Origin of the sequence: Cuniculiplasma thermophilum (genome assembly GCF_052315355.1) — an archaeon.
In the GTDB taxonomy this organism is placed as follows: Archaea; Thermoplasmatota; Thermoplasmata; order Thermoplasmatales; family Thermoplasmataceae; genus Cuniculiplasma.
Genome location: NZ_JBLSDF010000006.1, coordinates 1 through 50544, shown reverse-complemented (window position 1 = coordinate 50544; position 50544 = coordinate 1). Strand labels below are relative to the sequence as shown.

50 protein-coding genes and 2 tRNA genes are annotated in these 50544 nt (G+C 37.1%); 30 read left to right on the top strand and 22 right to left on the bottom strand.

The features are described 5' to 3' along the window. Both ACNF42_RS01830 and ACNF42_RS01825 read left to right on the top strand, forming a co-directional pair. Nucleotides 1-513 (top strand): IS1634 family transposase (locus ACNF42_RS01830; RefSeq protein WP_443338276.1); only part of this gene is annotated, 513 nt, incomplete at its 5' end. A gap of 75 nt (nucleotides 514-588) precedes the next feature. Further along, entirely contained in the window at nucleotides 589-1362 is a 774-nt protein-coding gene (locus tag ACNF42_RS01825) for a hypothetical protein (RefSeq protein WP_443338273.1), read from the top strand. Nucleotides 1363-1772: 410 nt separating this feature from the next. Here ACNF42_RS01825 and ACNF42_RS01820 read toward each other — a convergent pair. Next, nucleotides 1773-1857, bottom strand: a tRNA-Leu gene (locus tag ACNF42_RS01820). Nucleotides 1858-1949: 92 nt separating this feature from the next. Here ACNF42_RS01820 and ACNF42_RS01815 point away from each other — a divergent pair. The 8 genes from ACNF42_RS01815 (at nucleotide 1950) to ACNF42_RS01780 (ending at nucleotide 7578) form a co-directional block, all read left to right on the top strand. Beyond that, nucleotides 1950-2231, top strand: coding sequence for a hypothetical protein (locus tag ACNF42_RS01815; RefSeq protein ID WP_443338271.1), 282 nt, complete (start codon nucleotides 1950-1952; stop codon nucleotides 2229-2231). Next, nucleotides 2212-2634, top strand: coding sequence for an Lrp/AsnC family transcriptional regulator (locus ACNF42_RS01810; protein ID WP_443338269.1), 423 nt, complete (start codon nucleotides 2212-2214; stop codon nucleotides 2632-2634). Before ACNF42_RS01815 ends, ACNF42_RS01810 begins: the two co-directional genes overlap by 20 nt. A gap of 79 nt (nucleotides 2635-2713) precedes the next feature. After that, nucleotides 2714-2983: a DNA-binding protein Alba gene (gene albA / locus ACNF42_RS01805; protein WP_443338267.1), complete on the top strand. Its 270-nt coding sequence runs from the start codon at nucleotides 2714-2716 to the stop codon at nucleotides 2981-2983. Between the two features lie 58 nt (nucleotides 2984-3041). Beyond that, nucleotides 3042-3221: a cysteine-rich CWC family protein gene (locus ACNF42_RS01800; RefSeq protein WP_443338265.1), complete on the top strand. Its 180-nt coding sequence runs from the start codon at nucleotides 3042-3044 to the stop codon at nucleotides 3219-3221. Between the two features lie 88 nt (nucleotides 3222-3309). Next, complete coding sequence (locus tag ACNF42_RS01795) at nucleotides 3310-4278, top strand: polyprenyl synthetase family protein (RefSeq protein ID WP_443338263.1); 969 nt, start codon at nucleotides 3310-3312, stop codon at nucleotides 4276-4278. Continuing rightward, nucleotides 4279-5442, top strand: a complete 1164-nt coding sequence (locus ACNF42_RS01790; RefSeq protein ID WP_443338261.1) for an ArsA family ATPase — start codon at nucleotides 4279-4281, stop codon at nucleotides 5440-5442. Continuing rightward, on the top strand, nucleotides 5443-5643 hold the full coding sequence (locus ACNF42_RS01785) for a hypothetical protein (protein ID WP_443338258.1): 201 nt from the start codon (nucleotides 5443-5445) through the stop codon (nucleotides 5641-5643). It begins immediately after the preceding gene. 393 nt (nucleotides 5644-6036) lie between these two features. After that, entirely contained in the window at nucleotides 6037-7578 is a 1542-nt protein-coding gene (locus ACNF42_RS01780; RefSeq protein ID WP_443338255.1) for an aldehyde dehydrogenase family protein, read from the top strand. Nucleotides 7579-7743: 165 nt separating this feature from the next. On the opposite strand, the gene ACNF42_RS01775 is transcribed toward ACNF42_RS01780, so the two are convergent. Further along, entirely contained in the window at nucleotides 7744-10896 is a 3153-nt protein-coding gene (locus ACNF42_RS01775) for a S53 family peptidase (protein ID WP_443338252.1), read from the bottom strand. 47 nt (nucleotides 10897-10943) lie between these two features. Here ACNF42_RS01775 and priS point away from each other — a divergent pair, with 47 nt between their 5' ends. The 4 genes from priS to ACNF42_RS01755 all read left to right on the top strand — a co-directional run bounded on the left by priS (nucleotide 10944) and on the right by ACNF42_RS01755 (nucleotide 14073). Next, nucleotides 10944-12074: a DNA primase catalytic subunit PriS gene (priS, locus tag ACNF42_RS01770; RefSeq protein WP_443338249.1), complete on the top strand. Its 1131-nt coding sequence runs from the start codon at nucleotides 10944-10946 to the stop codon at nucleotides 12072-12074. Between the two features lie 66 nt (nucleotides 12075-12140). Further along, nucleotides 12141-12563 carry a rubrerythrin family protein gene (locus ACNF42_RS01765; protein ID WP_443338247.1) on the top strand — a complete coding sequence of 141 codons (423 nt, stop codon included), beginning with the start codon at nucleotides 12141-12143 and terminating at the stop codon, nucleotides 12561-12563. Nucleotides 12564-12567: 4 nt separating this feature from the next. Further along, a complete protein-coding gene (locus tag ACNF42_RS01760) occupies nucleotides 12568-13137 on the top strand; it encodes a DUF3501 family protein (RefSeq protein ID WP_443338245.1) in 570 nt (189 codons plus the stop codon). 24 nt (nucleotides 13138-13161) lie between these two features. Then, nucleotides 13162-14073, top strand: coding sequence for an ABC transporter ATP-binding protein (locus ACNF42_RS01755; protein ID WP_443338242.1), 912 nt, complete (start codon nucleotides 13162-13164; stop codon nucleotides 14071-14073). A gap of 167 nt (nucleotides 14074-14240) precedes the next feature. Here ACNF42_RS01755 and ACNF42_RS01750 read toward each other — a convergent pair. Beyond that, a tRNA-Arg gene (locus ACNF42_RS01750) sits at nucleotides 14241-14312 on the bottom strand. Next, complete coding sequence (locus ACNF42_RS01745) at nucleotides 14311-14796, bottom strand: adenosine-specific kinase (protein WP_443338239.1); 486 nt, start codon at nucleotides 14794-14796, stop codon at nucleotides 14311-14313. The genes ACNF42_RS01750 and ACNF42_RS01745 overlap by 2 nt, the downstream gene beginning before the upstream one ends. 143 nt (nucleotides 14797-14939) lie before the next feature. On the opposite strand from ACNF42_RS01745, the gene ACNF42_RS01740 reads away from it, so the two are divergent. The 4 genes from ACNF42_RS01740 to ACNF42_RS01725 all read left to right on the top strand — a co-directional run bounded on the left by ACNF42_RS01740 (nucleotide 14940) and on the right by ACNF42_RS01725 (nucleotide 21155). Next, entirely contained in the window at nucleotides 14940-16484 is a 1545-nt protein-coding gene (locus tag ACNF42_RS01740) for a tRNA uridine(34) 5-carboxymethylaminomethyl modification radical SAM/GNAT enzyme Elp3 (RefSeq protein WP_443338236.1), read from the top strand. 254 nt (nucleotides 16485-16738) lie between these two features. After that, nucleotides 16739-18517 (top strand): potassium-transporting ATPase subunit KdpA, encoded by a 1779-nt coding sequence (locus ACNF42_RS01735; RefSeq protein WP_443338234.1) that lies wholly within the window; start codon nucleotides 16739-16741, stop codon nucleotides 18515-18517. Beyond that, nucleotides 18514-20505, top strand: a complete 1992-nt coding sequence (gene kdpB, locus ACNF42_RS01730; RefSeq protein WP_443338232.1) for a potassium-transporting ATPase subunit KdpB — start codon at nucleotides 18514-18516, stop codon at nucleotides 20503-20505. The genes ACNF42_RS01735 and kdpB overlap by 4 nt, the downstream gene beginning before the upstream one ends. Then, nucleotides 20499-21155: a potassium-transporting ATPase subunit C gene (locus ACNF42_RS01725; RefSeq protein ID WP_443338229.1), complete on the top strand. Its 657-nt coding sequence runs from the start codon at nucleotides 20499-20501 to the stop codon at nucleotides 21153-21155. The genes kdpB and ACNF42_RS01725 overlap by 7 nt, the downstream gene beginning before the upstream one ends. Here the strand turns inward: ACNF42_RS01725 and ACNF42_RS01720 are convergent. After that, nucleotides 21141-21950 (bottom strand): universal stress protein, encoded by an 810-nt coding sequence (locus ACNF42_RS01720; protein WP_443338227.1) that lies wholly within the window; start codon nucleotides 21948-21950, stop codon nucleotides 21141-21143. The two genes, ACNF42_RS01725 and ACNF42_RS01720, sit on opposite strands and share 15 nt — an antisense overlap. A gap of 221 nt (nucleotides 21951-22171) precedes the next feature. On the opposite strand from ACNF42_RS01720, the gene ACNF42_RS01715 reads away from it, so the two are divergent. The 5 genes from ACNF42_RS01715 (at nucleotide 22172) to ACNF42_RS01695 (ending at nucleotide 26869) form a co-directional block, all read left to right on the top strand. Then, nucleotides 22172-22603 carry a hypothetical protein gene (locus ACNF42_RS01715; protein ID WP_443338226.1) on the top strand — a complete coding sequence of 144 codons (432 nt, stop codon included), beginning with the start codon at nucleotides 22172-22174 and terminating at the stop codon, nucleotides 22601-22603. Between the two features lie 722 nt (nucleotides 22604-23325). Next, on the top strand, nucleotides 23326-24228 hold the full coding sequence (locus tag ACNF42_RS01710; protein WP_443338224.1) for a dihydroorotate dehydrogenase: 903 nt from the start codon (nucleotides 23326-23328) through the stop codon (nucleotides 24226-24228). Beyond that, nucleotides 24225-24974 (top strand): dihydroorotate dehydrogenase electron transfer subunit, encoded by a 750-nt coding sequence (locus ACNF42_RS01705; protein WP_443338221.1) that lies wholly within the window; start codon nucleotides 24225-24227, stop codon nucleotides 24972-24974. The genes ACNF42_RS01710 and ACNF42_RS01705 overlap by 4 nt, the downstream gene beginning before the upstream one ends. Before the next feature lie 5 nt (nucleotides 24975-24979). Further along, complete coding sequence (locus ACNF42_RS01700) at nucleotides 24980-25609, top strand: 7-carboxy-7-deazaguanine synthase QueE (RefSeq protein WP_443338219.1); 630 nt, start codon at nucleotides 24980-24982, stop codon at nucleotides 25607-25609. Then, the gene (locus tag ACNF42_RS01695; protein WP_443338216.1) at nucleotides 25610-26869 is read left to right on the top strand and encodes a dihydroorotase; all 1260 of its coding nucleotides are present in this window, start codon (nucleotides 25610-25612) and stop codon (nucleotides 26867-26869) included. Here ACNF42_RS01695 and ACNF42_RS01690 read toward each other — a convergent pair. Further along, nucleotides 26846-27505, bottom strand: a complete 660-nt coding sequence (locus tag ACNF42_RS01690; protein WP_443338214.1) for a phosphoglycolate phosphatase — start codon at nucleotides 27503-27505, stop codon at nucleotides 26846-26848. The genes ACNF42_RS01695 and ACNF42_RS01690 overlap by 24 nt on opposite strands. A gap of 52 nt (nucleotides 27506-27557) precedes the next feature. Between ACNF42_RS01690 and ACNF42_RS01685 the strand changes: the two genes are divergently transcribed. Next, nucleotides 27558-27842, top strand: a complete 285-nt coding sequence (locus ACNF42_RS01685) for a ribonuclease P Rpr2/Rpp21/SNM1 subunit family protein (RefSeq protein ID WP_443338211.1) — start codon at nucleotides 27558-27560, stop codon at nucleotides 27840-27842. Here ACNF42_RS01685 and ACNF42_RS01680 read toward each other — a convergent pair. The 3 genes from ACNF42_RS01680 to ACNF42_RS01670 all read right to left on the bottom strand — a co-directional run bounded on the left by ACNF42_RS01680 (nucleotide 27826) and on the right by ACNF42_RS01670 (nucleotide 29943). Further along, nucleotides 27826-28062: a hypothetical protein gene (locus ACNF42_RS01680; RefSeq protein WP_443338209.1), complete on the bottom strand. Its 237-nt coding sequence runs from the start codon at nucleotides 28060-28062 to the stop codon at nucleotides 27826-27828. The two genes, ACNF42_RS01685 and ACNF42_RS01680, sit on opposite strands and share 17 nt — an antisense overlap. A 203-nt stretch (nucleotides 28063-28265) precedes the next feature. Then, on the bottom strand, nucleotides 28266-28718 hold the full coding sequence (locus ACNF42_RS01675) for a hypothetical protein (RefSeq protein WP_443338207.1): 453 nt from the start codon (nucleotides 28716-28718) through the stop codon (nucleotides 28266-28268). 61 nt (nucleotides 28719-28779) lie between these two features. Further along, entirely contained in the window at nucleotides 28780-29943 is a 1164-nt protein-coding gene (locus ACNF42_RS01670; RefSeq protein ID WP_443338206.1) for a class I SAM-dependent methyltransferase, read from the bottom strand. A gap of 195 nt (nucleotides 29944-30138) precedes the next feature. Here ACNF42_RS01670 and hemA point away from each other — a divergent pair, with 195 nt between their 5' ends. Then, nucleotides 30139-31419 carry a glutamyl-tRNA reductase gene (hemA, locus tag ACNF42_RS01665; protein WP_443338204.1) on the top strand — a complete coding sequence of 427 codons (1281 nt, stop codon included), beginning with the start codon at nucleotides 30139-30141 and terminating at the stop codon, nucleotides 31417-31419. Here hemA and ACNF42_RS01660 read toward each other — a convergent pair. Then, entirely contained in the window at nucleotides 31319-32074 is a 756-nt protein-coding gene (locus ACNF42_RS01660) for a metallophosphoesterase (RefSeq protein ID WP_443338202.1), read from the bottom strand. The two genes, hemA and ACNF42_RS01660, sit on opposite strands and share 101 nt — an antisense overlap. 85 nt (nucleotides 32075-32159) lie before the next feature. Between ACNF42_RS01660 and pheS the strand changes: the two genes are divergently transcribed. Beyond that, entirely contained in the window at nucleotides 32160-33635 is a 1476-nt protein-coding gene (gene pheS / locus ACNF42_RS01655) for a phenylalanine--tRNA ligase subunit alpha (RefSeq protein WP_443338200.1), read from the top strand. Here pheS and ACNF42_RS01650 read toward each other — a convergent pair whose 3' ends face one another. Genes ACNF42_RS01650 through arcS form a run of 8 tightly spaced genes read right to left on the bottom strand, consistent with a single transcriptional unit; the run spans nucleotide 33636 to nucleotide 43798 of the window. Next, nucleotides 33636-34904 (bottom strand): amidohydrolase family protein, encoded by a 1269-nt coding sequence (locus ACNF42_RS01650; RefSeq protein WP_443338198.1) that lies wholly within the window; start codon nucleotides 34902-34904, stop codon nucleotides 33636-33638. Between the two features lies 1 nt (nucleotide 34905). After that, entirely contained in the window at nucleotides 34906-35757 is an 852-nt protein-coding gene (locus tag ACNF42_RS01645; protein WP_443338196.1) for a hypothetical protein, read from the bottom strand. Next, nucleotides 35754-37076, bottom strand: a complete 1323-nt coding sequence (locus ACNF42_RS01640) for a DUF58 domain-containing protein (protein ID WP_443338194.1) — start codon at nucleotides 37074-37076, stop codon at nucleotides 35754-35756. The genes ACNF42_RS01645 and ACNF42_RS01640 overlap by 4 nt, the downstream gene beginning before the upstream one ends. Beyond that, a complete protein-coding gene (locus ACNF42_RS01635) occupies nucleotides 37073-38068 on the bottom strand; it encodes an AAA family ATPase (protein WP_443338278.1) in 996 nt (331 codons plus the stop codon). Before ACNF42_RS01635 ends, ACNF42_RS01640 begins: the two co-directional genes overlap by 4 nt. Then, entirely contained in the window at nucleotides 38058-38528 is a 471-nt protein-coding gene (locus ACNF42_RS01630) for a hypothetical protein (RefSeq protein WP_443338192.1), read from the bottom strand. Before ACNF42_RS01630 ends, ACNF42_RS01635 begins: the two co-directional genes overlap by 11 nt. A gap of 1 nt (nucleotide 38529) precedes the next feature. After that, entirely contained in the window at nucleotides 38530-39132 is a 603-nt protein-coding gene (locus ACNF42_RS01625) for a hypothetical protein (protein WP_443338190.1), read from the bottom strand. Next, on the bottom strand, nucleotides 39133-42177 hold the full coding sequence (locus ACNF42_RS01620) for a hypothetical protein (RefSeq protein WP_443338188.1): 3045 nt from the start codon (nucleotides 42175-42177) through the stop codon (nucleotides 39133-39135). Between the two features lie 58 nt (nucleotides 42178-42235). Beyond that, nucleotides 42236-43798 carry an archaeosine synthase subunit alpha gene (gene arcS / locus ACNF42_RS01615; protein ID WP_443338185.1) on the bottom strand — a complete coding sequence of 521 codons (1563 nt, stop codon included), beginning with the start codon at nucleotides 43796-43798 and terminating at the stop codon, nucleotides 42236-42238. 224 nt (nucleotides 43799-44022) lie between these two features. Here arcS and ACNF42_RS01610 point away from each other — a divergent pair, with 224 nt between their 5' ends. Genes ACNF42_RS01610 through ACNF42_RS01600 form a run of 3 tightly spaced genes read left to right on the top strand, consistent with a single transcriptional unit; the run spans nucleotide 44023 to nucleotide 44966 of the window. Then, a complete protein-coding gene (locus ACNF42_RS01610) occupies nucleotides 44023-44574 on the top strand; it encodes an exosome complex RNA-binding protein Csl4 (RefSeq protein WP_443338183.1) in 552 nt (183 codons plus the stop codon). 13 nt (nucleotides 44575-44587) lie between these two features. Then, complete coding sequence (locus tag ACNF42_RS01605; RefSeq protein ID WP_443338181.1) at nucleotides 44588-44740, top strand: hypothetical protein; 153 nt, start codon at nucleotides 44588-44590, stop codon at nucleotides 44738-44740. Nucleotides 44741-44750: 10 nt separating this feature from the next. After that, a complete protein-coding gene (locus ACNF42_RS01600) occupies nucleotides 44751-44966 on the top strand; it encodes an LSM domain-containing protein (protein ID WP_443338178.1) in 216 nt (71 codons plus the stop codon). 482 nt (nucleotides 44967-45448) lie between these two features. On the opposite strand, the gene ACNF42_RS01595 is transcribed toward ACNF42_RS01600, so the two are convergent. After that, nucleotides 45449-45637: a hypothetical protein gene (locus tag ACNF42_RS01595; protein ID WP_443338176.1), complete on the bottom strand. Its 189-nt coding sequence runs from the start codon at nucleotides 45635-45637 to the stop codon at nucleotides 45449-45451. 45 nt (nucleotides 45638-45682) lie between these two features. Further along, entirely contained in the window at nucleotides 45683-47473 is a 1791-nt protein-coding gene (locus ACNF42_RS01590; protein ID WP_443338175.1) for a hypothetical protein, read from the bottom strand. Between the two features lie 237 nt (nucleotides 47474-47710). On the opposite strand from ACNF42_RS01590, the gene ACNF42_RS01585 reads away from it, so the two are divergent. Then, a complete protein-coding gene (locus tag ACNF42_RS01585; RefSeq protein ID WP_443338173.1) occupies nucleotides 47711-48088 on the top strand; it encodes an IS110 family transposase in 378 nt (125 codons plus the stop codon). Between the two features lie 146 nt (nucleotides 48089-48234). Here the strand turns inward: ACNF42_RS01585 and ACNF42_RS01580 are convergent, their stop codons facing one another. Then, entirely contained in the window at nucleotides 48235-48408 is a 174-nt protein-coding gene (locus tag ACNF42_RS01580) for a helix-turn-helix domain-containing protein (RefSeq protein ID WP_443338171.1), read from the bottom strand. A gap of 687 nt (nucleotides 48409-49095) precedes the next feature. Continuing rightward, nucleotides 49096-50544 (bottom strand): hypothetical protein (locus ACNF42_RS01575; RefSeq protein WP_443338168.1); only part of this gene is annotated, 1449 nt, incomplete at its 5' end.

Sequence of the window (50544 nt, the reverse complement as noted above, 5' to 3'; positions counted from 1 at the left end):
CAGCCAAGACAAGGTGTTGCGGAAACAATCGATGTGATTGCATCTCATTACAGGAGATATTTCACATGGAGGATCGATAATGGCAGAATAACAACAAGGGCAAGGAACAATGCCATCTCTGCTGCAGAGAACAGGATGGGGAAGTTTTTACTTGTATACAGCGGGGATTATTCCCCGCTGGAATGTCTGTCCGTATACAGGGATCGTGATTCCATAGAGAAGGCATTTCGCACATTGAAAACGGATCTGGACATATTTCCCATGAGGAAGAGGAAGGAATCCACAATTCGTGGAACCATATTTGTGTTCTTTCTCTCACTGGTCATAAGAAATGCACTCATGAGGGGAATGATCTCATCAGGTCTCATGAAGAAGTATTCTTTAGAGAGGATGCTCCTAGAACTTGAGAAACTGCATGTGATAGAAGACCAGAGTGGAAATCTTGTGGAACTTGAGAGGACTAGGAAGCAGAAGGATATCCTTGAGGCTCTTGATAAGATATCGTGGTGGTAAAACCACGGGAGTTCAGGATACAATGTACTAAAATTTTTTACAAAATGTTTATTACAATCTATCATATTTCATCCTATGAAGAATGAATATAACTTTCAATTGACATTGCCTCTCCCTCCACCAGTGGTGACTGAATATGTTTGTAACCCCTGGTTATTTTTCAACCCAATGGCTCATATTGCAGTACTAAAAAATATTACAGACAAAAAATGGGACATAATATTTTCACCAGATGTTGAGCAATCAAAGGGCGGTACATATTATGGGACTCTTGATGGCCCCCTTGTTAAAAATAATAACATAGAGTATGAATGCAAAAGTATGGATAATGAGGTAAAGATGAAGATAGGCATTAAATTAAAACCAATGGGTATTGAGACGTCCATTGAATTGAACTGGACACTTGAAACAAGCCTCGGATTCTTTGATAAAATAATGGGTGAAAATTTCAGTTTAACCCCTGAACATATATTTAAGAAACATCTTTCCCAGAGATTACCTGAAATGATGAGACTGATCAATTATAAGGAAGAGGGGAGGGAGTTTTTACTGGAAAAGACCTATCTCAGTGGGGCTACAGCAATACCTTACATAAAGAATAAAGCAAGAGAACTTAGGAATTGCATAGTGCTTGGAACTTCGAAAAGCATAAAATTCAATATTGAAATCAGCGATGAACAATTACTGACAATTCATTCAGAATCTGGAAATATGGAGAATTTTGGTGGGGAGGCCATACTGGATATTCTTAACAATCCCGATGAAATCTGCATTTGCTTTTACAGCATTCAGGCTAAGGAACAATATGAGGAATTAATGAGAAAGCAGGTAAAAATGATAAAATCATAAGCCATTGTCAATTGGTTTTATCTTAATTCTGGGATTATAGATTTTTTTACAATAATAAGAATGGAAGAATTATCACCCTAAAATTTTGACAATAATATAGAAATGTGCCAGCCAAAGGGCAAAAATGAGAAAAATTGAAAATGTGGTTTTATTCCAAGAAAAGTATAAGCAATTAATTTAAGGATTTTTAATTGCCCATGAGAATAAGAAAGAGAGAACTTTGGAAGATGGACATTGTAAGTCCGATTAGCAACATAAAGATGAGCACCCCTAATCCACTTTTTCCATTCTATTAGTTTGAATGAATCTATTGAATATTGGCTTTAAAGATATTGAATTACTTATAATTTATAATGTAGTCGGAACATTTCAGCCATTCTTTAGGGCAATGATTCCTTTTAAAACGAAAATGCGAGGGGAGGGATTTGAACCCACGAACTCCTGCGAGACAGGATCTTAAGTCCTGCACCTTTGACCAAGCTCAGTAACCCTCGCCTTCAGGGGGATTAGTGTTTAATAAATAAAATATCTTTCTTTATGAGTATTTTGTTCGTATCTTTTTATATAGATATAACGCATATTGAAATATGGTATTTCCAAATGGGATCCCGGATAATGCAGAAATAGTCAATTTTGAAGTTGAAGATGAACCAAAGTGGGTTAAGGTAAAGCTTGAAGATGGCTCGGTTCTTCAAATCAAGATGGAAATAGTTGGAATATTTAAGAACGGAAATGATCCAAATACTGGCCTACCCGTTTATGTGGTACAGACAACCAATATAATAAGACTTAACCAGGTACCAAAGGAACTGATTAAGAAGGACCACTCAAAAGGCGGGAAGGGATCAGATGGAACGATTTACCGCTAAGGGAATCCGAATAGACGATAAAGATAATGCCATATTAACGCTACTAAAAGAGAACTCCCGCATAAGCAATGTGGAGATCGCGAGGAAACTTAACACCACAGAGGGGACAGTTAGGAGGAGAATACAGAGACTTGTTGAAGAACATGTTATAAAACGATTCACCATAGAGATTAACGATGGAAAAAAGGAAGCAATCATCCTTGCAAGATGTGAACCTGCCTATATGAATTCCATATTGCAACAGATACGCAAGAAATTCGAAAAAATTTACGAGGTATCAGGCAAAAATGATATTGCAATAGTCTTCGAATACATAGATCTTGAAACATTGAACGACAACTTGGATATAATAAGATCTGTAACGGGAATAAGGAACACAGAAACGCTCATAAGACTGAAGTAGAGAGCCTTGAGAAAATCATTTGTCAACATAAGAGATATGGTTAAATAGAATCTTTTAATTTGCTGGTTAAGTGATTACAATGGCAGAAGAGAATATCATATACGTCGGCAAAAAACCAACAATGAATTATGTGCTTGCGATAGTGACCCAGTTCAACAATAACGTTGACAGGATCGTCATAAAAGCAAGAGGCAAGTCTATAAGCAAGGCGGTGGATATTGCGGAAATTACGAAAAACAAATTCGTACAGGATATCAAATATTCAAAAATAAACATTGAGACAGAAAAAGTCGAAGGTGAAAGGGGAGAAACAAACGTTTCATCGATTGAAATAACACTCGAAAAGTAAAAAAATAACAATATACTGGGCAAAAATTTTTCATTGCCTTTTTATATTATTTGATTTGGTGGTTTTCATAGAGAAGATTTGTTTTCTTTGCGGAAGCGAATTTCAATGCCACGACGGCATATTTTCTTGCTGGTGTTCAAAAGTCAAAATAACTAAGGAATATCTTGGATATCTAAAAACTGTTTCCTCTGATTGTGTGTGTCCTCAATGCCTTTTGAAGGGCGTAAGTGAATTGTAACGATATTTAAGTTTATCAAAAATTCTGGTAAAAAGTTTAAATTGCTTCCTACCGATTACTGTATCGCTGATATTTAATGGGAGAAGTTTTGAATATTAAAATGGACGTAAGCGGGAAGTTAGACATCATAAATAAACGTATAGAGGAGGTGTTACAAACAGATAATCCTCAACTGACTGAGATGTCTCTTTACACATTAAAATCAGGTGGAAAAAGGCTCAGGCCATTAATAGTACTGCTTGTCTATGAACTAATTACTGATTATGACATTGAAAAGGTATTGGATCTCGCTGTTGCTTACGAAATAATGCATTCTGCAAGTCTCATTCATGATGATATAATTGATGAGGCCGATGAAAGAAGGGGGTCCCCAGCATTACATATTAAATACAATATTCCAGATGCTATTGTAACAGGGGATTTTCTGTTCTCAGTGGCCTACAGGCTTGGGGCTACTTATGGAAAAGAAGTCTCTGAGATTGTGGCAAAAGCCGCAAGAAAACTGGCAGAGGGGCAAATAATGGAATCGAGGAATCTTGGGAATCTGCAAATTACAGAAAATGAATATTTTCAAATAATTAGCAATAAAACTGCCTATTTCTTTGGAGCGGGGGCAAAGTCAGCAGCATATGTGGCGACTAATGACAAGGAAATGCAGGAAAATATGTTTAAATTTGCATATAATGTTGGGATGGCTTTCCAGATAACTGACGATGTGCTAGACATAATAGGAAAGGAGGAGAACATAGGAAAGAAACCTTTCACTGATTTCAAGCACAGTGCCTTAACTTTGCCTATGATTTACGCAATCAAAAGGGGTAAAAATGAGGATGTTGTCAATTTGAAACATGTGATAAAAGGAGAAAGGACTGACGCAGATAGTATAGAAAAGGCAAAACAGTTTTTGGTTAATTGCGGTGCCGTTGATTATTCCATAGGCCTTGCCAAAAATTATATTGAAGAAGCTATAAAAGCGATGAAATCTGCAAAAAGGACACCAGATTTAGAAACGCTTCTTCAAATTGCTTACAGCGTAGTTAGCAGGATTAGGATATAGATGACGAGAATAATATTGTTTACCGGAAAAGGTGGAGTGGGAAAGACAAGTGTTTCTGCAGCCACAGGATTACTTTGCGCTAAGGAGGGAAAGAAGACTCTCATTATTTCTACTGATCCCGCCCACAGTCTTAGGGATGCTTTTAACAAGGAAATTGGGTCAGAGCCGAAAAAACTTGCTGAAAACCTTTATCTTCAGGAAATAAGTGTAACAGAAGCCATTAAAAAATACTGGGAAAAACTAAAGCTTTATCTTACCTCCCTTATGAGATCTCAAGGGGTGGAAGGAATTGCTGCTGAAGAGATAGCCACTCTTCCAGGCTTTGACGAAGCTTCTGAACTGCTTTACATAAGACAATATGCCCTGGAAGGTACTTATGACGTAATAATAATGGATACGGCCCCAACAGGTGAATCCTTGAAATTGCTTTCTTTTCCAGAGGCTTTTTCGTGGTATATGGAAAGACTATTCCCCATAAGCAGAAAGACAGCAAAGATAATGAGACCTTTGATGAAACCTTTGCTGGGACTTCCTATCCCTGATGACACAGTTTTCGCCAGCATTGAGGATCTCTACTCCCAAATGAGGGATGTAAAGGATATACTATCAGATAGCTCCAAGACAACAATCAGGCTTGTTTGCAACCCAGATGTTATGTCCTTTAATGAGACTAAAAGAGCTTACACATATCTATTGATGTACGGATATTCTGTCGATGCGCTCGTAATTAACAAAATTTACTCAGATGATACCGGTGAATTTCTTCTCAAATGGAGGAAATCTCAAAATCAAATTATAGAGGAAGTGGAAGATGCTTTTGGTGATATAAAAATATACAAAGTACCTATGAGTGAGGAGGAACCAACTGGGACTAAAAAACTGGAAATAATGGGAAAAACAATTTACGGTAGGGATAAACCTTGGGAAATCTTATCAAATATAGAACCACCCATAGAATTTGAAATTAATGGGAATAAAAAATATGTCAAAATGAAAGTTCCCTTCGCCAATAAGGAAAATCTGGAGCTTCACAATCGTGGCGGTGAACTGGTTGTGCAGATAGATAATTGGAGGAGAGTATTTTTCCTTCCCCAGACTATGGCAGATTTAAATCCGTCGAGCGCAGAATTTAATAAAGGAAAACTCATTATAGAGATGATATAGATGGTAGAAAAAACAATAGGAGGAAAAAATGGAAAGATTCACTTTGAGATCGATATAGAACTTCCGGAAGTCAAGGAAGGCATGATGGATATAGTGTCCCTTATAAAGGGAGCAACCGATGAGATCCTTGACCTTGGAAAGAAGATCCTCAATAAGGCCCAGGATGAACCAAAGGAAATCAAAAAAATAAACATTAAATAAAGTTTAATTTACTTGATTCCATCAAATCACTTAAAAAAATAAATGTTTGGTAATAATTCGCTTGTTGTATAATTCTATAAATGGTTCTATTAAGATATTTGATAATGCAAGACTGACTTTATTACGTGTACCGAAAAATAGTCTATTTTGTTTCTTTAATTTATTAGAAAAGGATCCCTTAACCTTGCCGGATCCTAACTCAAAAGACATTAAATTTGAAAAATGAAAGTAATGTATTCTTATTCAATAAACATATGAAGGGATTTGATTTTTAGAAAATATCCAATAATATTACTTTTAAATATTGAACTATGTGCTAAATTATAATCATATGCATAATGAGACCTATAAAATGTACCGTTAGGAATAATAAGGGTCAGAAAATATGAGGGTATGAGATCTATTAAGGAAATTAGGGATGAGACCTTTGATAAACTTGGTCTCTCGGAAGAAAATTCAGGGGTCTACTATGGGAAATGGGAGAAATACAATAAGGAGGGTTCCATTGAAGTTAAAAGTCCGATCGATGGTACTTATCTTGGAAGAGTATCAGTCGCTTCAGAAAGTCAGTACAGAAATGCAATAAAAACCATGGAAAAGGAATTTATTGAGTGGTCAGAAACACCAGGTCCGAAAAGAGCCCTCGCTATAAAGGCACTGGCAGACGGAATTAAGGACAAAAAGGAACTTCTGGGAAGAATTGTTTCACTTGAAGTCGGTAAGGTTACCACAGAAGGTCAGGGTGAAATCCAGGAGATGATTGATATCGGGTATTTTGCCACAGGTCTTGGAAGGCAGATTTACGGATTGACAATGGCAAGTGAGAGGCCACACCATAGGCTTTACGAACAATATGTTCCTCTCGGAGTAATTGGTGTGATAAGTGCGTTCAACTTTCCATCTTCTGTTTGGTCGTGGAATGCATTTATAGCAGCTACAGTTGGTGACACAGTGGTTTGGAAACCTTCAAGCAAAGCCTCATTAAGTTCAGTAGCAGTGATGAAAGTGCTTGATGATATTATGACCAAAGAGAACATTCCACCTATCTTTGCACTTATTAATGGTAGGGGTAGAGAGATTGGGGAATTGATGGCAGAAGACAAATCCGTAAAATTAATCTCATTCACAGGCTCAGTCAAAACCGGAAAACATATCGCTGAGAAGGTATCCTCAAGACTGGGTAAAACCATCCTTGAACTTGGAGGAAATAACTGCGCAATTGTTAGTGAGAAATCTGATATGAAGGTGGCCCTGAAAGGCGTGGCCTTTGGAGCCCTTGCTACAGCCGGACAGAGATGCACAAGTACAAGAAGAGTGGTTGTAAACGAAAAAATTTATGACGATTTCAAGGAGAAACTTAAGAACATTTACGAAAGAGCAAAAACTGGAAACCCCCTTGAGGAGGGAGTTATTGTTGGCCCTATGATCGATGAGGAGGCCGTGAATAATTACGAAAATGCCATAAAGAAAGCCATAGAACAGGGAGGGAAGGTAATTACAGGAAACAAGGTAATAGAGAAAAAGAAGGGTTACTATGTAATGCCAACAATAATTGAGGCAAAATATGGCATGGAGATAACAAAGGAAGAAACTTTTGCTCCGATCCTATATATGTTCAAATATTCAACTATGGAAGAGGCAATGAAAATTCACAATGATGTACCACAGGGCTTATCTTCTGCAATTTTTACAACCGATCTTAGAGAAGAAGAATATTTCCTGTCTGTCAGGGGATCCGATTGCGGACTTGCGAACGTAAACACATCAACGGCCGGTGCAGAAATTGGAGGAGCTTTTGGAGGAGAAAAAGACACTGGCGGAGGAAGAGAAAGCGGCAGTGATGCGTGGAAATCGTACATGAGAAGACAGACTGTCACAAAGAACTATGGTCAGGACATACCTCTGGCTCAGGGAGTGCAGTTTAATTTGGAGTGAGTGTGTAAACATAATACCTTTCATAATTTTGAATAATTTAAGTGACCCTTACCACTATCCCATTTTAGAGAATCTCATAATAAATAAAGACAATTTTTAACTTTCAATAGAAGGAAATAAAATTTTAACGTAACAGTAAATAATTTGTGATCTTGAAAAATTATACTATTCTTCGAAAAAAGATTTTTCCATCTCTTTTCTCTTCTTTCTTCTCTTGAAATAGTTGATTATTACATATATGTAGAGGAACAATCCGAGATAGATCAAAGAATTCAACAATGGATACGCTGGATCAGAATAAGATAAATCTGCAACAGTTGAATTTATGGTTACGTTATCCTTCAATTCTGCGGTTATCATAACCTTGTAACTTAGCCAGGGATAAATACCATTGATGAATGAATATGTACTTGTGTTTGAATTTATCATTATTTTGGTCCAGTTATTCTGATTAGACGATTTATAATTGATCACAAAATACTCAATATCTTTTCCAATATTGGTAGCCCAGGAAATGTATGATGAGAAGAATAAAATTGGGAATAATCTTGTGATTGTTACAGTGGGAGGGTATTTGCTTAATGTCTTATCCTCCGGGTATAGGGTTATATTTAATTGACTGTTTTTTGTGACATTAAATGAATAGGAATACTTATCAAAGTACCTATTTGAGAAAGAGAGGTTTACTTGCCCATATGGGACCCATATACTGAACTGACCATTGACATCACTGTATGCATAATCTGTATTATTGTATTTAATTAACACATTTCTTATTGGTATTACGAGATTATCCAGTGCATCATAAAATTCATTGGTAATGGTCCCATTCACAAAATAGCCTTTCCCATCCCCTTGCAACGCAAATGGGGCGTATACCACGTTATTTCCAGGAGTAAGGTTAATTGATGCATTTGCACTTATAAATCCACTGGACGATATCTGGAGATCGTAATTTTGTGGTGTTAACGACTCCCTGAATGGATATTGAAGGATTTTCTTCTGACCGCTCAAGTATATCTTAGAATCAGCTGGAGAGATATTTAATGATATATTGACATTCTTTTCGATCATTTGTATTGAACTTTCCTTTCCCGTTACCTTTCCTGAAAACTCATAAAATCCATAAGAAGACAGGGAGATGTTACTCACAAGACCAACTCTTGAAAAATCTAAATTTCCAGAAAATTCCAATGGATAGAGATAATCGAGGAAACCTGAAAAATTTGATTTGAAGTAAGCAGAAGAATTATAATTTACGCCAAGATACTGTCTTTCATAGTATGGTGTAGTTATATTAAATTCCTCAAGGTTACCTTTCCAATAATATTTCAAATTATACTTAGCCCCGGAATTAAGGGATGAATTATTGGAATAGATGGATATTCCGTTAAGGATAAAATGAGTTTTATTAGTGAAGTTAAGTTCTAAGGGGTAGGTCTGAGATATGGTGAATGCATTTGGCAAATTTGGAACAGCCAGTGGTGATGGCGTATTGGACGGGTAAAAAACTGTTCTTTTGTGATACGACTTTGCTGAAACCATGGACAAATTTGCTTGATAAAATGGGGCTATTGAAAAATTGCCAACTGATCCACTCTGATTTAATCTTGTGCCTCCGGTGACAACCTGATAATTGAAAATTGTGGAATTGATACCTTCAGGGAGAGTAGAATTCCCAGTATAGAGATGAAGGAAAGAATCGTATATGGATCCGTAAATATCGTATGGAAATATGGAATATGTCATTGAAATCTTTCCATCAACGATTCTGAGATTAGTTATGTTGAGGAATATGTAAACGGTATTATTCAAGTATCCATTCTGGTGATTAACAGGGACGAAACTGTAATTATTGCCCACCCTACTGTAGAAATAGACACCAGTCTTGTTTTCCCTAAATCCAGCAGAAATTATCTGAGAATGTGTTACATTGCTGTAAATACCTATCCCTGTTTGTTCCGTTTCATTTTGCGCCAGGCTATTCATTGAAATATTGAGTGAAGATGAAATGCTGAAATTTCCATTTTTTAACATGCCATAATAGGCATCTGCCCCATATTTGCCTATGAGTTTCTTTATATCTATGGATAGGCGGGCTACGTTCAGAGAACCCAGACCTGTTACTGGATTCCACTGAGAGTTTGCCTTATAGAAACCGTTGCTTCCACCAGAAACTGGCACAATAGCCTTACCATACTGGTCTGTATTTGCTATTCTGTAAAGATATGGGGCAAAAAATCCCAAATTCTTATGCAGATACTGTGATATCAGGATTGCTGATGCCGCTGACATTGGGGTTGCAAGACTGGTACCTCCTATTACATAACATCCGGCTCCTGCAAAAACCCTTACACCACCTTCATTGGGATTTGCATCCATTGACATATCCGGTACTCCTAATTTTGGGGCGGAAAACCCAGGAGCAACCTGGTAATTTGGGCTGTTAAAATAGACACTGTAACCTCCACCACTTCCTGACCATGCATACTGGCCATATTTCCCGTCAATAAGGTAAAGTGATGTCCCGCCAACAGATGTGACAAAGGGATCAGCAGCAGGGAAATTTACTGTTGGTGTGGATTTTCCATCAAAGGCCCCACCGTCGCCAGAGGCGGCAAAAACACCTATTCCCTTCTCTGCTGCTATCCTGAAAACCCCGTTATAAACGTCCACTAGTGATTGCCCTAACTCAGTTTCTGGAATTCCCCAGCTCAGGCTAATTTCATTAACAGAGAGGTTCTGTATGGTATAATTTATACCAGCCTGAAGATATCCAACGGAAGCGTTTGGCACAATCACCAGATATATTTTAGCGTATGGAGCAATTGCATGAAACCACTCTACGTCGGTCGCAGTTTCAATGGCCCAACTTAAATTGTAGGTGGATGGCAGACTATAAGGATAAACAAAGGAGATATTTAGTGAGGGTAGACCTTCATATGCATTAAAGGAAGATATATCGTAATTTAGATATGGATCGCCAAATGCATCAACAATTGCCACTGACATCCCCTGTCCCATATAGCCCTTATTTTCAAGTGGTGTTATATTATACGCCTGCCTTATCTGATATGCAAAAAAGGGTGGTTCTTCTGCTGGATAAGAACCACTTGGAAAATATTCTATGCAAGGCTTGGCATTAATATTCCAGGGGTTAATTGATGAATCGGACGAATTATAATTCTGATAATTTTTTGAAATTGAGTAATTTTTATAGTTCACATTTATTTGTGACTTAACAGGTTGTGATAACACTAACATGGATGATGATAGCAAAATTAGCAAAATTCCTATGGTGATTATCTTTTTACTCATTGAAACCTTATTGGAAATTTTATTAATATATGTATCATTTTCCTTTATTGGATCAGACAGATTTCTTAATCTCTCAATTTCGGAGATACTACACATCTGAAAAAAGGGTTCATGCTAATGAATTGTCTAAGAGAGAAATTGGATACATACCATTTCAGGGTACAATGATTAGGCACATTATGATAGAAGATGATCCATCCGGAAGTGCCTTGAGGACCTTTCTTAAGGAACGTGTGCCAAGGCACCTTTATCATTCTGTTGCAACATACGAACATCCTGGAAATAGAAGTATGAAGGACAAGGGATGGCTAGGTGCAGAACTCATATTTGATCTGGATGCTGACCATTTAAAAGATGCAGAGAAGATGAGCTATGCCCAAATCTTGTCTGAGGTTAAAAAACACACAGAGAGGCTTATCGAAAAATTTCTAATTGGATATCTGAACATAGACATAACAAATTTATCCCTCTACTTTTCTGGTGGAAGAGGATATCACGTCCATGTAAATAATGACGCCATGTATTCAATGAATTCAGATCAGAGAAGGGAAATATCAAATCTTGTCAGAGGTGAGGGTCTCACCGCAAAGGGATTAATTGAAGTCGTCTCCAAAGAGCATTTCTTCGGTAAGGGATGGATTCCAGAGATTGATAATGCATTTGTGGAAAATTTTAAAGAAATCCTTTCTGGTGGAAATCCGATTAAGGATGAAAAACTGTGCAATAGAATCAGACAGTACTTTCAAAATGATCCTAACGAAAGAAAGGATGAGAGAAAGAGAATCTTATTAACCCCAGGGCATGAAAAATATAAGAAACTTATAAATGATGAAATATCCCTTCTGGATAAGATTATTATTCAGATGAAGGAAAAATTTGCCTGTGAGATTGATGAACCGGTTTCCACAGATATACACAGGCTCATAAGGTTCCCATACAGCCTTCACGGTAAAACAGGATTCCAGGTTGTAAATGTAGAAATAGATAGATTTAAGGATTTTGAACCACTAAATGACGCTATTCCAGAAGAATTCAAAAAGGATGAGATTAAAATAAATGTTACACGACCCTTTGAAATAAGGCTTAACAATATTAATTTTAAACTCGACGGAAGTGAGGTTGTTCCAGCCTATACAGCCATATATGCCATTCTATCAGGTAGAGCTAATTTAGAATAATTATTAAATGATAATGCATAAAGGAAAATTAAATATATGCCAAAGCTATAAAGATTTGGTGAAAAAATGGAACTGAAAAATAGTAAAACCTTGGAGAATCTAAAGGCCGGTTTTGCAGGGGAAAGTCAAGCAAACAGAAGATATCTGTATTTTGCACAGAAGGCAGATGAGGAGGGACAGCAGGAAATATCAGCTGTTTTCAGATCAACAGCAGACGGAGAAACGGCCCATGCTTTCGGTCATCTGAAGTACCTGCAGGCAGTTGGAGACCCAGTTACTGGGGAACCCATAGGAACAACTGAACAGAACCTTAAATCTGCAATAGCAGGCGAAACCTACGAATACAGCCAAATGTACCCTGGATTTGCAAAGGTTGCAAGGGAAGAGGGATTTGATGAAATAGCACATTGGTTCGAGGTTCTTTCAAAGGCCGAAAAATCACACGCCACTAAATATCAGAAAACACTTGATGAGTTAAAGAAGCAGTGATATAATGGATATAATAAGAAGGGGTGATCTTTACACCCCTGAACAGTATTCCAAAATTTTGGGACAGGAAAGATCAAAAATAATCGAGATCAAGAAAGAGAGAAGAGTGCATTCAAGAACATTCAGCTTCTTATTTGAAAACAGAGAGACAATACTTAATCAGATTAATGAGATGATATATGTTGAGAATGTACACGATGAGAAAGAAACTGAGCACCTTTTGGAAACATACAACAAGCTGATTCCAGAAAAGAATGAGTTTAGCATAACGATGTTCATAGAAATTAGTGATGAAAAGACATTAATGAAAGAAATGCCAAGGCTCGTAGGCATCGAGGATAGTGTATTCTTTATCTTTGATGATCAAGAACTAAAATGTATACCAGAGGAGGGCCGTTCCACGGAAACTCTGGAATCCACATTGCAATATTTGAGAGTTAAGTTTTCGATGGCAGATGCCGAAAAATTCAGAAGTGCAAAAAACGCATTTATATCTACAAAACATAAAAATTATAGCGAGAGTGCTCAAATACCATCTAAGCTCCTGGAAAATCTCAAAAAAGAAATATATTAATTGTTTTCTTTTATATCATTAATAATGATAGAGCTCAATGGTGTCTCTAAGGTCTATGGCAGAAGTTCTGAAGGAGTAAGGAAGATAAGTTATACCTTTGAGAGCGGAAAGGTGTATGGTCTGGTAGGGCCAAATGGTGCTGGAAAAACTACCTTAATAAGAATGCTATCTGGTTCGCATACCCAGTCTGAAGGTTCTATTGTGGTTGATAACTATGATATAATCAAGGACAGGGAGAGTGCACTGATAAGAGTGGGATGGATGCCCGATGCCTCCATATTAAATGGTTATTGGAGGATCATAGATCAGTTTGAATATTTTGGAGTATTGCGAGGTCTTGGTTCTGTTGAAGCGAAAACAAAGGCCATAGAACTTCTTAAAGGGTTCGGCATTGATCAGAATTTGTGGAATAAAACTATGAGAAAACTCTCACTTGGTCAAAGAAGAAGAGTCTCCTTGGCCTTTGCCGTCCTCAATGATCCTGCGAATATATTGATGGATGAGCCTTACAATGGATTTGATCCAGACGGCATAAGAATGATAAGTGAATTCATATTAAATGAGAGGAATAAAGGGAAGACAGTAATTGTTTCCTCCCATATATTGAAAGAACTTGAAAGCGTTGCCGATGAAGTTATAATGATTGAGAAAGGCAGAATTGTTGATAGCATTTCAAAGAATTCACTGGAGAAGTCAGAGTTGATTAAAATTACACTGGAAGTTAAAAATCCTGATGATACCATACTTGAACTTCTGGAGAGTCTGGGTGATGTAAGAAGAATAGGAAACCGGTTTGAAATTACCTGCAGCTCAGAAGAAAAGGTAGAAGACTTAAATACTTCATTGGTCAAGAGTGGTTACAAGGTTACGCTGTTTAAGACAGAGAAACCTACAGTTGAAGATTTTTATTTCTCAAAGGGCAAAAATGAAAAATGAACTGATGTAATTAAATATGAAGAATAAAATAACCCATAATAATATAATTAAGACTTGCCGTCAGTTTTTGGATGTGTCTATTAGATATTCATACATCCAATTAATTGCTTTATGAATCTAAAAACCCTAAGAAGTAATACAATCCTTTCCAATTTCAAAATTAAGAACAGGCCTGCCGGGATTCGAACCCGGATCTTGGGCTCCGGAGGCCCAAATGATATCCATTACACTACAGGCCTAGTTTTTATAACCAATCCGTCTCAACAATTCTTTTCTTTTATCCTTGTCCTGGTCATTCTCTATTCCCAATGGACTGAAACCATCGATTACCCCTAGGATACCAGCCCTGTCCTCCTTTCTTATTACTATAACTTCCAGAGGGTTGGCAGTAGCAGCAAATATTCTTCCAACTTCCTGACACTGTTTTATCTGATTCAGAATTGCAATAGGAAAGACGTTTTTCAATATTATAAGGAAGGTGTGACCAGCACCTATACTTTTTATGTTTGATATGGCATAATTTATTAGATCCTTATCATTACCTTCGTACCTGATTAGTCTGTCTCCGGAAGCCTCTGAAAAAGCAACAGCGTAAATTGCATCAGGTCTCGATGTCCTGACAATTTCCACTAAATCTTCCACGGTTTTGATAAAGTGAGAGTAACCCAGGATTACATTGCACCCATCCGGAAAATCGATTTTGACCGATTCAATGTGTTCCATCTCTCTTGCATTGAAGATACCTATAATTTAATTTCTACTTTTCATTTCACACAACTCTCTTAACCTATCTTTCAGGGAAGACTGATCTTTTTCAATAAAAATTCAATTTATTTAAATTCTTATATGCCATAATGGGTTGGTAAATGAACATTTATGAAGAGATTTCCCAAAGGATAAGTTCTGGAGAGATTTCAAATGGTGATCAGCTGCAAAAGTTGAAGGTTCAGCTGTCCAGAAAGTACGGAATGGATAGGGTACCGTCTAACTCTGAAATATTAAATTCAGGATACCTCGATGAAAACGCAAAGGATATACTTAGACTGAAACCAACAAGAACAATATCAGGCGTTGCTGTGGTTGCTGCTATGACCTCCCCTGAGATGTGCCCACACGGCAGATGTATCTTTTGCCCCGGTGGACTGGAAAATAATTCACCTCAGGCATATACAGGTTATGAACCATCAGCCCTGAGAGGAAGAATGAACAACTATGACCCTTTCAGTATAACGTTCAACAGGCTGAAACAGCTTGAAACCATAGGTCACGATACTTCAAAGGTAGACCTGATTATTATGGGCGGTACGTTTACCGCCAGGAGTAAGGAATATCAGGAAAGCTTTGTAAAGGGATGCCTTGACGGCATGAATGGAAGCGTGTCGCCATCCCTTGAAGAGAGCATTAGGATAAATGAAACATCAAGAAGGAGATGCATAGGGTTAACGGTAGAGACAAAGCCAGATTGGTTTTTTGAAAAAGAAATTGAAGAATCGCTGAAATATGGAACTACCAAGGTCGAGCTTGGAGTGCAGATAATTAATGAGGAGGTCCTAAGATTAAATCATAGAGGGCACGGTGTTGAGGAGATCGAAAAATCCACGTTGCTTTCCAAGAACGCAGGACTAAAAATTGTTTATCACGTCATGCCTGGTATGTATGGTTCAGATTTTCAAAAAGATCTTGAAAGCTTCAGGAAAATGATATCAGATGCAAGGTTTAAACCGGATATGTTTAAAATCTACCCGACCCTGGTGGTGAAGGGGACCAAATTATATAATATGTGGAAGGCGGGAGAATATACACCAATGGAAACAGAAGAGGCTGCCAGATTGATATTCAACTTTATGAAGGAAATGCCCCCATGGATAAGAGTCCAGAGAATGCAGAGAGACATACCAGTAAAGTTCATAGATGCAGGTGTAAAGCGAAGCGATCTTAGAAATATGGTAGATTGGATGCTTAAAGAAAATAAGGTAAAATCCAAGGAAATTAGAGGTAGGGAAATCGGATTCACCACATCCAATGGATCAGAACTTGTGATGAAAAGGATAGATTATGATGCATCTGGAAGTAAGGAGATATTCATATCCTTCGAGGATGAAAATGAGAATCTTGCTTCCTACCTAAGACTGAGGAAGATACCTGAAGATTCATGGAAGAAAGAAACCAGGGCTGTTGGCATGGTCAGAGAAATAAAAACTGTGGGAAGAGTTGTTCCGATTGGACAACATGATGATAAATTGTACCAGCACAAGGGCCTTGGAAAAAGGATGCTTATGGAAGCTGAAAGAATAACCAGAGAAGAATTCCAATATGACAGAATAATGGTTATCAGTGGAATAGGGGTGAGGGAATATTTCAGAAAACTTGGATACAGTGATTACGGTACATATGTCAGTAAATCACTCTAATTATTTTCCACGAATGGATAAATTTCATTTCAGTAATAATCATTAATAAACATTATGCTTTTTCCAAGTATTTGTAAGAAATCAACTTAATGATTTCTCCAGTATCCTATATAACTCTTGTGGATTAAGCTTTAATATTTCCGAATTATCCAAAGTGAAATGTATCAAGTCGGTTTTTGGGTAATACCCCTAGCTGTTATGGTTGGCTTGGCGTCAATTTATCTGATTTACACAATAATAAGGGCTGAGAAGTTATGACCTCACTTGATGGTATGTCCACATCCAGCGGGAATTTTTGGTTAAAATTTTTTGTAAATGAAAGGATTGTATCAGGTGTCATAATTATTGTAATTTATCTGGCAGTTATCTCCTTTCTCGGATATCTTCTAGCTCCGTACATAAAGAAATTGTACAGGGGAGAGAACACATATTTAAGAAGATACACTGCTCCAATTATTGAAAAGATTGAAAAACTGGCGGGCGTGGATCCTAAAAATACAAGCAATTTTAAGGGTTATTTCCTGACCCTGATTATTTTTAATTTTATTGTAGGTGTTTTTTCCCTCTCTTTTCTTTTGATTCAGGGACAATTTTTTAAATTCCCTGGTCAAAGACCCATGAATTTTTACCTTGCCTTCAACACGGTTGTAAGTTTTCTTACCAATACAGATTTACAGCATTATTCAAACCCCCTAAGATTGAGTTATAGTGATGTAACCATTGTAATAATTGGGCTTATGTATGTGTCAGCTGCCACAGGGTTTGCAGCATCTATGGCATTTATAAGAGGTATAATAAACGACGATGGAAAACTCGGTAACTTCTTTCATGACTTTCTTGTTTCCATTTTCGATCTGCTTCTACCTCTTTCTTTCTTGACAACAGTATTATTGATCATTTTCGGCGTTCCGGATACAACCTATACGAGTATTGTAATACATCCATTCTTTGACAAATTCACCTTAAACATTCCAATCGGACCTGTTGCTTCTCTGGAGGGGATCAAAAATATAGGAACAAATGGTGGTGGTTTTTACGGAGCCAACGCAGGATACCCCTTTGAAAATCCGTCATGGATAACCAATCTAATAGAAGTGATATCCTTTACCATAATACCAATAGGTTCCATATTTGCAATTGGTCAGGTGCTTGAGAACAGAAAGTTTTCCAGCATGCTTTTTGGCGTAATAATAGTTCTTTTCTCCTTCAGTGCATTCCTTGCCTTTTTTGGTGAAATATCAGGAGTTCCTGCTCTTTATAACATAGGATACAATTTCGGTGGCAATTACATAGGAAAAGAAACTGCCTTGGGAATCTCACAAAGTACAATTTTTGGAAGTGCGGCCACGCTCACATCAACAGGTGCTGCAAATGCAGCCCTGATAGATTATACCCCGGCCGGGATTTTAGGAATTCTATTCCCAATGCTACTGAATGATCCACTTGGCGGAGTAGGCACTGGTGTTTTGAATATTTTTTCCTATGTTATATTTACAGTTTTCCTTGTGTCTTTGATGGTTGGTAAACTTCCTGAAATTATGAGCCTGAAAATAAGTTCCAGGGAGATAAAATATTCAACATTCAGTCTTATTATACATCCTCTTATCATAATAGTACCACTTGGGTTCACCCTTCTCTTTGCGCCCATCTTGATGAAAAGCTTTGTCAATACACATCCGGATCAGATTACTGCACTGCTTTACGAATATGCATCGGCCGCATCAAATAATGGTTCAGAGGTTGGAGGATTCGCCACAAACTCTCCATTTTTTAATGTTCTGGACGGCATTATAATGTTAATGGGCCGTTATCCCATTATGGCCTTTCAGCTGATTGTGGCAGAATCCTTTGCCTATAAGAAGCCAAAGGTACAATATGGCAGATCTGTAGATATTGGCTCATTCTGGTTTGGATTCATGCTATTATTCACGATGATCTTACTTGGATTGATATCTTTCTTTCCCATACTTTCAGCAGGACCTTTACTGGCGTGGGGAAGGGCATTCTCTTTACTTGTAGGGGTGGTTAGATGAATCAATACATAGAAGCAGCCTTTAATGCAATTAAAAGCTTCGATCCCCGTAAAATCATAAGAAATCCGGTTATGTTCATCACTGAACTTGCCATGTTTGTTTCTGTATACCTTTTGATATTCCATTCCCAGTACGGACTTAATCTGAGCCCTGTGTATATTCAATTCTATGTTTCTGTTATTATCCTCTTATTTCTAACAATTTTCTTTTCGAATCTTGCAGAATCACTGGCAGAAGGCAAGAGCAGAAATATAACTGCAACGCTGAAAAAAATGAAGCGTGAGACAAACGGAAGGGTTGTGGATGAAACAGGTGAGAGGATGATTCCCTCGACAGAACTTAGAAAGGGAATGATCGTTGAGGTCAGGAAAGACGAAACCGTCCCAACTGATGGAGAAATTGTTGAGGGGAGAGGTTATTTTAACGAATCTTCAATCACAGGTGAGTCTAAACCTGTTTTTAAAGTCCAGGGGGATAGCGTAACTGGTGCAACGGTGCTTCTCGATAATAAGGTTAAGATAAGAATAACTGCAAATCCTGGAGAAACTTTTCTCGACAAGATGATTGAACTTGTTGAAGGATCCATAAGAGCAAAGACGCCAAACGAGATTGCACTTTCCATTTTGCTATCAGGTCTAACTCTTGTCTTTCTTATAATAACATCTTCAGTATACACCCTAGGTACATTTCTGAATACAAACGTGAACCTGTTTATACTGGTTGTCTTATTGATATGTCTCATACCCACAACCATAGGAGCTTTACTTCCGGCCCTTGGTGTAGCCGCAATAAATAAAGTAAGCCAATTCAACGTTATCGCAAAAAGCGGTAGGGCTGTTGAGAATGCAGGGGACATAGATACTATTATACTTGATAAAACCGGCACAATTACAATTGGGGACAGAGAGGCAAATGCAATTTACCCGAATCGTGATATAACAGAGGATGATCTTTACAAAGCTGCATACATATCTTCATACTTTGACGAAACAAAGGAAGGAATATCCGTAGTGAAAAAGGCTCTAGAAAAAAGGCCTGATCTTAAGGATATCCCCATGAATGAGTATGAATTTGTTCCCTTTACTCCAGATACGAAATTCAGTGGGGTAAAAAAAGGAAAAGAATTCATATACAAAGGTTCCCCAAATGCAATCTGGGAACTGGCAGGCAGTAAGGATAACTACATAGAAGCAAGGTGTGCAGAAATATCCTCAAGGGGAGGAACAGCCATGGTTGTAATCTCAGACAAAGGTATACTAGGTGCAATTGAATTCAATGATATATTAAAACCATGGATTAAGGAGAGAATTGAAGCATTAAAAGCTATGAACATTAAACCTGTAATGTGTACAGGAGATAATGAGCTCACGGCTCAGTACATAGCCCGTGAGGCATCCATTGATGAAGTTGTTGCCAACAGTAAACCAAAGGATAAATACAACAAGGTTCAGGAAGAGAAAGAAAAACAGAGAATGGTCGCAATGGTAGGGGATGGGACAAATGATGCACCAGCCCTTGCACTTGCAGACGTTGGATTCGCCATGAATAGCGGAACCCAGGCCGCCAAGGATGCTGCCAACATGATAGATCTGGAAAATGACCCCACTAAGTTGATGGATGTGATATTCCTTGGAAAACAGATATTGATTACAAGAGGCTCTTTAACCACGTTCAGCATTGCCAATGACATTTCAAAATATTTTGTCATCATTCCTGCGGTCTTTTTTATGTTTCCTCAACTTTCCTTTATTAATATCCTTGGCTTCACTGATCCTTTGCTTGCCGTGACTTCGGCGCTCATATTCAATACGTTCATCATACCCATGTTAATTCCGTTGGCCATAAGAGGGGTAAAATTCAGGCCATCGGGAATAAACGATCTCCTCAAAAGGAATATTATAGTTTATGGGGTAGGTGGCGTGCTGCTTCCATTTCTGGCAATTGGTGCCATTTATTACATTTTGTTGGGGGTAGGTGTCCTATGGTAAAAATGAAGGAATTTTTGGGGATAGTAAAATCGTCAGTAATAATTATGGTAATAATAATTCTGATTGTGGGATTCATAATACCCAGCGTCACATCTCTTGTGGCTGAGAATTTGGATCCAGGATCTGCAAATGGGAGCCAGATCAATCTTGATGGAAAGATTTATGGAAGTTATCTTCTTGCCCAGGCTTTTAACAGAAGCTACTTCTTTCAAGCTAGACCGTCTGCTATAAATTTCAATCAAAGTACCTCAGGTGCGCCCGAGTGTGCTCCTGGAACAAATGCTTCTCTGAATCAGACCTTGCAAAATATACATAAATTTGAAGAGATGAATCCAAATGTCACCTTAAGTCAAATTCCTGGAGAGATGGTTATGGATTCTGCTTCAGGGCTTGACCCCAACATTCCACTTGAAGGTGCCCTCATTCAGGAGAAGAGAGTTGAACAGGCCATAATCAATCTGGGAAAACTCAAGAACGTAAGCCTATCGTGGAATGAAGTCAATAGTACAATCAATAGCCTAATAAATGAAAGCAAATCTCAGGATTTCCCCATATTTGGTTCTTACTACGTTAATATTATGTATCTTGATGTTGGAATCATAAATTTCCTGATGAACCACAATATATTGAGTAAATCATCTCTTGATTAATATTGAATCTATAGGTATATCTTTCATAATCCTTTTTATATCAGAATTTATTCGAACGTTTGAATAAGGATCCGGCCTTAGTCCAAGTATTATAAGGTCAGACGAGGAAGCATAGAGTCTGTTCATTACAGACTCCCTTAGATTTTCACCTGAGAGTTTTGTTATTTCGTAATCCAGATTCAATTCCTTCCATATCTCATTGTTCATTATGGTTTTGAAACCATGAATTTTCTTTTTGTCAAAATCTGTCATATCGCACAGTGAAAATTTGGCCCCCAATACCTTTGCAAATATTGCTGATAGATAAACTGACTTTCTCGTATTCAGCCTTTCGCTCATTGGTACAAATATATTTTTGTATGGGAATGTGTCCCGTTTAAGAGAAACTGCGGCAACTGTGTTTTTGGAATTTTTGATAACATAATCCCCTATTGGGCCAAGTAAGGATGTTGATATTCCAGGCCTTGCTCTACTGCTCATCAAGACAAGATCGTAATTTCTTGAATTTACCTCTGAAATGATGCCTTCCTTTATGCTTTTGGAACTCTGGATCTTTGGGATTACATTGAGACCTTCACTTTTAGCCTCCTTATAGGCATTCATGATTATGGCCACTTTCTGGCTCCAAGTTACCTCTTTGGTCTCTTCTTTAATTGTTAATGCCGTAATTTGAGAGCCAAGAACCCTTGCGAACTGGGTTGCAATTGTAAAAGCCTTTTTTGAGCTTTCTCCTTTGGCCATAGGGACAAGGATACGATCCGTCTTTGCCAGATAGGAGGTTTGCTGATCTATCATAATTATGTAATGCCTACAAGATAATAAAAACTTTTGTTAGCTTTTCCATAAGTAAATGTATGGATATATAGATATTTAATAGGTTAGCGAATATCAGATGTTCATGAATTAGAATATAGTCCATGATAATGGGTAACATGTAAGTTATTTAACGTTGTTATAATTACCTAGACGTGCAGTGCCTGATAATTAATGGAGGTAGTATCTTCGGCTATAAAAATATGACACAAATAGCCAGATTTCCGGAAGATGAGGCTTTTGTCATCGATATGGATGCTTTAAACAGGTATCAATTTAATTTTAAGCTTTATTCCGAAATTTCAAAGTATATTGAATTTACGCTTATGGCCTACCCGTATAAGGAAAACGATCTTATCGACCTTATGATTTCAGGTGCATCCAGGGTTGTAATAAATAATACACTAGATGATGAGAAATTAAGAAATTTCTTCGATATAACAGATGAACTGGTTATGCGTTGTTCTACTCCAATGGACATAAGAAGATTCAATGAATTTGGTGGAAATATGTATTTAACTTGCAGAATTTATGATAGACCAGGATTATATTTCTACTATGGTCCATTTCACGAGATAAATGAAAAAATAATCTGGTTGTCCGACTACCCAGATAGTCTAAAATACGACTGTTAATCCATTCCCGAATGGAGTGAACAGCCACGAATTTAAAAACCGATTACCCCATTATTTCCGAATTATCTCTTTTCGAGATGTGCCCTACAAAAACCCATTATATGGAACTATCTCCACTCCCAACGTAATATTATAATTTTATTATTCCCAACAATACATATTTAAGCAGATCACATAATCGTATATCCTATATCATATAAAAAAGGATAATTTTCAAGAATATATTTGAAATTACTTGCTCAGTTAGGGGAAGTAATGTGTTGCAATAAGTAAAAACCAATGGAATAGGACATTTACAAAATCAAGGGATTATTGCCTATTATTGACCTGATTATCCAATTAACTTCTACTCAGTGAAGGCGAATAATTGCTCTTGTAGTTAATGAAAGAATCCATTTAAGGGTTTACTCAATGAACAATGTCTTATAATTTAAGTTAAGCTGCAGTATTAAAGGCCTTGAATGTGAATGCTATTAAAATGCCCAGTTAAAAATTAAGAAGTATATTTCATTCCTACTTATCCCCTCCCCATATTCCTGTTGTTTTATGTGGAATTTAAGGGATGAATCACATTATCAATTTTACATTCTTTTCCAGGGAGTTCCCTTATTGTGAACATGCAGATAATATTGGAACTCTTTCTGACAATTAGGAAAGTATGACATTCCAATTTATCAGAAAATTTAGGAAATCTAAAAATAAGCGTAAACACTTAAACTTGAATGTCAGATCTGAAGACTAAAATCGGGAGTCTCGAACTTGAACACCCTGTAATGCTGGCTTCCGGAATACTGGATGAGAATGGCTACACTATTAAAAGAATACTTGAAGAGGGAGCAGCTGCCGCGGTAACTAAATCAATTGGAAACGAGGAAAGAAATGGGTATATTCCACCAGTTGTAGTTGAGAACGAAAGTTATATAATCAATGCAATGGGTCTCCCTAACCCTGGTATAGAAATCTACGAGGAAGAGATTCATATAGCAAAAAAAGCCGGGAAACCAGTAATTGGAAGCATATTTGCAGCAGATTCAAACGGTTTTTTAAGCCTTGCTGAAAGGATGACGGATTATGGAGTTGATGCAATTGAACTTAATCTTTCCTGCCCACACGTTAAGGGATTTGGAACCGAAGTTGGAAGTGATCCCGTTCTTGTTAAGGAAATAGTGAAAGAACTGAAAGGTTCAATAGATATTCCTATCTGGTCCAAACTTTCTCCTAACGTAACCAGCATCCTAGATATTGGTCAGGCAGCCTCAGAAAGCGATGCACTGGTACTTATTAATACAGTAAGAGCCATGGCTATTGACATCTATGCAAAGAAACCAGTTCTTACTAATATATATGGTGGGATGTCAGGACCAGCAATCAAATCTGTTGGAATTAGGATGGTATATGAAATCAAAAAGGAACTAGATGTGGAAGTTGTGGGTGTTGGTGGCATACAAAATGGGTATGATGCTTTAGAGTATATAATGGCAGGAGCTTCTGCAGTTCAGGTTGGAACCGCAGTTTGGAAATATGGAAGGGGTATATTCAAAAATATTAAGGAAGAAATGACTCAATTTATGGAATCCAATGGGATTAAGAGGATTGATGATATTGTTGGGGTGGCAGTTCAATGATTTATCATTTACAGATAAAAAAGAAGGTAAAGGAGACTCCAACAGTTTTCTCAATGTATTTTGACTGGGAAGTGGAGGTATTTCCTGGTCAGTTTGTAATGGTTTGGGTCCCAGGGTATTCAGAAATTCCTATGACTGTGGCAACAGTAGATGGTTCAAAATGTATAACTGTAAAGGTATATGGAAAAACCACCGAAAAACTTTCTGAGTTTGAGAAGGGAGATATACTATATCTACGTGGTCCCTATGGAAAGCCGTTTACAAACACTAATGGGGAAAAATTGCTTATTGGAGGCGGATCGGGAATGGCATCCCTGAGATCTTTGATTGATGAGAATGCAACGGGGATAATAGCCGCAAAAACAGGCGATGAGTTACTTTTTGAGAATGCGTTTTCCCCAGGTAAAGCAATATGTGTTACCGAAGATGGATCAAAAGGAATAAAAGGACTTGTCATGGAAGGCATCAAGACTGTTGATCTGACAAAATTTAAAGCCATATATGTTTGTGGTCCTGAAATGATGATGAAATCTGTTTTTGAGATGTTAAAAGACAAAAACCTCAATGTTGAATTCTCCTTTGAGAGAAGTATGAAATGCGGCATTGGACTATGTGACTCCTGCTCCATAGATGGATTACAGGTATGCAAGGATGGTCCTACATTTAATTTGAATGATGTCAGGAAAATGTACGAATTTGGCAGAACAAAACTTTCATCCTCGGGAAAGAGAATCTATATGAAGTGATTTGAATGCTAATAACAGAGATTTTTCACAGTATTCAGGGGGAAGGGCCACTCACAGGGACACCCATGCTCTTTATCAGAACAAACAGGTGTAATTTAAGGTGCAAATGGTGCGATACGACATATAGCTTTGAGGGTGGAAAGGAATATGCAATGAAGGACCTTGTTGAGATAGCTGAAAAATCCTGGGAAAAATGGATCTGCTTGACAGGCGGCGAGCCACTACTACAGAGGGATGCACCTGAACTGGTTAGGGAAATCAATAATCTGGACAAAGGTGTTCTCATAGAAACGGGTGGCTCGTTAGATATTTCGGATTATATTAAATTTGAAAAATGTGTTATAGACATGGATATAAAAACACCATCTTCCGGCGAATCGAATAAAATGAGAATTGAAAATCTTAATATTCTACGAGATCAGGATTATGCAAAACTTGTTATTTTGGACGAGACGGATTTTCACTTTCTCGAGGATGTTTATGAAAAATGGGGCAATAAAATTAACATAGTTGTGCAACCGGCATGGGGTATTCAAAACGAGTGGATAGTAAATAAAATTATTGAGAAGAGGATGAACGTTAGATTTATGCTGCAGGAACATAAATACATATGGGGAGAAAAGAGAGGCGTCTGAATGGAAGATACTAATTTTACAGGAAACTTTTATTATAAAGGTTCCTTTGAAGAAATGACATTAAGTGTAAGGAATGGAAAAATTGTAGAATTGAGAAAATTCAAAAAGGGAGAAAGGGCTGTTAAGCTGGAAGGGGCAGTTCTTCCTGGTTTTGTTGATATCCACGTTCACTTTAGAGATCCAGGCGAAACTGAAAAAGAGGATTTTAGTTCAGGAAGCATGGCCGCAGCATACGGTGGAACGACAGCTGTTTTTGATATGCCGAACAATCTCGTTCCAATAACTGATTATGAACGATTTGATAGAAAAAAAAGGGGTTTGATGAGAAAAAGCTACGTTGACTATGGCCTCTATTCTATGTACGATGGGACAAACGGAAATATAATTTCAAAAGAAAGCTCTGCAATTAAAATATACATGGGCGGCAGCACAAATTCAAAGGGGGCAGGTATAGATTATGAGAATGATGCCTTTCTGAGAGAGTGGAACAAGAATATAGTTTTCCACGGTGAACTGGAACAGTGTTTGAAAGAAAATAATTTGGAAGAAGTAACATCCCTTTCAATGCACGACAGGGCGAGACCATCATCCTGCGAAAGGGAGGCTATGAAAAAAATTTCAAAGGTCAGAAATAAAAACAAAATCATGGCTCACCTGAGCGACTTCAATAATCTTGGTGAGAAGGATTTGAACACCCTTATAGAAATGACTCCACATCATATGCTCCTGAATTATGGCATGCCCATTGGTTCCCTGGGTAAAGTAAATCCACCTCTTAGATCACCAGAGATCATGAGGGGAAATCTTCAGGTTTTTATAGATGGAAAGGTGGATATCTTGTCATCTGACCACGCACCTCATCTGGAGGAAGATAAGGAGGAGTTTGAATTCGCAAAATCTGGAATTCCCGGTGTGGAGACCAGAATCCCGGTGATGATGGCCCTTGTATCCAAAGGAATCCTCAACCTAAATACCCTGATAAGAACTGGATCTGAAAGACCGGCTGAAAAATTTTCAATCTTAAAGGGTAAGATAGAAAAGGGGTATGATGCGGATTTTGTATGCGTGGATTTTTCAAACGTGAGTAGAATAAACGAAGATAGATTGCATTCCAAAAATCCAAGAACTCCATTCAATGGTTTTGATGCCGTATTTCCAAGGAAAGTAATACTCAGGGGGGAGGAACTCATAAACGGGAAAGATATAATCGAGGATCGTAGAGGAGTTTTTATTGAATCAGAGAAGAGAGAAGTGTTCTAATATATCCCGAAGGCCGTCACCATAACTTTTTTCAGAAATATAGAGTGATTCTGCCTTTAATCCCGCGCTTGCATTTGATGGACAACCTGAGAATGTGACTGATCTGAACATTGAGATATCGTTGTCTCCATCTCCGCAGGCAAGTATTTCATCTTTCTTGATGTTCAGTATATCTATAAGCTTAGTTACCGCAAATCCCTTATTTTGACCCTGGTTCATGATGTGAACGGCAAAGCCACTGTCCTCGATACGGACACCAAACTCCTTTTCATATTTTGTATAATTTGTTTTTTCTCCGGGGATAAAGGCAATAGATGTCTCTCTCCATCTATTTGTTATGTATTCTTTAGCGCCTGTTTCCTCCTTTATTTTCTGAAAAGCCCTTTTGGTTATGCCTGGCTCAAAAAATTTTTCGATTGTTCCATCTCTCATCAAAATTCCCCCATTTTCACCAAAGAGAATATCTCCCACGCCCATAATACCCCTGATTCCATACATAACTGGAAGTACGTTTCCACTAACAAGACATATTGTTATTTCTGGCATCGATTTTTTTAAATTTCTTAAAGAGATCAGAGTTTCAACCTTAATTGAACGATCTTTTTCGGTAATCGTTCCATCTATGTCGAGTACCAAGAGTTTAATCATATGCAAATAAACATATAACCAAGAAATTTATACCATTCTGTTGAAGCAAAGAAAAGAGAAACAATCTCTGGCGATGGAGAGGATAGAGTATCTTTACGAATCCCTTAATAAGGTCGATGAAAAAAATATGATTATTAGAATCAACCTTATGGAAAACCTCGGAAAAAGGGCGGATTTGCCAATCCCAAAGGAAATTAAGAGATCGTACTGCAAAAATTGCAAAAGGCTTTACAACAAAAAGACAAGAATCCGACTCAAAAGCGGAAATTTAATAATAACCTGTGGAAATTGTGGAAATGTTAGAAGGCTCAGGTACCATCGCTAACCGTTTCAATGTGGAACAGAACTTTGAATCCTTCAAGGGTTGCGTGAATTTTATCGGCAAACCATAGTGAATCCTCTTCGGTTGCGCTATTACCCCACTCATAAACCATATCATGCTCCCCCATTATTGGCCTGAAACCCAGTGACCTTAGTCTCATTATGATCTCTGAAGGTTTAGCTCCTTCACTGGAAAAGGTCACATTCAGGTATGTCTTCATCATGTTATCAAAGCCATATTTTACCAATCTATTTATTTTTTTTCTCGTTGCATTGAAGAAAATGTAGAAAAATATCCTTATTATTCCATTAACTGTTTATTCAGATCAAAAAAGAGCATGATATGGCAATCTACCAAACTGTAAAAACTGGCTGCTTTAATATTCTTTTATCACATTTTTATTATAAATTATAGAAGAATTATCTACTATTTCTCCACTCTCATATATTTTATATATGCAAGAAGAAATATAAGTATGGAAAGAACGCTTATAAGAATAGATATTGCCAATAATTCATATGTATCTGACCCTCTTGGAGTCACCTTGAAGTATATATCGGTGGTACCCTTATTTATTTCAACCTGTCCACTTGTCTTATTGGCCAGAAATTTAAAGGGTAAAACGATTGAATAGTTGTATGAACCCAAAGGCAAAGATATTTCCAGAACATCATAGGATGAAACATACACTTTTTTGTCAATGTCTACAGAAAAATTGTAATCAGGAGGAAGATTTATGGCATTAAATACCACACTGCCACTAGTTGATACAGAATTTACATGCATTGTCTTTTCTACGGTATTTGATGCTGGAATTGCAAGAGACATTATAAATAATATGAGAACAAGCAGAGTGATGCCTTTTGTAAAGTGTCGCATTTTTGAATATGTCAAACAGGCATATAAAAAATATTCAGTAAACTTTGTATAAACTTATATTTTAAGGTTGTATCTTTTTGCATAAGGCATATTCGTTACCTATCTTAAAAATGTAACATGTTTCATTGCCAAATAGATTTCTTTCTATTTCCATCTTTTCTTTGTAATAATCCTTTGAATCGTATCTGAGGAATACCCTACCAAAATTTGACTCCTTAAGGTAATTTATAATATTTTCATAATCTGAAATTTTTACTACTTCAAAAAACTCCCCCATGGGTTCGTCAAATAGCATATTTGCAGCATATATTGACTTTCTCTTTTCTCTCTGAACAAGATGCATACTGTTATCTCTGCAATACTGATCTTCAATTTCTGCATAAAACAAGGAAGGGTCTGGAATAAAAAGAATCTCGGACCACGCTCCATTTTTAACATATTTATCAAGATTCCTTGAGTAATATCTCCTCTCCTGAGGGAGCATTACAGCAGAGTAAATTCTATCACCATTACCATAATTTGTAAGTCTGTGAATTGACCCATTAATAGACATGTATTCCAGTTCGCCTTGCATCTTGTTTAACTTCTCCTTTCCTATCATAGGTGGGAGGTCAAATACAAATTGAGGATTGTAAGCATGGAATTTTTCCAGTATCATAATAGGATTGGGTTCCAAAGCTTCCAGAGTTCTTTCATTTGTTGAGCTAGCCCTTAAGGGGTCCGAAAAAACCGTGTCAAAATTCAGATCATTTGTCTTGAGATTGTTAAAGTCTGAAAATAGAAATCTGGCCTTTGATTGGTATATTTCAGCATTTATCTGAGACATCAGATAACGCCTGGTGTCTCTCTCTATTCCAGTTGTCCTAGAATACTTTGAAAAAAAAATTGACTGCATACCGGCACCTGAACCTATGTCTAGAATATTTTTCCCTGAAAGTCTTTTTGCCCTGTAAATTCCGGATAGCTCAGGAGTTGAATAGGAGGCAGAGTATTTATCCATCCATAGCCTGTTGCCTCGTGTAAATTTATCCTTGATTTTAATTCTAACCTTTGCAAATTCTATCAAATCATACTTCGATTCAACATTTAATCTTAGTGTGTGCCTTATCTTATCTTCAGAGAAACCTCTCCTAAGCATCTCTATGATCCGATCTATTACAATATCTTCACTTTCTCTGTAAGAGTTGTCATTTAAAATCCTCTTTAAAAAATCGGTTTCATGCAACTTTTTCAAAGGTATATGTTCAAAATATAGATTTAACTTTCTAGGGGAAATGAAATAAATTACAATTGTTCAAGCATAGAATTAATAATCAATATTAAATGATTATTAGGTACTCAGAATTCAGTTGAAGAAATGTAAAAACTTAATTGCCCATTTTGAATACAGGTTTATTCGATGAAGTAGAGAGGGGGTTATGTGTTAGTTTCTGACTTGAAGGTAATAATGTGGGATTTCAGGGGTGGCGACAATTCACTCGAAAAGGTACTGAAGCTTGACGATGATGAAATTCAATCCAGATTGTCAACAAAAAACGTGGAAAAGAGAATAATTTTGAGAACGTGCAACCGACTTGAAATTTACTATGATGCAGATGTGGTTTTTGATGATGAGAATATCTTCCCGGGATCTAAATTCCTAAGGGGTGACGCTGCCATAATGCACATATTGAGAGTTTCCGCAGGCCTCGAATCCATGTCTGTGGGCGAAAATGAAATTTTGAGACAGATAAAGGAGGCCATGGAAAAATCAATTAAAGAGGGCAGAAGTAACAAGTTTTTATCTATGATATTTCACAGGGCCATAAAATTAGGGAAAGAAATAAGAGAAAAGACGGAAATATCCCACGGCAAGGTTTCCATTCCATCCATAATGATAGACCAGATTGGCAAGAGGGGTCTTATTAATGGTAAGCACATCGGAATAGTGGGAACGGGAAAAATGGCTGCAACCATTGTAAAATATCTAAAGAAAGAGGAAAATGCCATAATTACAATATATGGAAGAAATGAAGAAGCGGGAAAGGAACTGGCCGATCTCTTTGGTGTAAACTTTAGAAAAACACTTGATATTCCGATCATAATAGACGAAAGTGATGTTATCATCACGGCAACAACTTCAAAAACTGTGCTTATAGATAAGGGAGAGATTGAAAAAATTAATAAGAAAATTCTATTGGTTGATATTTCAAATCCAAAGAACATTGATGAAAACTTCATAAATCCAACAGTTGAGTTACTTAATCTCGATATGGCCAATCAGATAATGGAAGAGAACAGGAAGAGGAAGGAAAAGGATATAGTTCTGGCCGAAGAGATAATCAAAAAGGAACTGGATAAGATATATACCAAGATTGCCGAAGGAGAGATTGAGTGGTACATTTCAGACATTTACGGTAAGGCGAGAGAAATATTAAATGAAGAAATTATAAAATACAATTCTGCATTAGAAGCTGGTCATGATCCCAATGAAACACTCCTTGCCATGGGGAACTCATTTATCAATAAGATTCTGGCACCTCAAACATTAACTCTAAAGAGAATGATACGTGAGGGAAAAACTGAAAGTGTCAGGGATTTTCTCGATTCCGTCTGGGACATTACGGATGACGACCCTGATCAGAAAGATTTCTTTTCTGAAGATCCAAAAGATACCCAAAATCAACAAGCCCGAAGTCATCAGTTATCCCAAATGCCCTGAATTTTTTATCTTTAACATTTTTGAGGGCAGGAGTGAAGTGATCATCACTCAGCAGGGACTGAGTTATATCTGTACCAGATGAGAAAAAACTCATAGCAGGCGTTATAAGAATGTGCTCTTCGGGACCATACACAAAAGCAGGAAGCTTGAATATTCCTCCGACACGATCCCTAAGGACAATGGATGGATGTTCGTGACCTAATATTGTTATCTTTTTGATTCCAAGATCCCTGTCGCCGTGATATATGTAATATCTTTCGTCTTCGTAAATATCTAGACCATTTATACCTCTTTTACTTAAAATTGCCTGAAGATAGTTATCATGATTACCCCTTATAAATATAAGATCCGTTTGAGAGGAGAAACGATCAATAAAATGTATAACATCTTCCCATTCCTGAGGGAGATTTCTTCTAAATTCCTGTTTAAAATCACCATTTATGAATATGTGTTCAGGTTCATATCGCTCTATAATTTTCTGAACCAGACCCTCAACGTGATCTCTCTGAAGTTTTGGCAAGAATAAACCATTTAGATTCATCTCCTCTTCGAACCCCAGATGCAAATCTGAAATAACTACTGCTGAAATATCTGATAAATATATACAGTAAAGATCCGTTATGTATACTCCCTTCTCAAGCTCAATTTCCTTCAATTCAACAGCTGATACAAAGAGTAGTTATAATTTTAATTAAAAAATGTCAGTATAAAGTTTTTAAATGACAAACTCCTAACAGGCTGTGGATTTAAGCGAAAGTGAACTCAAAGTATTGAAAATGATCGACGATAGAAAAGATGTACCTGAGTATACACTTATTGAAGATGGGGAAAGCCCTGAAACGATCAGAAGTGCCGTTTCATGGCTTGAGAAAAAAGGACTAATAAGCGTAAATTATGATGAAAGAAATGAGTACATTCCGAGTGAGGAAGCTTTAATTTATTCTCAAAAAGGATTCCCAGAGGAGAGGGCAGTCTCCTTACTTAAGAAAAATGGGAAAATAAGTCTTATAGATCTTAGAAGAGAACTGGGAGATGCTGATTCAAAGATAGCAATTTCACAACTGGCAAAGATGGGGCTGAAGCCCGATAATGGAATGATGATTTATGGAAATAGGGAAGATATAGATGAATTAATTTCAAAAAGAAGGAAAATTTTGGAGGAAATAATTTCCGGTAAAGATGTTGAAAACTCGCTTAATTCCGAACTTCAGAATCTTTTGAAACGATCCGGATTAATAGAGAAAAGACAGAGAAAATTCAGACTTTTAACCCTTACTGAGAGTGGAAAGAAGGCAATCGGAGACCAGGATGGTTCGGCAACTATTGGTGAAATTACTCCAGAGATGATAGCAAGTGGTGAATTCAGAAACCATAAGTTTCGTGCATATGATCTGAATCTTCCGGGAGAAAAAAAGGAAAGAAATGGATATCATCCTTTGACCCTTCTGATTGATGAGATAAGGGGAATATTTTCCTCACTTGGCTTTACGGAGGTAAGGGATGACTACATAGAATATACGGGGTGGAATATGGATGCCCTGTTCATTCCGCAAAACCACTCTGCCAGGGATATGCAGGATACATTTTATATTGAAAGGAAGAACAGAGAAGAACCTGACCCAGAGCTTTTGAAACTTTTTGAGAGGGCCGGAAAAATACAAAGAGAAGGAACTGAGGGACACAAAGGATGGGGATTTGAATGGTCCATAAATGAGGCAACGAAGACTGTTCTGAGAACACATACTACTGCAAGTTCCATGAGGGCCCTGTGGAAGGAACCTGATATTGAAAAGGCTGTCTTTTCAGTGGATAGAGTCTTCAGACATGAAAGTGTGGACTGGAAACACCTGGCCGAATTTCACCAGGTTGAAGGCGCCATATATAGCAGGGATGCAAATCTTCAAACACTCATATGGGTAATGAAGAAATTTTATGGATCTCTTGGCTTTAAGAGCATAGAACTTGTGCCTTCCTATTATCCGTATACAGAACCAAGTATGGATGTTATTGTTAACATAGATGGAAAAGAGGTTGAAATGGGCGGTTCTGGAGTTATAAGACAGGAAGTGAGGGAAATACTTGGCCTAAAATACCCAGTGGTTGCATGGGGTCTTGGGCTTGAAAGATTGGCAATGCTCTACAATGAGCTTAAGGATATACGTGGAATTTACAACAGTGATCTTGGCTGGCTGCGAAATTATAAAATCAGGGTTTAATTAAAAGTTGTTCCTGATCCATTTTACAGCTCTCTTATATTCATTTTCAATATCTGCATCCACTTTGAAATTCCTTTTGATATAATTGCCATTAATTACAATGTCTCTTATTGCAGATGGTGACATACTGTAAATGACATCGTTAATAAAATTTGCACCTTTAGTTGGATTCATGGAATAGTGCTCTCCATCTATTATGAGAAAATCAGCTGGTGCGCCCTCCTCAATCATTCCTAACTTTTTCATTCCTGTGCTTCTCCCACCCCATACTGTGAGCATTTTGAATATTTCATCTGAGTTGATAAGTGAAGGATCCCAACGATTGTTCTTGATTGCGAGCGCACCATTCTTAGCAGTTTCAAGAATGTTCAGTGAATTGTTGCTCCCATTACTGTCTGTTCCGATTCCAATGTTTGCTCCGGATTTCAGAAGTTCCGGAATTGCAGGAACACCCCCTACTCCCAATTTATGATTGCTTACAGAATTCCATGAAATATTGCCCTTCACCTTTCCAATCTTTTCAATCTCTTCCTTTGTCAACCATACACAGTGCGCCATGTTTGTTCTTTCATTTATTACATTGTGATCTAGAAGATCAATAGCTGGCCTTTTGCCATTTGCATCCATATAGTCATATACTTCCATTCTTGTCTCTGCCAGATGCATATGAAGTGTGCAGTTATATCTTTCAGAAATCTGGTTTGCAATAATCATATTTTCCATGGATGAAACATACACGCCCTGAATTCCCAAGGAAGGATATACCAACCCATACTCTTTCTTTCCTGAAAAATTGTTGATGAATGATTCGGCATTTTCCATTGGATTGCCTTCTTGTGTTGTTTTATCCTTATCCAGAGTTACCCAGGATAAAAAACCTCTTATTCCCATTTTGCTGACAGCCTCTGCAATAATGTCTTCCGAGTAGTATAAATCCATAAAAGATGTTATACCATTCATAAGCATTTCGTAGATACCTGCCACAGAACTGAAATAAATGTCATCCCTGGACCTTCCACTGTCCAGTTTAAACGTCTTTTCAAGAAACATCTCCAGATCCATATCATCCAGGAGACCCCTGAATCTCCACATGGCTACGTGCGAATGAGTATTTATGAACCCTGGAATTATGTACTTTTGCGAATCACCTTCACTGTCCCTGATGGATTTAATTTTTCCATTAGCGATCTCTATATCTACATTTCTGGCTGTACCCGTTTCCCAGTCGAAAATATTCACTGAATTAATGGAAGTAAGCTGTTCCAACATACTATTCCAGAGTACCTATTTCATAATTATCTTTTTTATCGCTCTTTCTCATATACATTACCGTGCCTACTAAAAAGGCAGCGGTTATTAGAATACCGTAATAAGTTCCAGAAATCACATTTGTTAACTCTGTGAGAAACAGGGCAATTAAACTTCCCATAAGAATGGGATAGGCCATATATTCAACAGGTTGCCTGTTTACCTTATCGCTCTCAATATAGAGCCTTCCAATGAAGCCTACAATTGAAATGGGAAATGTAATTAATAGGATATTCTCGATAAATGATACTGGTTTGAGAAGATATGTAATGCTCTCTGTCCCTGTTGAGGCCAAAGTGTATAAATTGTAGTATATCAGTATTCCTGTTATGTCATAGGAATAATAGAACCCTTTGTTAAAAAGAGGAGAAAGTGAAAGAGCCGTAATAAAATATATTGTGGATATTGACGATCCTATGAGATATCCGAGTGCCCCTTGTGGACTTTTACTCATGATGCCTTCAACTATGAATGGAAAGGCTATGGCTGAAGATATGGTAAAAGAGAGCGGGATTATGGTTCTATTATTTAATGGAAAAGTAAAATAACTTGAAAGTATGAACGAGAAACGCAATATCACAATAAGTTCAGAAATTAGTACATACAAAAGTATTAAGATTGTAGCAATAGGATATATTAGTTTCCTTATTCTCATAGGCGATATATATTTAACTAAAGGGAGAATAAAGAAAAGGATCCAGAGTGAATCCCAATAACTGTACTCCCCTTTAAATTCGTAAATAAACATTGTGATGGATGGAATTAAAATCAGAAAATTTAATCCGTGTTTTATGAATTTATCCTTTTCCATCATGCACCCCTGTTTTCATTCCTTCCGGATATGTAATCGGAAAGTGTTGTAGCTAGTAGTCTCTCTTTGTAAACATCCTTAGCAACTATTCCAAATGACCTGAATGTTTTTACGCTAAAATCTATGGCCTTGTTTTCAAATTTAAAAAGTGAGATCTCGTATTCCTTTAATACATTTGATGAAGGCTGAGTGTAAAATCCCCTGGGATTTATTATGTAGTAATATTCCTGTTTGTCCAAGCGTATGTAATTCTTATCCTCTACACCCTTAAATTTACCGTATCCTGGTGAGGCATAGACTATTATAAGCGCATTCTTCTTGACCTTACTTTTAATAAACCTGTTCAGGGAATCGATTGAAAAGGTGCCAGATGGTCTTATCTCAGACACTGTTTTTTGAAGTTTTTCAATTGAATCCTTTCTTCCTGTTGGTTCTATGTAAATGTTATAATCACTTGAAAAAACTATAAACCCTATTCTGTCCTGGTTTTTTAATATGACATTAGCTGAGTTAATTGTACTGGATATCATGAAATCGTACATTCTTGAATTGCCGTATCCAATATTACTACCTTCACTGTAATCCAGTGCCAAAATGACGTCTATATGCCTTTCTTCTTCCCACTCCTTAACGAAAAGATCGTCGTTTCCATAAATATTATATCTGTTCCATGCAACGTGCTTCATATCATCAGAATCGTTATATTGTCTTATTCCAAAGAAATCATAGCCCTGCCCTGCCTTTCTCGAAATGTGCAAACCGGTGGTAAATCTAAGATTACTCACCCTTTCGCTCCTTTGAGTAAATACATCCTTTGCAGATGGGGCCACCTTTGCCACGTCAACTTTTTTGGAATAAAATTCCACAAAGGCCATTCCAAGACCATCATTTGCTATAACTTTGATTGGTCCAACATTGTATTTTCCTATTGCTTGTGGTGAAATGTAATAGATTTTAGTTATCTTACCCCCAGGCTTAAGACTTACTCTTGAAGTGTATTCTCCTTCTAACTCAAAAACATCAAGAAGAGTGTCGAAATAAACAAAATTTAAGGTCCTACGGCTTTCATTTAAAAATTGTAATTCTATCTTGACTCTGTCCCCTTTCCTCATTTCAGACTTTCCCATCACTCTTTTAACCTTCAGTTTTTTCATCGCCTTAAAAGTGGTTGTGTTTAAAAGGATAATATCAATGCTCATTGAGAGTATGAGAACTATGAAGAAAAAAGATAGAATATCATAACCATAGAGACCATATACATATGACTCAAGAAGCCCCAAAAAAAGAAAACTCAGGATCGCATATGCCCTCTTTTTGATCATCTGGGTTGATGCACCTCTCCCATTATCTCATCAATAACCTTAAATGCAGCATCTACTCCACTGTCTGAGGCATCTATTAGGGCCTCTGGCCTTAGAATGAGTCTGTGGTTTAGGAGGAATGGCGCTATATAATTCAGATCCTCAGGAACAACATAATCCCGGCCGTGAACCAAAGCGCACGCCTTGCTTGCCGTAAGAAGCTTAGCAGTGGTTCTTGGACTTGCCCCAACGTAGATCTTATTGCTTTCCCTGGTCTTTCGCATCAGATCAACCATGTATTCTTTTACGTCAGCAGAAACATAAACGTCATTAACATACTCTCTCATTTTTAGAATCGTCTCTGGTTCTATGTAAGTCTGAGTTTCAGTTTTCCTGAAATCTCTATTGAGTATCCTTATTTCATCACCCCTGGTTGGGTAGGTAAGTATCACCCTGAAAAGGAACCTATCCATAAGGGCCTCTGCAATTGGAAATGTGCCCTCCTGCTCGATAGGGTTTTGAGTGGCTATTACAAAGAACGGAGATGGAAGATTGTATGTGTTTCCTCCAACTGAAACGTGTTTTTCTTCCATGGCTTCCAGCAAGGCGGACTGAACCTTAGCTGGTGTTCGGTTAATTTCATCTGCAAGCATCACGTTAGTAAACACGGGTCCTTCCCTGAACTCCATCTTTCTTGTTTCTAGATTGAACACTATGTTGCCCATTACATCTGATGGGAGCATATCCGGAGTAAATTGTACCCTCTTGAACTGCATTTTTAGATGAGATGCAAATTCATTGGCTAACATTGTTTTTGCAAGCCCAGGAACGCCTTCCAGCAAAATATGATTATTGCTTATAATCGAGATAAACATGAATTTGATTGTATTATTTGCACCTATAACCTTCGTGCCTATCTCATCAGATATAGCCTTAACCGTGTTCCTAACATAATTCAGATCCAATTTAGTATTCTTTTCCACCATGCTCATATCACCATTATTATTTCTCATCACCTAATTCCAGCATTGAATTCCTTATTTCCTTGTAATCCTTCAAAATACCCTCAGTAATATCACTCAGTCTCTTCTCTAAGACTCTCTTTCTTTTCTCAGATTGAACAAACGTTATTCTGTATTTTATTCTCTTGTATTTCCTGTACTCGCTTTTAATTTTTTTAGTTATTATGTTTACCTTCCTGCTGCTCTTCAATATAATGTCAGAAACATGCTCAATGTCAGATTTTTCCACATACACCATCTCCATATTTAGATAGTCCTTAGGCACCTTAAATATCTCCTTTTCCTGCTTCAGATCAGGATTTCTGTCTGTCTTGTTTCGAACTGATGCAACCTTCAATACAAGGAAGTAAAATATCACAATAATTGATGGTATCAAAAACTTAAGTGTATTCAAAGGATCAGATTCAATTGAATCTATAAATCCTGTAAGAGTAGGAGTCGGAAGAAACATTTTACCTCTTATTCCTGGAATCTGGATAATATAGCTCCTTAACATCCAGATAGTTGTAAATATCTGTCAGTTTCTTAACTATCTCATCACCTGTAAGATTTACGTCCTTTGCAAACCGTGCTCTATCGTAAACGTCAAAAATGTACATTGCCAATTTCCGAAGGGCACCAAGTAGATTCTCATCATTCTGGGTATTTCCCGGTTTTATTGTGGCAGTCTGGAGAATAAATGTTTCTCTGTCAACTAAAATATCATTAGTAATTTCGCTGTCTCTCTCCTTGAACACTCTATATATGTTATACAAAGTGGTGTAGTTCGGGTTAAAATTAACGGAAAATGACCTTTTAATATCATTTTCTGCGAAGGATTTCCCTTCTATGGCAGCTCTTACCATATCGTTCTCAGAAGTATATCTTCTAACAGTCTTTATTGGCGGAATATCTGCTATGGTTTTTACTTCCACAACCTTTTGTGCCTGAGGTTCAGACTTCTTCCTTCCAAATAGTGACCATTTCTTCGGTTTGGCCTGATCCTCCGCAAGAAGTTTCATCAGTTCATTTTCATCCATTGATCCATTATCATTCTCTTTTTGTTGTTCTACCATTTACTCCCCTCTTGAATATACATTGTTGCTTGGTATCAGATATCCCCCTATCACAAATAGAGTCTCTGGCGTTCCAGAATATATTTTTAAGGTAATAATTATGTTTCCTCCAGGGTAAGGATACTGCAAATTGCTTATAACGTATTCTGTTCCTGTAAATGTATAGCTTTTGATTCCTATTGTCAATACAGAATTTTCCGATACGTAATAATGGCCTCCCTGAGCTATCTGACCGTTAGAGACTGTTGAATTGTAAAATGTCATATTTTCCAAGAACACCCTGCCAGAATTGATAAGCACAGATGAGTTTGATATTATTCCATTAGCATAACTGTTAAGTCTAAATTCCGTTTCTCCCGGAGTAATATTTACATATTCCATTGCGAGCGGTTCATCCTGAGAAATTGCGAAAGATTTTGTAGTAATACTCTGTGTACCATTTTCTATTTCATAATATCCTGTTGAACCAAAATGGGAGATGTTCAATATACTTAAAGGTTCCAACAATCTTTCCTTACTGGCTGATATTGTATAGGAAGTTAAGTGATCTGATCCCTGAAACTCAGATATCGTTAAATTTATTGGCGTTGAAATGTTCAATATGGTCCCATAACTGGATATATTGAGATAAAGATTTTTCTCTGAGTTTACGAAAGTACTGAACACCGATGAATTGTTCAAAAAACCTGAATCTATATTCGCATAGGAGATCTTATCGGTATAAGTTACGTTTACTGGAAGATTATATGTATAATTTGTATAATAATATGTGACAAGATAGGTAGTATAATTGAGAGGCAAAGAATATCCACCTACCCTTAGCATTCCTAGATATGTGAAAGTTGAATATGCTGAATTATAATGCACCAAATTATCATAAATTCTATAAAGCGTTTTGGAAGTACTTATTGTGATTCTCGTGAGGTCTCTAACTTTAAGTTCAATTGATACTACCCTTATTCCCGATTTTGAAATATTAACCACTGATCCCGTATAATTTTGAGAAACAACGTACAAGGAAAGTCCTGCTCCATCGAACCCAGTAAAATTAGTATTTAAAACAATCACAGAATTTTTTGCGTAGACTATACCGGAATAAACAAATCCATCTTCTCTGGCATAAATGGCAAATGGCTCTGAAATGTTTTTATTAAATTGCCCATTGAATAAGAGGTGAATATAGTATACTCCTTTACCCGTGTTGTTATTATTGGAAGTCCCGGTATCGTTTAGTATACCTCCTTTAAATTCAAATCCTCCAAGATAGGTCGAATTGACACCAGGTGCAGTATTGAATTTAACCCTTGTCAAATTGTATCCTATGCTGTTTGAGGCGTTTAATGTGATATTTAAAGTCAAATTTTTTGCTTTGAGGCTATCCACACTGAAAGAATAATTTTTACCCTGAAAACCAACTTCAGATGTATTTAAGGTGAAATTTTCCTCGTAGTTTTGTTGTGTGTCTATGAAGTAATAAAAAGTTCTCTTCAAATGAATTTTACCGTTTAAATTTGAAAAATAATCGCTATAAAAGGAGGTATTAACAACTATATTATTTTCATAAAGTGTAAGATTTGGGTATTGCAATAGTGGAGTTATCAGTTCCCCATTTTCATAGTATGAGTAATTATATCCAGTTATATTCTCACTTATGGAGTAAATCTGACCAGGCATAGGAGTTAAACTAACAGACATGGTATTTGTGTACATTGGTAAATTGTAATATACAGGATAGAAACCATAAACATATATCATCATTTTATAGTGTGCATCATAATACGACGGTACGATGGCGGTTCCATTTGCTTCTGAAAACTCAATGGATTTATAGAATATGGTACCAAGTACATCAACGGCTACAACTCCCTTCAGAGGTTTCATGAATTTATCTCCAATGGCGGTATTATAGAATATGTTAGAGGCAGTCAGAGTTAATTGCCCCGATGGGTTTGACTCAACATAATTGACTCCGGACAGATTGTTCTTGAAATACAAAGATGCAGAACTTGTCTCAAATGATGGCAAGAATCCCAGTCCAGTTGGTCCTGTATGGGTAAGAGTAAAGGGATCATAGGCAGTCATTGAGAAATTATATTCCTTGTTACTATTTACAATCAGCACAGGTGAATTATTTGTTTGATAAAAAGGTCCGGAACTTGGCCCATTGGCAATTATTTCATCATAACCTGCAGGTACACTTATGTTGTAATAACCGGAGGAGTTAGTTTCCACTTTTCCTGAATCTATTTGACCAAGTTGATTTTGAGAATAAATAACAGCATTTTTAACCGGTTGGTCAAGTTTATTCGTAACATATCCATAGATTAGAAAAGATATGTTAGATGACATATTCATTACAAGCCTCAGATTATCTATTGGGGATCCGGTAACATTAAAGAATAAGGGCTTTGGCTCTGGGTTGTAGTTCTTCTTTATAGTAATAACACCATATGTGGCATCTTGTAAATTAACACTAAAATTTGCGTCATTTGATGATTCCGTAATCGTTTGACCAAAAAATGTGACCATATATATTTTGACATTATTAACTGGGGAATTTGTAATATTTACTGTCTGTCCAGTTACACTATACAGTTTGGCTTTGCTTAGTGTTACGTTTTCCCATAGTGTATTTCCACTCAAAATTGTAAAAGTCTTTAGTGATGGAGAATAACCCTGACTGATATAACCAGCTGTGAATGTGCCGTATTTCAAGAGAACCACGTGATAATAACCATTTATGCCTGTTGTAAAGTGAACAACCCATGGAAATATGTAAACAGATAAATTGAGATCGGAAAGTGGCGTACCTTCGGTATCTCTTACATATCCGTAAATGTTTACTGTCGCATTGGATATTGGACTAGCAGAGGATCCAAAAGGAGAGAATGCGAGCATTTTTTGCTCCCCCTGAAAAAATGTGGGAGGAATTATTTTCTCATAGGGGACAGCATCGTAATTGGTGTGATAAAGCGTTAACCCTGAAAAAATCATAATTGCGGCGACGGCTATTGCAAGAAAAAACTTTGGGCTAACCTCAACCATGACGTGATATTATTTTCTCCGTTTATAAGTTTGTTGGTACTTTTCAGTTAGGTGCAATTCAGTTTCGCATCTTTACTGCTATTCCTTTCTTGTTACTTAACATTTGAGTATGGCTCATCCTTGCGGTCCCTACACCTCTTGCCTGACCTCTATGATGAATTACAACTTCATCACCTTGCCTTATTTCCTCTGAGCTTGATTGGATTCCCATAGCATAAATATTTGAAGTTGGTTTAAAATCCTCAATTTCGATTAGAAACTTATTTGCGTCTAAAAATATTTTAGCGGCATCCCTGTGTATTGTCAATTTTCCAATTTCATCATTAAAAATAAATTGAGGCTTACCCTTACTGGTCAGCATAAATTGATTAAACATTCTCGTTACTTTCATCCCCATTAGGTATGGTCTTATCCATCCCCCAAACTGATAGGAGGCGATGGATATCAATTTCTCCTTTAAGAAATCCCTCTTCTCTCTGTCTTTTACTTCAATTTTTTTCAAAAGATCGATAAGATCACCAAATTCATCATTTCGGGACTTGTCCCATTGAATAAAATGGCTGTTTTTGAAGTTGAAGTCCTCAACAAATTTCATATCTTCTGGTAAAAAGAATATAAGTTCATCATATGGATTGTTTGCCAAAAAATTTGTAATCACCCCATTAATATTCTTTTTCTCTTCCTCGTACCATGTTCCTGTAACAGGAATGTCATAAAATCTTGGTGGGTAAGTATCCTCCAGATCCCTGGGAACAACAGATATTGGGGATGTAAGAATTATCTCGTGCAGTACATTTCTAAAAGGCCGGATAGCCTCAATTAATCTTTTGTGCGACTTTGAACTTGAATAGGGTTTTTTTGCTGAACATGGGACAAATAGGGCTATCCTTGCGCTGTTCACTTTTCTATAATCATTTGAAATGTAATGATTAAATCGCCTTACATCTGGTCTTGATAGGGAATCAAGGCCTCCTGCCAGTATCTTTGGAGTATATCTAGGAAAACTTGATTCAAACTCTTCATAATATTTCGTTTCAAGATTTCTAATAATTTCGATAGTCTTTGGTGATATATTTGAGTGCTCCACAATATTAAACAGTGTGCCATCATCGATGGATTTGCTTAATAGAGAAAGTTCATTTTTAATAAATTCCACATTTGCATCGGTGGTATAATTATCCTCTTTGACCCTCCCAAAAATGGTATACTTCACCTTATTTATACCGTCTATCCTCGAGTTTACGTCATCAAACACATCTACTCCGAGAAAGAAAAATATAGGAATTAAATAGGGATCTGATATTCCCGGAATGTAGAGCAATTTAGATCCCCCTAGCTTTTTCTTGACTTCAAGTATTTGTTTTATTGCCATTCCACTTCTAAGAATGAAATCGGGTGTATCCCTTAGCACGAAGAAGTTTTCACTCTCCCAAACATCCATCTCTTTATTCCCAACCTTTATTTTTAAAAGGGTACAGGACTCGTTTAAAATTTCGTATGAGTCAAAGTTTGATTTCATATCCTTCGTAGAGTCTAATAGCATAGGAAATTCTGTTACTTTCTCCTTAATGGTAATTTCACCTTTTCTTGCAAATGCAAAAAAGTTTTGACTTTTGATCACCATCCATTATGGCAGGATTTTAAATAAAGATTAGGCTGAGAAATTTAAATTAACCATATGATATGAGAAAGCCAGTTAAAATAATTAATTTCCATTCTATTATCTTTGACCTTGAATAGGATTGGAGGAAGATAACCTGATTATAGCCAGTCAATAAAATAGCTAAAACTTGAAAAAAGATTATTAATAGATATTACATTATTCGCATAAATTAGTGAACTTAAATGAACGATAATAAAACAGAATATGTCCTTCCTGGTGATAAACTTTCTACTGCGGAGGAATATGTTCCTGGGGAAAATGCCATAGAGGTCAACGGTGATGTAATATCACTTGTTCTCGGCAACGTTAAGAAGGATGATAAAAGGCTTGTAATAGGTGTGAAAAAACCCAAAGAGAAATTTGTTCCAAAGGTTGGTGATATTGTATATGGACAGGTGTTGCGTACAGATAATCGTCAAACTAGCGTAGGTGTTTCGGGAGTTAAGTTCGGGGATAAATTAATATATTATCAGGCCGATGGTTATATAAGATCAGGGATGGATGACAGACACTCCCAAAATGTAAAAATAGGAGATATAATAAGAGCTAAAATAATAAGGGTTGGTCAGAACCTTGAACTCACAATACATGGAGAGAACCTTGGAGTTCTGTTAACCAGATGCAGCAGATGCAGAGAATATATGACCATGAAGGACGGAAATCTTTACTGCAAAAGCTGTGACAGAACTGAAAACAGAAGAGTACCAGCTGACTACGGGTCACCCAAATTATAATTTGGTGGTGTGAATGGTAAATGGGGTAAGTGGAAAAGAATTTGAAAAAATGAGCAAGGAGATAGTGAGTATGAGAAGGGAACTTGATGATATGAAGGAGGTCGTCAAGGGTCTGATACAGTTCATAATGAGAAAAGAAGAACTGGACGAAGAAGAATATAATTGAGGTGTGGAAAATGATAATGCCTATGAAAATACTTGAAGAGAATCTAAATAAGAAGGTATCGTTGTTATTGAAGGATAACAGAGTTTTAGAGGGAATCTTAACCGGTTACGATGAATATATGAATATGGTTATGGATTCTGTGGATGAAATTGGAAATGATGTAAATAAAAAACTTGGAACGGTGATAATAAGAGGGAGCAATGTAGTGCGAATAGCTCCTGCTTAATTTTTATGGATCTTCTCACTTTCATGTGGGTAATTTTGTCCAATGCTTTGATATATTATTCAATGGAAGAATGTCAGTTTTTTTCGACATTGAGAGAACTTAAATCACCCTATAACGCTCCATTTATCTGGGAATCTCCAAGAGAAATACCGGGAAGGATATGAGGAAATAAGATCTCTTGCTGAAAAAGACGTATTTCATGAATGAGAATATAGATGAGTTGTGGAAAGCACCATTCATGGATGATGCAGGGATGATAAAAGTCAATCTGGAAAATGTAATGAACTACTTCGTCCACCGAAGAACCAATTCCTAAGCTGAGGTTATCAATTCAAAGATCCCCCTCATAGAAAAGATTGGTTATGGATTCAGAAATAAGGAGCACCTGAGGAATTCCATATATTTCGGGTGAGGTAATGTAACACCTTTTCCATGAACCAACATGAAAGTGCAATGACCCTTAATTATTTATAATTTGTAGGTCAGTAATTGAGCCCCTCTTCAACTCTTTTCATGGCAATAGCCATAAAATTTTTCATGATTATGGATGTCGCAACAGTTCCCACACCGGCAGGAACAGTTTTTATGAAACCAGCCTTATTATACACGTCTATGAAGTTAACGCCTCGAACCACACCCCCGTCTATATTTGTGCTCCTTTCTTTCTCCAAATGGAAAATAGGCATAAGAAGTCGTGAAAAATATGATCATGACTCTTATGTGTAAGCATATAGATAGGATGATTGAATATAGTATGTATATGGAGTTCCATTGATATACTGTGTTACAGGAATTCCACATTGATAAAGGTTCACGATCATGTTATTGGGGGTTGCATATGGTAATACCTGGTTGCTAAACTCAATGGTTGTAACATTATTCTCTGCAGTAGAGACTTCCATTGTGGGGTTCTGTGATGATATAATACTTGCACTAATGGCCGTCCCTAATGCAGCAGTACCTGTAATAAGGCCCGAAGAAGTAAATGAAAGAACGAGCAAAGAAGTCCCGCCAGTTAAGGGGGCGGCGATTATGGCAGCAATTGTCAGTCCAAGGGATACTCCTGCCCATAGCAATGCCATATTATTAAGGGAATTGACCGCCTTGCTTGCAGCTGTCTGGAAATCTGTCGCGAGGAAAGAAACGTTTATCAGATCTTTATAACTTCCCGTAGGTATATTATATGAAGCATCCTGAGACAGTCCTGCATCAAAAAACTGCTTCCAGTCATAATTCATGAATTGGCTGTTGTTACTTTCCGGTACGTTGAAAAGATTCACGAGAAACCCTGCTTCATAGTCAAATGTCCCATTGTTACCGTTTATAAGTTTTATTATTGCAGTTGTTGCAGTGCTTCCATATGCACAATTTGATCCGTCAACAAAAAGGTAGGTAGTGGTCGTGACAGTTAACTGGTATTCAAAATGTCCATACCCAATCATACTGATATTTTCAAGATAAGTGGGGCTTGAGACTGATGGAATACCACTTAGTGTACCGGAATACACGAAATTAGCAGCAGAATCCGACCAGGCTGAATTTCCACTCGAACTTAACTGTGTATAGACTTCCTGGGTTGATGAGGACGTGACAGCAGAACTGCTGAATGAAACGCTGTATTTGCCATGAATAATATTGTAGTCAAATGGGAATACACTTGTTGAATTCAAAGGTATATTTCCCATAACTATTGGAAGTGGCCCCCAGTACTGGTAAACATGTGATTTGACAATATTATTGCACTTCGGAGGAGACACACCTCCGCCTATCTGTCTATTTGGGTGTTCCTTGTAAACCAGTGTGTTTGTGGTGTTGATAGGAGTTACAATAGGTTGCTTCTGCATATCGAAGTAAATCATGGCTTTGAAAATGTATGGAGCATATCTAGAATTTCCAAAATTATTACTCCATGGATTGAATGGTATGTTGTTGTAGTAAGTGTAAACATACATTTTTCCATGATAAATGAACTGGTAATCAGCCTGCATGGTCAGTGAAATTGAGATGGTTTTTTCCTGCGGGAGGGTATATATACTTCTGTATTCGATTATGATCCTGTGGAATGCATTATTCAATGTTCCAGTTATCTGTCCATTCGAATTTGCACCTGTAGAGTTAAAAACCTGAGAGTATACGGAATTATTTGTTAAAGGGCCTGTAACATTCACCGATTGATCACCTGAGTTTTCAAAGGATGGCATTGATCCATATATGTCAACAGTGATGTTTGACATATTGTATGTGTTAAATGGAGTATGTATCGTGAAGAAAGGGTTCTGCGGGGAATACACATTATATGAAACAGAGTTGTTTGATATAAATTTAACATTCAGACTAATATCTGGATTATAATAAGCGGGTTTTGGCCCAAGCAAGAATGCAATCACACCAAGGGTGGAGACCACCATAACCGCTGCAATCGCGATGGCAATTAAGGCGTTTTTCTTTTTTCCGGAAATGTTGAGAATTTTCCGAATTTTTAAGAAAATATTTTTTCCGTCCCCCATGAAAATTTTAAAAAAACCAATATATAAAGGTACTGATCTTGTATGTTATCTTTACAGGATGTGAGATCATACTTGGCCAGGGACACGCGTTCTCGATCTTACGGATAAATCCTCGTGGAGCATAACTCTCCTTCCTTCATTCTTTACCCGTATGGGATGTTGCAGTAAAATCTTGGTATAATCGACAGGTCTTTGGTTGAATGGAAGAGATTGGGAGGTAAACTGACCGGTGATGAAATGAAAGTATATTTAGGAATAGACATGGCCAGGGATAAGTTTGACTATTGTGCAATGGATCATACGCTCAATATTTTATGCAGGAAAAGCAATAAGGAAAAGAGCAATGAAAGCTTCAAGGGACTGCCTGATCTGATCAGAGTGCTCAGATCTACAATCACACTGATGAAGATCGGAATGGAATCAACAGGAATATACCACATTCCCTTATATACCCATTTGATTACAGATAGATTCCCTTTAAGAATTCTCAAGGGCCTTGAGGTGAGAGGCATGAAGAAATCAAGGATAAGGAAGACACCCAATGATACAATAGATGCAGAATCAATAGGAAGATACCTCATGATAGATATTCCCAGGCATCACAAATGCAATTGATATGAACGAGGATACTGCTGACATGTTCAGTAAATATATAACAGATAAAGATTTCGTTTCAGCTGCTCAGAAAGACATTGTAAATATGTTTCCAGTAGAAGATATGAGAAAGTCTTTATCGGCGTTTACACAAAGTACCTGAATGTTCAAAAATATCCTGATCCCTTTCTCGCCTCATTCATGTAATGTTTGAGGATTCTCCACACGGAATCCTCATTGATTCCCATTCTTCTGGAAACAACAATTACAGGCATATCAATGCACATCTCCACAATCCTTGCCTCAAAGTGCAGTGAAAATCCTAATCCTTTTCTTGTCAATGGAAGAATGCAAAGGCTATGGGAAAATATACAAAATCTGTAAATTAATGGTACCAGTTGAAATTACGTTTTTCAATTGTGCATATTCAACCATTATAACCCTTAGTTATAATCGTTCTTGAAAAATCGATTCAACAATGTACACTTTTCAAATGTAAGGAATTTACGGGATTCATTAGGAATGATCTCTTTTACCTCCAGATATCGTTGAAACACTTGGTATATTGATGCAAATCATGTTAAATGAATGAGCATAAAGTGGAACCATTAAATGGTCGAAAATAGGTAAATTTCAATGAGCGTTTACAACCTATGGACTAAATTACCTCTACCATGCATTCAATCTCATTCAGGATTCATAGCTTAATCTGTTTGCCGTATTTGTTATTGGGCTGGCAGCGTATTCATACTGCATTGCATTTTCGTCTATCAAGAAATTGACAAAAAAGAACCGAAAACAGATCTAATGAATGAACATATTTCCAAATATAGACCTTAAACTCAATGGAATAACATTATTGGTAACAGGAGCTGGGAAGGGAATAGGAAGGGGCAATTATGGGAGCCAACTAAATTTAAACTCTACCAGAATTTCCCATTTCACTAGGCGATCGGATCAGAGCTTATCGGGCAGACGTCTCCAACAGAGATAACATAGCAAAGATGTTGGAAAAGATAAGGGAAGAGTTACCCTACTGGTATGGCCTTTACAATAGAAACAGAGGGGTTGAAAGAATATTCATCACCAGAGTTTCCATAGAAATGAACATTGTCCGATGATTCATATAGGTAAACACCAAGAATGCTTCCATTATTTACTGCCGCTATGTTTTCTATTGTTAAAGTTTCGAATGATACATTCTCATTCACAACAACTGACATAGATGTAAATGCAGCTGCGATAGATGCCATAAGTCCGATCTCTGCAAAGGCAAGTGTAACTTCATCAGCTAAGTCTTCTGCTGAACCTGCCAGTGGTATTAGATCCGTTACTGCGTTGATTGCAAAAGCCACTCCAATAGCTGCAGTAAAAACAGCAAGTCCTCCTTCTACTTTTTGAAGGTAGTCATTCGCATTGTTCGATTCCTTTGCCATATAAGAAATATCCAAGCTGCTGTAAACATGACCGGCACCCAGTTTATATGAGTGACTGACAGTAATCCCAAGCATATTGATCACAGTTGACCAATAGTCTGCACTTTTAGACGCATTCCCATTATTGGCCACATTGTAGAGGTCGCTTATCATTATCTGAGGCCTATTCGCCCCAATCACCTGCATTGTGGTTACAGTTGGACCTGGCGTTGCAACACAGTAATAAGTACCATCATTATAGGAGTATGTGGATATGTAGTATACTCTGTATTCAAGGGCTTCAAAGGAAACGTTTGAGATGTAGTTTATTGACATGTTCTCCCCGGGAACGTTAAAGTCTATTGCTGTTTCGGATGAATAGGGCAAGGTTGCCTCGTATGATGAGGTTGTAGACTGAAATGTACCTGATTGATTCTGTGTGTACTGTGCTGAATTGAATTTTAGAGTTGGACTTATTGTGGTACTTGTTGATGCAAAACTTGTTGATGTAAATAGAAATTCAGAGTCTGAGGGTAAATTCATGCTTGAATAGAGAAGCGGAAGCATACCTGTCCATGTTTCAATCCTGATTGTTTTATCAACAACAGATGGTGTGCACGGGTTTCCATTTCCATTCCATCCTCCACCAGATATCCCTATGAAACTCTTTTCTTTCAATACAGACACCGATCCTATGTCATTTATCCTTTTTTCAAAGACAGGAGATGATAGGTTAAAATAGAGTGAGCCTGAAAGATTGAACGGATTCATTACTGCATCAGACTCGAATGAATAGATGGAATTAAATACAGGATTGAATGGAGAATATTCAATGTTGTTGAAATAGTCAAAACCGTATAATGTGTTGTTTCTTATGTAGGAATAGGTTGCCTCCTCCATTAAAGATACTCTGTACTTCTGATTTTGAACCACATATCTCCATGCCTGTGCTATGTTTAGAAGGGAAGGGCTGTTGACATATCCTGTTATCATTCCATAGCTATCCGATCTCCCGTTGAAAACATCCACTACGTAAGGATTATCTGAAAGATTGTACGTTAT

What these genes read in the sequence shown, in the direction of transcription:
- ACNF42_RS01825 (WP_443338273.1), top strand. Translation starts at nt 589, where the DNA reads ATGAAGAATGAATATAACTTTCAATTGACATTGCCTCTCCCTCCACCA.
- ACNF42_RS01815 (WP_443338271.1), top strand. Translation starts at nt 1,950, where the DNA reads ATGGTATTTCCAAATGGGATCCCGGATAATGCAGAAATAGTCAATTTT.
- ACNF42_RS01810 (WP_443338269.1), top strand. Translation starts at nt 2,212, where the DNA reads ATGGAACGATTTACCGCTAAGGGAATCCGAATAGACGATAAAGATAAT.
- albA (WP_443338267.1), top strand. Translation starts at nt 2,714, where the DNA reads ATGGCAGAAGAGAATATCATATACGTCGGCAAAAAACCAACAATGAAT.
- ACNF42_RS01790 (WP_443338261.1), top strand. Translation starts at nt 4,279, where the DNA reads ATGACGAGAATAATATTGTTTACCGGAAAAGGTGGAGTGGGAAAGACA.
- ACNF42_RS01785 (WP_443338258.1), top strand. Translation starts at nt 5,443, where the DNA reads ATGGTAGAAAAAACAATAGGAGGAAAAAATGGAAAGATTCACTTTGAG.
- ACNF42_RS01780 (WP_443338255.1), top strand. Translation starts at nt 6,037, where the DNA reads ATGAGATCTATTAAGGAAATTAGGGATGAGACCTTTGATAAACTTGGT.
- ACNF42_RS01775 (WP_443338252.1), bottom strand. Translation starts at nt 10,896, where the DNA reads ATGAGTAAAAAGATAATCACCATAGGAATTTTGCTAATTTTGCTATCA.
- ACNF42_RS01765 (WP_443338247.1), top strand. Translation starts at nt 12,141, where the DNA reads ATGGAACTGAAAAATAGTAAAACCTTGGAGAATCTAAAGGCCGGTTTT.
- ACNF42_RS01760 (WP_443338245.1), top strand. Translation starts at nt 12,568, where the DNA reads ATGGATATAATAAGAAGGGGTGATCTTTACACCCCTGAACAGTATTCC.
- ACNF42_RS01755 (WP_443338242.1), top strand. Translation starts at nt 13,162, where the DNA reads ATGATAGAGCTCAATGGTGTCTCTAAGGTCTATGGCAGAAGTTCTGAA.
- ACNF42_RS01745 (WP_443338239.1), bottom strand. Translation starts at nt 14,796, where the DNA reads ATGGAACACATTGAATCGGTCAAAATCGATTTTCCGGATGGGTGCAAT.
- ACNF42_RS01740 (WP_443338236.1), top strand. Translation starts at nt 14,940, where the DNA reads ATGAACATTTATGAAGAGATTTCCCAAAGGATAAGTTCTGGAGAGATT.
- ACNF42_RS01735 (WP_443338234.1), top strand. Translation starts at nt 16,739, where the DNA reads ATGACCTCACTTGATGGTATGTCCACATCCAGCGGGAATTTTTGGTTA.
- kdpB (WP_443338232.1), top strand. Translation starts at nt 18,514, where the DNA reads ATGAATCAATACATAGAAGCAGCCTTTAATGCAATTAAAAGCTTCGAT.
- ACNF42_RS01725 (WP_443338229.1), top strand. Translation starts at nt 20,499, where the DNA reads ATGGTAAAAATGAAGGAATTTTTGGGGATAGTAAAATCGTCAGTAATA.
- ACNF42_RS01720 (WP_443338227.1), bottom strand. Translation starts at nt 21,950, where the DNA reads ATGATAGATCAGCAAACCTCCTATCTGGCAAAGACGGATCGTATCCTT.
- ACNF42_RS01715 (WP_443338226.1), top strand. Translation starts at nt 22,172, where the DNA reads ATGACACAAATAGCCAGATTTCCGGAAGATGAGGCTTTTGTCATCGAT.
- ACNF42_RS01710 (WP_443338224.1), top strand. Translation starts at nt 23,326, where the DNA reads ATGTCAGATCTGAAGACTAAAATCGGGAGTCTCGAACTTGAACACCCT.
- ACNF42_RS01705 (WP_443338221.1), top strand. Translation starts at nt 24,225, where the DNA reads ATGATTTATCATTTACAGATAAAAAAGAAGGTAAAGGAGACTCCAACA.
- ACNF42_RS01700 (WP_443338219.1), top strand. Translation starts at nt 24,980, where the DNA reads ATGCTAATAACAGAGATTTTTCACAGTATTCAGGGGGAAGGGCCACTC.
- ACNF42_RS01695 (WP_443338216.1), top strand. Translation starts at nt 25,610, where the DNA reads ATGGAAGATACTAATTTTACAGGAAACTTTTATTATAAAGGTTCCTTT.
- ACNF42_RS01680 (WP_443338209.1), bottom strand. Translation starts at nt 28,062, where the DNA reads ATGATGAAGACATACCTGAATGTGACCTTTTCCAGTGAAGGAGCTAAA.
- ACNF42_RS01675 (WP_443338207.1), bottom strand. Translation starts at nt 28,718, where the DNA reads ATGCGACACTTTACAAAAGGCATCACTCTGCTTGTTCTCATATTATTT.
- ACNF42_RS01650 (WP_443338198.1), bottom strand. Translation starts at nt 34,904, where the DNA reads ATGTTGGAACAGCTTACTTCCATTAATTCAGTGAATATTTTCGACTGG.
- ACNF42_RS01645 (WP_443338196.1), bottom strand. Translation starts at nt 35,757, where the DNA reads ATGATGGAAAAGGATAAATTCATAAAACACGGATTAAATTTTCTGATT.
- ACNF42_RS01640 (WP_443338194.1), bottom strand. Translation starts at nt 37,076, where the DNA reads ATGATCAAAAAGAGGGCATATGCGATCCTGAGTTTTCTTTTTTTGGGG.
- ACNF42_RS01635 (WP_443338278.1), bottom strand. Translation starts at nt 38,068, where the DNA reads ATGAGAAATAATAATGGTGATATGAGCATGGTGGAAAAGAATACTAAA.
- ACNF42_RS01630 (WP_443338192.1), bottom strand. Translation starts at nt 38,528, where the DNA reads ATGTTTCTTCCGACTCCTACTCTTACAGGATTTATAGATTCAATTGAA.
- ACNF42_RS01625 (WP_443338190.1), bottom strand. Translation starts at nt 39,132, where the DNA reads ATGGTAGAACAACAAAAAGAGAATGATAATGGATCAATGGATGAAAAT.
- ACNF42_RS01620 (WP_443338188.1), bottom strand. Translation starts at nt 42,177, where the DNA reads ATGGTTGAGGTTAGCCCAAAGTTTTTTCTTGCAATAGCCGTCGCCGCA.
- ACNF42_RS01610 (WP_443338183.1), top strand. Translation starts at nt 44,023, where the DNA reads ATGAACGATAATAAAACAGAATATGTCCTTCCTGGTGATAAACTTTCT.
- ACNF42_RS01605 (WP_443338181.1), top strand. Translation starts at nt 44,588, where the DNA reads ATGGTAAATGGGGTAAGTGGAAAAGAATTTGAAAAAATGAGCAAGGAG.
- ACNF42_RS01600 (WP_443338178.1), top strand. Translation starts at nt 44,751, where the DNA reads ATGATAATGCCTATGAAAATACTTGAAGAGAATCTAAATAAGAAGGTA.
- ACNF42_RS01590 (WP_443338175.1), bottom strand. Translation starts at nt 47,473, where the DNA reads ATGGGGGACGGAAAAAATATTTTCTTAAAAATTCGGAAAATTCTCAAC.
- ACNF42_RS01585 (WP_443338173.1), top strand. Translation starts at nt 47,711, where the DNA reads ATGAAAGTATATTTAGGAATAGACATGGCCAGGGATAAGTTTGACTAT.